Source organism: Nocardioides sp. FY1077, from assembly GCF_058681775.1.
Genome location: NZ_JBZWDB010000001.1, coordinates 451,196 through 507,032 on the forward strand (window position 1 = coordinate 451,196; position 55,837 = coordinate 507,032).

The window sequence follows — 55,837 nt, forward strand, 5'->3', positions numbered from 1 at the left end:
CTAGACGACACCGAGCGCGCCCACCTGCTCGACCTCGCTCGCGCGGCCGACGGCATCCCCACCTCGGGCCGCCCCCGCCGTCGACAGGCGGGGTCTTCCGCCCGCGCGGCATCCAGGCTCAGCCTGCAGTGGGCCCTCGAGGCGATCACCGACGGCGTGGCGTTCGTCCGCGACCCGCATCAGAACCTGCTGGCGGTCAACGCCCTGGGCAGGGCGTTCTACTCCCCCCTCATCGGCGACGGCGGACGCGTTCCCAACCTGGCCCGGTTCCAGTTCCTCGACGCCGCCTCCCGCGAGTTCTACCCGGACTGGGAGCTCTTCGCCGAGATGTGCGTCGGCATCATGCGCACCGAGGCCGGCCGCGACCCCCACGACCGCGGGCTGCAGGACCTCGTCGGCGAGCTGTCCACCTGCAGCGAGACGTTCCGCCGGCTGTGGGCCGCCCACGACGTGCGCACGCACGGTGCCGGCACGAAACGCTTCCACCACCCCGTCGTCGGGGAGCTGACCTTGGTCTACGAAGAGCTGGCCATCACGGCCGAGCCGGGTCTCGTGCTCCTCGTCTACACCGCCGAACCCGGCTCCCCGTCGGCCGAGAGACTGCGACTCCTCGCCTCCTGGGCAGCACCCAGCACCGCCTTCCCGGTCGACTCGACCCGGCCCGCCCCCGAGCGCTAGTCGCCCGCGCCCGGCCCCGCCCCACCCCGTCGGTGACGGGGGCCGCCATCGACCCCGACGAACCCACCCCGAAGGAGAACGACCTTGTCCGAGATGTCTGTCCTCGCCCCGACCCGTCAGCGCATGTGGGTCGAACGCACCCGGGAGGTCCCCGCACCCACGGCCGGGCAGGTGTTGATCCGTTCCGCGTTCGTCGCCGTCAACAACGCCGACGTGAGCGGCATGGACCGCGCCACCGAGATCGACGAGGACTCCGTGGTCGGCTACGAGACCGCCGGTACCGTCGTCGCCGTCGGACCGGACCTCGACGAGGCCCTCATCGGCACGCGGGTGGCTGCCTGCACGCCGTCGTCCTTCGCCCAGTTCGTCGCAGCGGACGTTCGCCACACCCTCCCGTTCCCGGACGACTTCCCGCTGGACCAGGCCGCGGCACTACCGACTGCCCTCCTGACCGAGCACGGAGCGCTGCGCGCCGGCGGGTTCCGAGCGGGGCAGACCGTGCTCGTCACCGGGGCGTCCTCCGCCATCGGGCTGGTCGGGGTGCAGGTGGCCAAGGCTCTGGGAGCGCGCACGGTCATCGCGACGACCCGGTCGGCCGACAAGGTCGGGCTGCTCCGTGACGTGGGCGCCGACCACGTCGTCCTCAGCGGTGATCGCCTCTCCGAGGAGGTCCGCGAGCTCACCGACGGGGTCGGGGTCGACCTGGTGCTCGAGCACGTCGCGGGAGACGTGCTGGGCCAGGCCGTCGCGGCGTGCCGGCGTCACGGGACGGTCGTGCAGATGGGCCGACTCGGGGGTCCGTCCTCCGTGCTCGACGTGGACGCCCTGTCCTTCGGGCGGGTCACCCTCGTCGGCGTCTCGTTCGGCGAGGACGACGAGCTCGCCGAGCTGCTCGGGACGGTGCGTGAGCTCGTGCTGCCCTCGGTCGTCGACGGTCAGGTACGACCGGTCGTCGACAGTGTCATCCCCTGGGCCCAGGCAGCCGACGCGGCCGACCGTGTGCGGCGCGGACTCTCCGTCGGCAAGGTCGTCCTCGCCCTCCCCTGACCCGGCGGGGCGGCCCGGACGGACACACGCCCCAGTTCAGACCACCTGGAGGAAACACATGTTGCTCATCACGAGCGGCGGGCAGACCGCCACCGGCCCCGCCGACTGGTTCACCGGCACCGTCTACATCGACGGCATCCGCAACGCTGACGACCAGTCGGCTGTGGGTTGTGCCCACGTCCGGTTCACGCCCGGGGCCCGCACCGCCTGGCACTCCCACCCCCGCGGACAGACCCTGTACGTGACCGACGGCATCGGATACGTCGCCCGCCGTGGCGGCGACGTGCAGGAGATCCGTCCCGGTGACGTGGTCTTCATCGAGCCCGGTGAGGAGCACTGGCACGGGGCGACCGCCGACCGGTTCATGGCCCACGTCGCCATCCAGGAGGCTGACGAGGACGGCCAGGTCGTCACCTGGCTCGACCACGTCAGCGATGAGGAGTACGGCGCCTGACCCGGACCGCCACGGTGTGGTGCGGCACCCACGACGAGGCCCCCGGGCCGCGGGCTCTCGCCCTGGGCTGGACCCGCCGGTGTCGCCACTGCGAGCCACGACCCGCGGTCGACTGTCTCCTGGTGGGAGAGGCGCTCGCCCGACTCGGTGTCGGAGTCGTGAACGTGCTACGGGTCCACCGGATCGTCCGGACCGGATCGACGATCACCGGCCTCCGCGGTCGTCACACCTGGCCACCAGGGGCCGACACGGTGACGGTCACGTCGCCACCGATGCCAGCGATGCGCTCGGCGGCGTCCCCGTCGAAGCGTCCCAGCACGACGATGCCCGCGAAGTAGGACTGGTCGCCGTAGTAGAGGACGAGGTCGTTGCCAGGGGCGTAGTAGCCGAGGTCACCGACAGCGGGGTCGGCTCCGTCCGGCTGACCCTCGACGGACAGCTCAGCAGGGAGAGGCCCGGTCTTCTCGACCCCACCGTGGTCGGTCATGTCGACGGTCACCGGCAGCTGGGCGAGCAGGTCGCGGGCCGCGGCGCTGTCGTCGAGGGTCGCGGTGAACTGGTCCTCGCCGATCCTGATCTCGATCTGCATCTCGTCCTCCTCCCGGGCCCGCGGCTGCACGGGTCCCGCCTGCTGGTCGGGTGCCGCGGGTCCTGATGGCGCGGGCGACCGGGGGGACGACGACGCCGTGATGGTCGTCCCCCCCGCTGAGTCGTCCCCCGTGCCGCCCGAGGGTCCGCAGGCCGAGGCCAGCACCACCGCCCCGGCCATGAGCAGGGCCTTGGTCACGCTGCGTGCCGGGTCGCTCGCCCTCTCGCCTCCGGTGCGGCCGGCGTTCACCGGACGCGCTCGTACGTGACTCGCCAGCCCTCGGACGGGTCGGCCGGCGTCAGGACCAGCTGGCGGCGGGTGACCTCGAAGTTGCGTGTCAGGCGCTGACCGATGAGATCACGCACCGCGGCGGAGGACACCCGGATCGTGAACATGCCTTCCTTCTGGTCGACCGCTACCGGACCGTAGTAGGCCTCGTAGCCGTCGACCGTGTACGGCGTGTCCGCCGCACTCGTGTCCGGGTTCATCGCCTGGACCGCGAGGGTGCCCGCCCGCGTGAAGACGAGCTGCCCGCTGTAGGGAACTTGCTCGTAGGCGCCGTCGACGGTGACCTGCAGCGACGTCATGCGCCACTGACCGGTCAGCGGTCCGGGTCGGCGATCGTGCGCCGCAGCTGAGGGCGTCGCGACCGGGGCGGCGTCAACGGTCGCGCTACTGCGTGCGATCGGTGCACTGAGGGCGAGCACGGCGCTGGTGAGGACCAGCAAGAGGGTGGTGGCGAGGGACGTGCGTCCCAGCTTGGTGGTCATCGAGGTCGACATCCTTCTCGTGGTTCTGCGGCGGCGCCGGTGCGCTGCCGTCGGGTGGTCGTCGTGCGGCGGGCCCGGCCGTGGTCCGGCCGTGTCCGCCGGCCGTCACGGCTTCAGCAGGACCTTGAGGGTGCGGCGCTCGTCCATGTCGGCGTAGCCCTGGGCGACGCCGTCGAGGCCGACCGTGGCGTCGAAGACCCTGCCGGGCTCGATCGAGCCGTCGAGGATCGGCGGGAGGAGCTCCTCCATGTAGGCCCGGCTCGGGGCGGGTCCCCCGGTGAGGGTGACGTTGCCGCCGAAGAGGCTGGCGAAGCCCACGGGGGCGTCCTCGTACTGCGGGACCCCGACGCGGCTGATCGTGCCGCCGGGGCGGACGACGCCGAAGGCCTGCTCGTAGGCAGGCATGTGGCCCACCGCCTCGAGCACGACCTGGGTGCCGAAGCCGCCGGTGAGCTCGCGCACCGCGTTCACGCCCTCCTCGCCGCGCTCGGCGACGACGTCGGTCGCGCCGAACTCGCGTCCCAGGTCGGTGCGCGAGGTGTGGCGGCCCATGAGGATGATCTGTTCGGCGCCGAGCCGCTTGGCGGACAAGACGGCGAGCAGCCCGACCGCACCGTCACCGATCACCGTGACGGTGCTCCCCTGGGTGACGCCGCCGCGCACCGCGGCGTGGTAGCCGGTGCCGAAGACGTCGGAGATCGTGAGCAGCGACGGCATGAGGGCGGAGTCGGCGGCGACCGGGAGCTTGAAGAGGGTGCCGTCGGCCAGCGGGACGCGGATGGCCTCGGCCTGACCGCCCTCCTGCGGGAGCATGTCCCAGAAGGACCCCTTCTCGCACGAGGTCTGCAGCCCCGCGCGGCAGAACTGGCAGGTGCCGCAGGAGTAGGCGAAGGGGGCGACCACGAGGTCGCCCCTGCTCAGGCTGGTGACCTCGTTGCCGACGTCCTCGACGACGCCGATGAACTCGTGGCCCATGTGCGCGGGTGCGCTGTCGGCTGGCATGGAGTGGTACGGGTGCAGGTCGCTGCCGCAGATGCAGGACGCGGTGATCCGCACCAGGGCGTCGCTCGGCTGCTCGACGCGGGAGTCCCGGACGTCCTCCACCCGGACGTCGCCGGGGCCGTACATGAGCGTGGCTCGCATGGTGTCTCCTGAGGTCTGGGGTGCTGGGGCCCGGGTCGCGGCCCTCGGCCGGCCGGGGTGCCGGCCACGGGAGTGGTCGCCACCGGGTCTGCTCACCGAGTAGACCCGAGCCTCGCGCGCGCAGGGAGTCACTGCGGTGACGTGCACTGCCAATACGCCCCTCGCCAGGGACTTCCACGCGGGTGACGACGCGGCTTGGCTGGTCCTCGTTCATCGCACGACCGTCCACCACCCCAGGACGACCGCCACCGCAACCCCGGAACAGGAACCCTGATGTCCCACCCGTCCCCCTCCACCGACCAAGGGCCCCAACGGTCTGGACGACCCGACCGGTTGCCGCTCGCGGTCTACGTCCTCGCCCTGGGCACGTTCCTGATGGGCACTACGGAGTTCATCGTCGCGGGCCTGCTGCCCGAGCTGGCTGCCTCCTTCGGCGTCTCGGAGGGCCGGGCGGGGTTGTCGATCACCACCTTCGCCGTCGGCATGATCGTGGGAGCCCCGACCATGCCACTGCTCACGCTGCGCCTGCCTCGAAGCACCACCTTGGTGCTCGCCCTGGCCCTGTTCGCCGCCGCCCACGTGGCGTCGGCCCTGACCGACGACTTCACCGTCCTCCTCGTCAGCCGGGTCGTGTCCGGGGTCGCCACCGGGTGCTTCTGGGGCATCGCGGCTGTCGTCGCCAACGGGCTCGTCGGACCCCAGCGCAGCTCCAGCGCCCTCGGTATCGTCGTCGGTGGCGGCATGCTGGCCACCGTCCTCGGAGTGCCGCTGGGTTCGTTCGCCGGTCAGCTCATCGGCTGGCGCGGGCCGTTCTGGGCGCTGGCCGCGCTCGCAGTGGCTGCAGCCGTCGCCATCGTCACCCTGGTGCCCTCCGACGTGGAGCGCGCGCACGATCCCACGATCGCCTCGGAGGTGCGCGCCCTCGCCTCGGCGCCGCTCTGGCTGACCCTGGCGACGTGCGCCGCGGTCAACGCCGGGGTCCTGTCGGTCTACAGCTTCATCTCGCCCCTGCTCACCGGTCGCACCGGGCTCTCCGGCTCCCTGGTGCCGCTCGCGCTCGTCCTCTTCGGCGTGGGTGCCCTGGCCGGCAACGTCCTCGGAGGACGGCTCGGCGACACGCGCCCGTTCCGTACGCCCCTGGTGACCGCGGCGGTCAGCCTCGCAGCGATGGTCCTGTTGTGCTTCGTCTCGACCTCGCCCGCTTGGACCCTCGCCGTGTTCGCACTGCTGGGAGCGGTGGGCCTCTCGGCCAACCCCGTGCTGCTCTCCCTGGTCTCGCGCTACGGGGTCGCCGGTTCGACGCTGCCCAACGCGATGGCGCCGGCCATGTTCAACCTCGGCACCGCGATGGGCACCGCCGTCGCGGCACGCACCCTCGACGGACCGGCCGGCCCGCTCGGCCCGCTCGCGGTCGGCGTGGGCTTCGGCATCCTGGTCTTCGTGCCGCTCGGCGCCCTCATCTGGACCCGACACCGCAGCGACGCCGCCCTGTCCCCGAACGCGGGCAGCGATGGTCGCCCCACGGCAGACCATCCCCGGGTCGAGGTGACCTGCAGGTGACGGGTCGGCCCGGGTCGCGTCCGCTCGTCGAGACCCGCGGGCACGATTCGGAGCCGTTCCCCAGGAGCGCAGCTCAGAGCGCGGCGTAGAGCGCTTCCTCGAAGGCCTCGTCCTGGTCGACGAGGACAGCGGCGAGGAGGAGCGTCTGGTCGCCGCAGCGGCGCTCGGCCTGCAGCCACGACGTCGTTACCGTGCTGTCGCGGCGCCGCTCTTCGCGGTGTGGGACGAGCACCCCGACGGACCCGAGGACGTCGTGCCGACCCGGTACGGCTCGATCCACACCCTGCTGCTCCCGGGGTCGGTCGTCGCACTCGCGGCCAGCCCGGTCGGCATCGGCGTGGCAGCCGAGATCGACCGGCTCGACCACTCCTTCCGCACCTCCCTCGTGGCGCTGCGGCTGTGCACCCCACCGCGTGTGCCGTCGGTGTGCGCCGACGAGTTCGGCGGCCTGATCGGTCTGCTGGCAGACGCGCACAGCGACTGTCCACAGCCCGACGTCGACCGGATCGCCGCCGTCGCCCGGCACCCCTGGGGCGCCGACACCCTCGACGCGATCGTCCGCACCGCCTCGGCGCGCCAGGCGGCCCGCGACGTCGGCGTCCACCACAGCACCATGCAGACCCGGCTCGACGCCGTGGCCGACGCCCTCGGCTTCGACCCCTACGACGGGTTCGGTCGCACCCGCCTGGGGACCGCCTACCTCCTGTGGCGCCTGCAGAGCTCCCGGGTCCTCGAGCTGCCGGCGCCGTCGAGACGGTGACCAGGCCCGGCTGGGCCGGCAGACGTGGCGCACACGGAGCGGGGTCGCCGGGCGCAGGCCCTACAGCGGTTGCGACTCGACGAGGACCCCGATCTTGTCGATGCGGTGCTCGGGGTTCCCCAGCTCGTCACGCCAGTAGTTCCCCTCGGCGCTGTCCTCCTGGGTCGCGCAGGTGGAGATGGTGATCATCGCCCGCGTCGGGGCCACCCCCGGCCGTCCGGGAACGGCAGCGCGCTGCCTCGCCAGTGATCGCGGCGAGCGGAACGAGGTCTCCCTGGTCCGAGTCACCCGGTAGACGTAGCGGTGGCCACGGGTCTCCACCACGACCTCCTGCCCCTCCCGCAGGCGCGGGAGGAGAAGCAGTGGCCCGCCAGCCGAGTTCCGGTGTGCCGTGACCTGGTAGTTGCCGATGCCCCCTGGACCCACGCCACCCGTTTCCCCGTGGGGACTCGCCGCCACCCCCCGGTCCTGGATCACCGTGCCCGCCCGGTCATCGGTGCGTCCACGGTAGGAGCGAACCGGAAGGTCGCTGACGCCGATCGCGGCGATGCTCATCGCTGCCGGGCGCGGGCGCCCGTCGCTCGCGGCCGGCGCGGGCGGCGCGGGCGGCTCGGTCCCGGGGCTCGGCGGGCGGTCACGCGCCGCGGCAGGACCTCGTGCGTCGGCGGCCGCCCGAGGCGCCGCCGACGTGGACGGCGGCGTGGACGGCGACGTGGACGGCGACGTCGGAGGACCAGACGTACAGCCGAGCACGAGCGAGGCAGCAGCGGCGGCGGCCAGGGCGGCCCCCGGAACCCGCCAGCGACCCGTCATCGCGGCCCACCGGCGTCGTCGAACGCGCTGCGCAGGAACACGTCGGTGTCCCGCATCGACTCCTCGAACCGGGGCCCGAAGGCGTGGTACTCGTCCTCGTACCACGCCAGCTCCGCGTCGACGCCCGCACCGACGAGGGCGTCGTGGGTCTCTCGCGCCCACCGCGGCGGGCACTCCTCGTCGCGGGTCCCGTGGATCATCAGCACCGGCTCCTCGATGCGCCCGACGTACGGCCGGGTCGACATGGCCCGCCAGGCCGCGCCGTTCACCGCCGGGACTCCGTGGCGATCGACGAACTCAGCCGCGAAGTCCGCACCGGGACCGCCCCAGCGGGCGTAGTTCTCGGACTCCAGGGACGACTGCCCGGAGTAGACGATGCCTGCGGCCACATGACCCGGGGCCATCTCGAGGGCCTGCAGGACCACGCTGCCGCCCATGGATCGGCCCATGATCGCCACGTCGTCGTCCCGGACCGGGAGGTCAGAGCGCCGCAGCGCCGACACGGCACCGAGGACGTCGACCGCGTAGCCGAGGTAGAGGCGGCGGACGAGCGACGGATCGTCGTCCGACTCGGCGTGCCCGCGGTAGTCGACGTGGAAGGACACGTACCCGCGTTCGGCGAGGAACCCGCGCTCACGGGTCATCCCCTGCCCGCGCACGTAGGTGTCGCGGTCGATCCAGCCGTGTGCGAGCACCACGGCGGGGAAGGGCCCGGGGCCCTCCGGGACGTTGAGCACCCCGGTGATCCGCAGCCCGTCGCTGCGGTAGCTGGCGTCGTAGGACACGTAGGCGGTGGTCCGCTCCCGCACCCGCCCGAGGCGGACCGAGGATGCCGTCACAGGCCGGTCGAAGTAGTCGGCCAGCGCCGGTGTCACCCGCGGCTGCTCGACCGGACGCGGGGTCGGCACCTGCGGGGTGGGCGGGTTCGAGCGGCTCGAGGCGGGCGGGTCGTCGGGCGAAGCACCCGCGTCCGGTGCCGCCGCCGACGTGGTTGCGTCGCCGACACCGCCCGGTTCCGGCGTACGGCCCGGTGAGCTGCAGCCGGTCAGCACCAGCAGCACTACGCCGAGGACCGCGCCGCGACGCAGGCCGTACGTGACCCGTCCGGAGGCCGCCGCCGGCGTCGTCAAGGACCGGACCGTGGTGACCTGCATCGTCGTGCCCATGGTGTGCACTCCTTCGTCTTGCCGAACGTTCGTCGTCTGAGCCGTGACGATCCCGGCCGTCACCGATCTGCCACCGCCCCAGGCCGTGCGTCGAACCCGAGGTGCACGTGATCGCGATGGAGGTCGTCAGCGAAGTGCACTCCTCCCGGGCCGTCGGCGTCGACCGGCCCGCCGATCTCGGTGCTGCCCAGCTCCCGCGCCGCGGCGAGGAACCGGAGGAGTACCGGGTCGTCGAACCTCATGTCGACGACCCGTCGGCCGTCGACGGCCCAGATGTCCACGGCCCTCCCGCGGGTGTGGTTGCTGAGCCCCGCGGCACCGAACACCTGGTCGGGGTGGCCGCTGCGCAGCACCGACACCGCCATCCGGTGGCCTCGGGCCAGCGCCAGCAGGAGGCCGCTGACCAGCGGGTCCACCGCTCCCGAGGCGAGGTCTGCGGCGGCGGCGTCGGGCAGCCGGACCCGCGGCTCCCGCACCAGCCGCGCAGCGGCGGACCCCGCCCGAGGGCGGTCGGGCACGCCGGCCGGGGCGGGTCGTAGACCGGTCACGGCCCAGCCGCCGTCGCGGCGAGCCAGCCGCACGTCGACCGTGACAGTGCGCCGCGCCAGGGCCGCCGACCCCGCGGGCTGCCAGACCTGCTCGACGACCACCATCACGCTGGCACGGGTCGCCGTCAGTCCGCCGTACTGCGGGTAGACGACGCTGCTCACCGCCGGCCGGCCGGGCGGGACCAGGGGGCCAGCGCCGCCCGCGAGCGACGGATCGGCGCCCACCGCCTCCAGCCGGGCGGCCGCGTCCGGGGAGTCCTCGTCGACCACCCCCAGCACTTCGAGGACGTCGACGGCGGCCCGCTTCACCTCGGGTGCGACCTCGTTCGGCCCGGGACGCCACGGCCGCGGCGAGGGCAGTGTCACGGCGTCGGCGACGGCCGCAGGGGACGACACCGTCACCCGGGTCGGCAACGCCTCGCCCGAACCACTGTGCAGCGGCCGCTCAGCCGCGCACCCGGTCAGCAGGGCGGCACCGCCCAGCAACAGGCCGCGCCGGCCGGCAGTGGGGAGGCTCACCGGCCGGGCACGGTGCGGGGGTCGATGCGGAAGCGGACGACCTCGTCACCGTCGCGGTCGACGTGCCGTCCCGCCTCCTCCCACGCACATCGTCGGTAGAAACCGGCCGCGCCCCCCGGCCCGGCCTTGGTGACGAGCTCGACCTGCCCCACCCCCGAGGCCGCGGCGCTGCGCAGGAAGCGCTGGGCGAGGAGGGTCCCGATCCCCTCGCCCCGCGCGTCGGGCACCACCACGATCGCCTCCAGGACCGCGACCGGACCCGTGGAGGCCGGCCCCTGGCCGGTCCCGGTCGGCGCGGGTCGTCCGGCGAGCCGCCGCAGGTAGCGGCGTGCGCGAGTGCGAACGAAGTCCGCGAGCAGCCGAGGGCGGCGCAGCAGGGCGAGACCACCGGCCACGGCCAGCCCGCGACGCTCGGCCAGGAGCCACGCCACGTTCGCCACCCGGTCGGTCGACCCGATCGCGAAACCCACCGGGATCCCGTCGTGCAGAGCCACGAAGCCGACGCCGTACGGCGAGGCGAGGTGGGCGCGGTGCCAGCGCTGGACGAACCGCACGCCGAGCCGCGGGAACAGCCCGTGCGGAAGCTCACGCACGTGCAGCGCGGCGGTCCACCCCTCGTGGGGGCGGGTGATCGCGGCGACGTCGATCCGGTCGGGTGCTGCGCTCGCCCGGACACCGAGGGCCTGGACCTCGTGCGGGACGGTCTGGTAGATGGTCACGGTGACCCCTCTCTGGGCAGCCGGGCGCTTCCCGGGTGCAGCCAGCGTGCTGCGCCAGCCTCAGAGCAACCTCAGAGCACGCGTGCCACCCTGGGCCCATGCCCGACGAGCTGCTCCCGCGCCTGCTGCTCGTCGAGGACGACCCCCGCCTGTGCGACCTGCTCCAGCGGCTGCTGTCGTCGGAGGGGTACGCCGTAGAGGTCGCGCGCGACGGCCACACCGGTCTGCACCGCGGGCTGACCCGGCCCTACGAGCTGATGATCGTGGATCGCGGCCTGCCGGCCGTCGAGGGCGTCGACCTGGTGCGGCGACTGCGAGCGAGCGGGGTGACGTCGCCCATCCTGATCCTGACGGCGAGGGGCACGAGCGAGGACCGCGTGGAGGGCCTCGACGCCGGCGCGGAGGACTACGTCGTCAAGCCGTTCGACGTCGACGAGCTGCTGGCCCGGCTCCGCGCGCTCCAGCGCCGTCATCCCGAGGCCACCGACAGCCTCGACCTCGGTCGACGCGTCCTCGACGTCACCACGCGCCGGGTGGTGGGCGACGACGCGGCCCCGGTGACCCTGTCGGGCCAGGAGTGCGAGCTGCTCCGGCTCCTGGCGGCCAACCCCCGCCGCGTGTTCCCCCGCGAGGAGCTGCGCGAGCGGGTGTTCCAGGAGACCGACAGCCCCAACGCCGTCGACACCTACGTCTACTACCTGCGCCGCAAGCTCGGCAAGCAGGCGATCCGCACCGTGCGCGGTCTCGGCTACCAGCTGGGGTCCGCGTGACCCGCCCGTCGACCTCGCGCCGTCCTGCTCACCGGCCCCCGCTCACGGGCGAGGCCGCCGACCGACGGCTGCTGCGCCGGGCCTCGATCGTGGTGGCGGTGCAGACCGGTCTCGCCGCCGCTGCCGTGGTCGCGGTCGTCATCGCCCTCGTCTACGCCATCAGCCAGGAGGCCCGGCGCGACGCCACCGAGGCGAAGGTCAGGGACAAGATCGTGAACGCCCAGGACTACGGCATCGAACTGACCGGGGACGTGCCGGTCGTCGCGGACGGTCTGCCCGCCGGGTGCGACGACGACGACGTGCGGCGCGCGACCGCCGACCTGGGCGCCGGGGTCTCCGACGTGGAGGTGTGCAGCGACCCGTTCATCGTCTACGTGTCCACCGTCGACGGCACGCGCGTGGTCGCCGCCAACAGCTTCGTCGAGCAGCAGGAGGAGACCCGGCGACTGGCGGGGCTGTCCATCGTCGCCGCGGCGATCGGCGTGGCCGCTGCGGCCGCGCTGGGGTGGGCGGTGGCGCGGCGCGCCGTGCGACCCCTCGGCGAGGCGCTCGCCTCGCAGCGCCGCTTCGTGGCCGACGCAGGCCACGAGCTGCGCACCCCGCTCGCGATCCTGCTCACCCGCGCCCAGCTGCTGCGCCGCACGGCGGTCGCCGACGAGGAGCAGCGCAGCGAGCTGGGCAGGCTGGTCCAGGACGCCCGGCACGTCACCGACGTCGTCAACGACATGCTGTTGGCCGCGGAGATGCAGCACCGGCCCCACCGGCTCGAGCCGGTGGACCTCGCCCAGGTCGCCTCCGAGGTGCGCGACACCTACGCCACCACCGCCGAGGGCGCCGGTGTCGACCTGGTGGTCGACCTCGCCGCCGACGAGGTCTACGTGGTGGACGGGGTGCCCAGAGCCCTGCGCCGTGCTGTCACCGCGCTGGTGGACAACGCCCTCGCGCACGTCGACCGCGGCGGCCGGGTCAGCCTCGAGCTGTCCGCCAGCGGCCACGAGGTCGCCCTCACCGTGCGCGACAACGGCAGCGGCCTCGACCCCACCCAGGCCGCCGAGCTCACCCAACGGTTCCGGCGTGGACCGGAGGCCACCGACAACGCCCACCGCCTCGGCCTCGGGCTGGCGCTGGTCAGCGAGATCGTCCGGTCCCTGGAGGGCACCATGACCATCGACGGCGAGGTGGGCAGCGGAGCCGCCGTGCGGCTGAGCCTGCCGATGTCCCAGGGCGGTGGTTGACGGGCCGAGACCATGGGCGCACCTCGCGGCGCCGGCCGGCCCCGTGACCAGCGCCACCTTTGACTTCGAGTACGTGAAGTTCCTAGCGTCGTGGACGTGAGCACACCGACCCGGCACGGGTACACGATCAGGGAGGCCGCCGCGCTGACCGGGCTCCCGGCCAGCACCCTTCGCTACTACGAGTCGGTCGGGGTCATCACGCCCATCAGCCGCGGGGCGAGCAGCGGTCACCGCGTCTACGACGAGGCAGACCTCGACCAGCTGACCTGGGTGGCCTGTCTGGCCGCGACCGGTCTGGCGGTGCGCGACATGAAGAGGTACGTCGCCAACGCTGAGCGAGGTCCGGCGGCGGCACCCGAGCAGATCGCTCTGCTCGCCGAGCAGCAGCGGCGCCTCGACCTCGAGGCCGAGCACCTCGCCGTGCGCCAGCGCTACGTCGCGCTCAAGCTCGACTACTGGCGCGCGACCGACGCGGGCGACGAGGCCCGTGCCGAGCTGGTGTCCGGCCAGGCCCGGGCCTTGGCAGACCAGCTCAAGCGCACCGCGACCACCTAGCCGCCTCCGCGACCACCGGGCACCAGGCACCAGGCACCAGGCAGCTCGCCGCCGGTCTGCCTGCCGGTCGCCCCCACCCGGCACGACGGCCGGGTGACCACCCCACCCACCACACCCGACCACGAAGAGAGACCACATGCGCGTCAACGCGTACGCAGCACCCGCAGCCGGCAAGCCGCTGGCCCCCACCACCATCGAGCGCCGCGACGTCGGCGCCAACGACGTCCTCATCCAGGTCTTGTTCGCAGGCATCTGCCACTCCGACATCCACACCGTCAACGGCGACTGGGGCCCTCAGCCCTTTCCGGTCGTGCCCGGCCACGAGATCGTCGGCGTCGTCGCCGAGGTCGGCGCGGAGGTCACCCGCCACCACGTCGGCGACCGTGTCGGCGTCGGCTGCATGGTCAACTCCTGCGGTGAGTGCACGAACTGCCGCAACGGCAACGAGCAGCACTGCGTCCAGGGCATGGTCCCCACCTACGCAGGTACCGACCGCGACGGCACCACCACCCAGGGCGGCTACTCCACCCATGTCGTCGTCGACGCCGACTACGTCCTCACCGTCCCCGACGGGATCGACTCCGCCGCCGCTGCGCCGCTGCTGTGCGCCGGCATCACCACCTACGCCCCGCTGCGTCACTGGGGCGCCGGACCCGGCAAGAAGGTCGCCGTCGTCGGGCTCGGCGGACTGGGCCACATGGGCGTCAAGATCGCCCACGCCCTCGGCGCCGAGGTCACTGTGCTCTCCCAGTCGCTGAAGAAGCAGGAGGACGGCCTGCGCCTCGGCGCCGACCACTACTTCGCCACCTCCGACCCCGCGACCTTCGAGCAGCTCGGCGGCCAGTTCGACCTCATCGTCAACACCGTCAGCGCCGGCATCGACCTCGACGCCTACCTGAGCCTGCTCGCCGTCGACGGCACCCTGGTGAACGTCGGCGCTCCCGCCGAGCCGCTGAGCCTCAACGTCTTCTCCCTCATCGGTGCGCGCCGCTCGTTCGCCGGCTCCATGATCGGCGGCATCGCCTTGACCCAGGAGATGCTCGACTTCTGCGCCGAGCACCACCTCGGCGCCGAGGTCGAGATCATCGCCGCCGACCAGGTCAACGAGGCCTACGAACGCGTCCTCGCCTCCGACGTGCGCTACCGCTTCGTCATCGACACCTCCACCCTCGCCTGACCACCCCGCCGCACGCTGACGGCCCCGCACCCCCTCAGGGTGCGGGGCCGCCGCGCGCAGTGCCGTGGTCCGGTCAGCGCCGGGAAACCCTGACGATCTCGCCACCTCGGGCAGGTGCCGCCGAGTCGGTGCCGGGGAAGACGGCGACGACCCGGTGCTTGCCGACCCGCAACCGGTCGAGAACGACCCTCGCGCGACCGTCGTCGCCGAGGTCGACCTCGTCGACGAGACGGCCGTCGACGCGCACCCGCACGTTGCCGGTGGGGGTCGCCCCGGTGGTGGTGGTGACGTCGATCCGCACCCGGGGACGGATCGCGGTGGTCAGCCTGTCAGGGTTCACGTCCACGTCGACCTCGGTCGAGCCAGCGGGCGGCCCGGGAGTGGGGGCCACCTCCACGTCGAGGTCACCTCCAGCCGCGTCGAACTGGACGTACCCGTCGTCCTCGGTCGCGTCGGCGGCCAGGCTGGTTCCGTTCGACCACACCTGCTCCCCGTTGACGGTGACTGTCGAGGTCGGGGTGACCGGCACGGCGACAACACCGCTGGTCGAGGCCGGCGAGGTCACGTCGAGTTCGAAGGTCCCCGCTTCCTGGTCCGAGGCCCAGGAGGTGTCGATGCTGCCGTCCTCCGTCGGCACGGACCCCTTCGACCACGCCAGGTCGCCGGTGTGGGGCTTGATGGACCACGTCGAGTAACCGGGTCCGACGGGCCTGACCCCGAGGACCTGCTCGGTCAGCTGGACGGTGGGCGAGGCAGCCCAACCGTGGGCGAGGCTGGCCGTGGGTCGGTTGACCCCACCCTGGGTGTTCTTGAACTCCCAGAACGTCCCGGTGTAGAGCGGGTTGGCCGGGTCGATCATCGTCCCCCAGGTGCGGCGCATGAGGTCGAAGGCACCGGCGGTGTCGTCGACGGCCAGGCGACCGCCGGTCTCCATGCCGATGCCGAACGGCTCGATCGTGTGTCCGGTCGGGTCCACCAGGCCCTCACCCATGATGGCGCCGTGCTCGTTCCAGTTGACCTTGAGCGCCTCCAGCACGCGCTCCTCCTGCCCCTCGGGGACGAAGCCGTACTGCAGCGCGAGGCCGTTGACGTCACCCGCGATGAGGTCGGGCTTCAGGTCGCTCTGGCCGAACACGCCGAGCTCGGGGTTCCACAGCGTGGTGGTGACCGCCTCCTTGATGCGATCGGCCGTGGCGTCGTACTCCGCGGCCTTGTCGGCCGAGCCGATCTCGCGCTCGTACCACGCCATCTCCCGCAGCAGGATGTAGTAGTCGATGCTGAACTTGGTGACGTACCCGGGCATGTAGGACTGGAAGTAGTCGCGGTCGCCCCGCGTGTAGTTCGGGTCCTCGGGGTTGGCCGGGTTGCGCGGCGCGATCAGCCACTTCTCGCGGTCCAGGAAACGGTCGTTGTAGGCGACGGCCCGCTCGACTGCGGCCAGCGTCTGCCGGGCGTACTCGTCGTCGCCGGAGTAGCGGTAGTAGTCGATGATCGACCGCGCGCCGTAGCCGGAGTAGTTCACTGAGTAGTAGATCGGCGAGCCCTCGCCGAAGGGTGCGGTCGGGGTCACCCGTCCCTTGTTGAAGTCGGGCGAGCCCGGCAGGTGGCCGTCAGCGCGCTGCTCACGCAAGAGCTCGTCCAGGGAGCCCTTGACGTACTCGTTCCCCGCTTCTCCCAGGGTGCTGATGGCAGTCGGGCCCTGGATGATCAGGTCCCCGGTCCAGATGCTGCGGTCACGCTTGGCGCCGTCGTAGATGCGGGCGTCCGGGAGCCCGTTGATGCCGGGCAGCTTCATGTTCGTCTGCAGGGTGTAGGCGCCGGCGTACCAGAGCCGGTTCAGCTCGTCGTCGCTGGACTCGAACCAGCCCTCGTAGTCGTCGGCCGTGGCCCGGTAGGCCTGGAAGTCGACGCCGAGGTCGCGGATCGTCATGCTGCCGGGTGTCGTCAACGTCAGCACGACGAAGCGGAAGCCACCGTGGAAGCCACCCTCGACCCGACCGGGGCCCGTCGGGGTCCGGTAGTCCGCCCCACCGACACCGGCCAGGCCGAACGACTCATCGGTGGCGGCACCGGTGGTGGTGGTGGTCACCGGCGAAGTCGCTGCGGCTGGCACGGCGGCGGTCAGCGGCTCGGAGAGGGTCACGGTGCGCGTCGCGGAGGTGACAGCCGCGATGGTGCGGGTCTGCGCGGCCTCACCGGCGCCCAGGACGATGGTGCCGCCCATCTCGATCCCGTCGAGCGAGGCCACCACGACCTGCGTGGCGCCGGCCTCGGCCGGGGTGGAGAGCCTGGTGTTGGCAGTTCGTCGGGCGAACTGCTTGGCCTCGCCGGTGACGATCTGCAGCTCGGGATTCCCGGTCACGCTGCGCACGTCGAGGAACGGAACACCTCCCACCTCCTTGCCGAAGTCGAGGATGACCGACGCAGGTGCCTGCCCGGCGACGGTGGTCAGGGTGGTCGAGCCGTTGCGCTCCACCAGCGCCGCAGGTCGCTGCACCGATCCGCGCGGCTCGACGGCTGCCACCGGGTACACCTGGGGCTGCGACGGCCCCAGGACGTACTTCTCCCAGCTTGCCGGCGCGGTGGAGTCGTCGGCACTGGCGACAGTCGGCGCAGCCGCTCCGGGGCCGCTCCCGGCGACCAACGACGCGCCCACCGAGACGACCGCCGCCGTCGCGAGGCCGACGACACGCGCCCCTCGGCGCTTCCTGGGGTTGTTCGACATCGTGTTTCCTCACGTTGAACCGTTCCACCTCGGCGAGCGGCCCCATCAGCACGAAGAGTCGGCCCACCTGCCTCGTCGAGACGCGGTGACAGCCATCACACTACGGCTGGAATGAAACGTTGCACATGGTGAGTTCCTGCCACTTCTCACCACATCGCCGTCGTGGCTCCCGGAGCGGGAGCGCCGACAGTTGACGCGCGGAGCCACCGTCCTGTTGGGTCCGAGAACCCGTTGATTTGGTGAATCGTTTTAGTGGAGGACGACATGCCCGAGGACGACTGCGACAGCGAGGGCCGGGCCACGGTGGGAGCTGTCGGCCTCCCGTCGCCGTCCGACGACGACCGTCTGGTGTTGCAGCTGCTCGCGGACCACGTCTCGCGAGGAGAGATCGCCCGGCGGCTGGGGTGCTCGGCCACCACGGTGGACCGCCGGGTGAGCAGCCTGCGGGAGACCTACGCGGTGGGCACGACCGTCGAGCTAGTAGTCCTGGCCGTTCGCGCCGGGCACATCTGACATGCCCCGCCCCGGCTGGTCCGCTCGGGGTCAGGTCGGAAGAGGTGTGCGTCGATGAGCTCGCAGGATGAGCCCGCCGATCGAGCTGGACGTCGCGGCGCACCCAGCGAGCAGCCAGAACAGGGCGGACGGGTGCTGGGACATCAGGGTCGGCGTGACCACCGCGAATGCGGCGGCAGCAGAGCGCGCCATGGCGATCCCGGCCCCTTGGACGGTCCCCCGCACCTCTGGCGCGGCGCACTCCTGGGTCCACACCTTGTAGAGCGCCTCACCGACGTACGGGTACGCCAGGCTGTAGGCCAGGAGCGACACGAGGACCAGCGCGGTCGAGTCGGCACCGGTGATCGCGAGAGCCACCTGCGACGCCACGAGCACTGCGGCACCGACCGGGAAGGCGCGGCGTCGCCACGCCGTGTCGACGATGAGGCTGAACGCCACTGTCCCTGCCAGCCCGACCACCGTGAGGCCGAGGGAGACGCCCGTCGCCAGCGTCTGCCCTGCACCGACGACGATCACCAGGAAGTAGGTGCGGAAGCTGCCGAACGTGTTCGCGACCAGCGTGTAGGCCACGTAGAAGGCGGCGATCAGCCCCCAGGGGGCCGTGGACCCGCGTGCGCCCCCCGGCGAGCTGAGCCTCCCCGGCCCGCCGGACACGTGCTGCTGCAGCCCAGCGGCCCTCACCTGGCGCGACGACCCGACCAGCGCCCGACGACGCGCCACGAGGGTCGCCAGTCCCGCCGTCATGAGGGACCCGAACAGGATCCGCACTCCTGGCACCCCGAACGGCGAGACCACGAACGCCGACGCCGTGGCGACGACGATGCCCAGGGTCCACATGACCTGGGTCTGCGCGACGGGCCTCCCGCGGACGCCGACCGGTGACCTCTCGGCCACCAGTGCCAGTGACGCCGGCAGGTCGGCGCCGGAGGCGAACCCGAGGACGGCGGCACCGGCCACGAGCTGACCGGCGCTCTGTGCGATCACCAGTACCCCGGCCCCCGCCGCGTACAGGCCCACCGTGACGGTGAAGACCCGCGCAGCACCGTGCCTGTCGGCGAGGCGACCGCCCACCATGGCCCCGAGCGCGATGAACACAGCGAGGGTCGCACTGACGACCCCCGTGATCCAGTCCCCGAGCCCGAAGGCACCACGCCAGACCGGTAGCGCCGACCCGACCGCCACGATCGCCGCGCTGTCGAGGAGCGACGCCATGCCGGCCACGACGACGAGCCGCCGGTGGGCTCCCGCATCCTCCACCTGGTCGACGGGGAAGAGCCATGACCGCATCCCCGCTCGGGCCGACCGGCCACGCCGTCTCGCGCCTCCGGTGCCCGTCACGCCCTGGCGGGAGCCGTCGACTCGCGGATGACCAGCTCGGGCTGCAGCTCGACGTGCGGACCCCGCCTACCCCCGCGACGACCTGGCGGGGTCGGCATCTCTGCGAGCAGCAGCTCTGCCGCAGTGCAGCCGAGCTGCTCCTGCGGAGTCCTGATCGTGCTGAGCGGGACGGCGCCGAGCCGGGCGAACTCGATGTCGTCGTACCCCATGACAGCGACGTCGTCGGGCACCGACAGACGGGTTCGCAGGCCCGAGCAAAGACCCATCGCCACCAGGTCGTTGACGCCGAGGAGGGCCTCGGGCACGTCTCGCCGAGGACGTCGCAGCAGCTGCGCCGCGCTCGCCTCGCCGCCGGAGACCGACCGGGTGGGCGCCCAGACGACTTCGAGGGAGGCACCCCGGCACGCGCTCACCACGTCGTTCGCCCCGTCGAAGCGGTCGGCGATCTGCGGCAGGTGGAGGGTGTCGGTGACGAAGGCCAGCCTTCGTCTCCCGGTAGCGATGAGGTGCTCCGCCGCCAACCTGCCCCCTGCGACGTGGTCGACGGAGACCGACGCCTGCTCCGGACTGCGGGCGCGGTGTGCGCACAGGACGCTGGCGAGCCCGCGCGAGCGAAGGCGGGCGAGCTCGGGCTCGATGTCGGTCACCGGGGTCACGATGACCCCGGCCGCCCGCTGCCGCTCGAACAGCTGGAGGTACGTCCGTTCGCGGTGCGGGTCGCCGCCGTCGACGGCCGAGAGCAGGTGCATGCCTGCGGCCGCCAAGCGGCCGCTCATCGCGTTGGCGATCGCCGGGGTCCGGGCGCTGGCCAACTCGTACGAGATGTAGCCGACCACAGTGCTACGCCCCCCTCGGAGGCTGCGAGCGGCGTCGTTGGGCGCGAAGTCCAGGGTCTCGACGGCAGCCCGGATGCGTTCGCGCGTGGCCGGAGCCATCCGTTCCGGGTGGTGGAAGAAGTTGGAGACACTGGCCGGCGACACCCGGGCGAGCGCCGCCACGTCACGAATCGTCGAGGAAGCGCCGGGGTCAGCCATGGGCGGCCCATGCTACGGGCGGCGTCACCACCCGGTTCCGTGACGGCGCCCGTCGTCGCCGTCGGTACGACCGGGGCAGCGGGCGTGGCCGGCGTGACCCTCGTCTGCGCTGGCTGGTCGAGCCCGGTCGAGCCGGTGGCACCGGCGCAGCCGGGCGATCCGACCTCGACAAAGTGTCTGAAAGAGTTTGACAGTTTGCAACCTGTCAAGAACACTTCTGACCGGCTGACCCTCCCGGGCGGCCGAGACCAGGGAACCTCCTCGTCAACTCGTCACCGTCCCGAACGGAGCAAGGAACCGCCATGAGCGATCTCGCTGGGAAGAACGTCCTGATCACCGGAGCGCTGGGCACCATCGGCCAGGCCCTGGTGACCCGTTACGTCGAGGAGGGGGCGCACGTCATCGCGCTGGACCACCCCGACGCGCCGGAGCCGCAGAAGGTGCTGGACGCCATCGCCCCCGGCATCCGCTTCGTCGCGTGCGACCTCAACGACCTCAAGGGCCTGGAGTCGCAGGCCACCGCGCTGGCGGAGGAGGTCGGCGGCGTCGACGTGCTCGTGAACAACGCGGCACTGGTCATCTTCAAGCAGCACGACGAGTTCAGCATCCAGGAGTACGAGGACCAGGTGCGGGTGAACTCCTCGGCCGTCTTCGTGCTGTCCCGCGCCTGCGCGACGCACATGAAGGCCAAGCGATACGGCAAGATCGTCAACATCACGTCGCTGACACTGACCGGCCGCTGGTCCGGGTACGTCCCCTACATCGCCTCCAAGGGCGCGATGTACGGCCTCATCAAGGGGATGGCACGCGAGCTCGGTGAGCACCTGATCAACGTCAACGGCATCTCTCCCGGTGCCGTCCTGTCGGAGGCAGAGTTCCGCGACCGCGGCGACAAGCGCGAGGAGTACCACCAGTGGGTGCTGGAGAACCAGAGCCTGAAGCGGCGTATCGAGGCCGTGGACATCGCCAACCTCGCGGTCTTCCTCTCCACCTCGCGCGCCGACCTGATCACGGGACAGGACATCCAGGTCGACGGGGGCATGTGACACACGACGCCGCTGCCCTCGCTCACGCGACGGCAGCGGCGTTCGTCGCCTGGAGCACCCGGGCGCACCACCGTGCCGGGCGCGACGATCAGACGTGCCGGTTCCACCCTCCGTCGACGTAGACCCGCTGCCCGGTGATGTAGCCCGCGATCGGCGAGCAGAGGAACGCGATCAAGTTGGCGGCGTCCGCGGGGTCGCCGAAGCGACCCAGCGGGATCTCGCGATCGAGCCAGTCCCGCTGGTCCTGCTCGCTGGGGACGAACTGCGGGATGAAGTTGTTCTTGATCTGGTCAGTGAGGAGGTATCCCGGCGACACGCAGTTGACCGTCACCCCGTCCTTGCCGACCACACGGGCGAGGCCCTTCGCCCACATCAGCACCGCAGCCTTCGAGGTCAGCGACCCACTGACGTGCTGGGGCTCGGAGGTGGCGGTCAGGTTGACGATGCGACCGAACCCGCGCTCGCGCATACCGGCGATGAACGGGGTGGCCAGGCGCCGGGGGGTGTCGAAGTTGAGCCGGAAGGCCTCGCCCCACTCCTCCTCGGTGGTGTCGAGGTCGAAGGGCCGCGCCTGTCCGAGGTTGTTGACCACGATGTCCACGCCACCGAACCGCTCCGTCACCGCCGTGTGCACGCGGGCGAAGGAGCCCCCGTCGAGCAGGTCGTCCACGATCATCATGGGAGCCAGGTGCCCCTCGCTCGTGATGTCGTCCGAGAGCGACCGCAGCTCGGCCTCACGGCGCGCGACGACGACGGTCTGCACGCCCTCGCGTGCAAGGGTCAGGGTGGTCTGACGTCCGATACCGCCACTGGCACCGGAGATCAGGGCAGTTCGACCACGCAGCTGCAGATCCATGAGAGATCCACCTTTCGTTGTGTCGGTCCCGCAGTACCGGGACGAGATGGGATGAGGTGCCCCGCGGTTGCGACGAGCCGCCGCAGGCATCCGGGACCGTCGAGCCTGCTGCCCGGCAGACGTGGCGCACGACGGCGCGCGGCTGGCGGGCGCCGCGCCCGGCGCCTCACCGACCGTCAGGGTCGGGATACCACTCGGCCATCATCTGGCTCTGGTCCGTCCCCGGCCCGAACCGGTCGATGGCGCGAGTGGTGAACTCCTCCACGACGTCGCCGATCGGCGTCTCGTGGCCGAGTGAGTCGCCGAGCTCCGTCGCGAGACGGATGTCCTTCAGCATCAGCTGCAGCGTGAAGCCTTGCGGCTTCCACGAGTCGCCCGACAACAGCTGGGGGAAGGTGTACTCCGTGGCGTAGTTGCGGCCGCTCGAGCGGTTGATGACGTCGACGACGACGTCCTGGTCCATCCCGGCGGCCACGCCGAGCCGGACCGTCTCCAGCGCGGCGAAGCGGTTGCACGCGTTGAGCAGGTTGTTGACCAGCTTCATGGCGTGGCCGGCTCCGACCGGCCCCACGTGCACGACCTCACTGGTGATCTCGCGCAGCAGCGGCTCGACCCGTGCGAACACGTCGAGCTCCGCGCCCACCATCAAGGCAGCAGTGCCCTCGCGGGCCCGTCGCACGCCGCCGGCGATGGGCGAGTCGACGTAGGCGACGTCTCGGGCCCGAAGTGCCGCCACGATGTCGGCATCCGCGATCGGGGTGCTCGTCGTGACGTCGATGACCACCGAACCCGGCTGGAGCGAGCTCGCCAGCCCATCGGCCCCGAGCAGGAGGTCGCGCACCTGTGAGGGCCCCGGCAGGCAGAGGAGGACCGTTCGGCAGGCCGCCGCTATCTCGGCGCTCCCCGTGAAGGTCGCCCCTGCCGCAACGAGCTCCTCGGCGGCAGCGGGGTCGCGGTCGTTGACGAGCAGCCGGTGTCGGCTCACCAGGCGGCTGGCGATCGACGCACCCATCGCGCCCACCCCGATGAAGCCGATGGACCCGGTCATGAGGCCGCCCCCCGGCCCGCTCGCCCGCGAGCGCCGCGGGTCGTCCCCGGGTGCGCCATCACGACACTCATACCGTCTGCCCGCCGTCGACGACGAGCGCGTGACCGACCACGAAGGACGACGCCTCGGAGGACAGCCAGAGGACCGCATCGGCGATCTCGTCCGGAGAGCCCATGCGGCCGATCGGCTCCTGCGCGATGACGCGCGCCCGGCCCTCGGGGGTACCACCGGAGAACCGGTCCATCATCGGGGTCTCGACGATCCCGGGGCACACCGCGTTGATGCGGATCCCCGACGCGGCGTAGTCGAGGGCCGCCGCCTTGGTCAGCCCGATCACGCCGTACTTGGTCGCGCAGTAGGCCGCCTGGCCCGCGATTCCCATGACACCCGCACCCGAGGACGTGTTCACGACGGTTCCGCCGCCGGTCTCCAACATGGCGCGGACCTCGTGCTGCATGCAGGTGAACACCGCGGTGAGGTTCACTCCGACCAACCGGTCGAACTCGGCAGCGGGGATCTCGGCCAGCGGCGCGACGGGCTGCTCCACGCCGGCGTTGTTGAACGCCGCGTCCAAGCGTCCGAAGGCCGACAACGTGGCCTGGACCGCGGCCTCGACCTCGCCGGGTGCCGCGACGTCGCAGTGGTACGCCGCGGCGCGGGCGCCGAGCGCCTCCACCTGCGTGACGGTCGTCGCCGCGCCCATCTCGTCACGGTCCACGACCATCACTGAGGCGCCCGCTCGGGCGAAGGCGAGGGCCGTGGCCCGCCCGATGCCGCTCGACGCACCGGTGACGAACGCGACCTTGTCCTGGAAGTCGTGCTGGGATCCGGGTGGTGCTGTCATCTCGGGTCAACCCCTTCGTCTACACAAGCGGACATGTTGAAGATACTGTCAGACTATTACTCGCTTGTGAACAACTCGGAGGGGCTGGATGGTGGACGAGACGGCCGTCGACGACCTGTCGCTGCACCTCGCCGCGGCCGTGGCCGCGACGCGGCTGGAGACACTGAGCGCGGCCGCGGTGGAGGCCGCGAAGAAGAGCGTGCTGGACACCATGGCCGTGGCGCTGGCCGCCAGCGGTGTGGAGCCGTCGGCCAGGGCGGTGATCGACCTGGTGCGAGGTGAGGGGGGACGGTCCGAGGCGGCCACTTGGGGGCTGCAGTGGCGCGGACCCGCCACAGGTGCCGCGTTCGTCAACGGGGCGTTGGCCCACTGCCTCGACTTCGACGACCAGACCCGGTGGGGCCAGCACGCCGGCAGCTCGGTCGTACCCGCCTCGCTCGCCCTGGCCGAGCGACAGGGACAGATCACCGGTGCCGACCTGGTGGCCGGGATCGCGGCGGGTCAGGACCTCTTCGCCCGCCTTCGCTGTCACGTGGGGTGGCGCAAGGACTGGAACCTGTCGAGCGTTCTCGGTGTGTACGCCGGCACGGCGGCCGCCGCGCGGACGGTCGGGCTCCCTGCGTCGGCGGTGCACGCTGCTCTGGGCATCGCGAGCCAGCAGTCCGCCGGCGTCATGGAGGTGGTCGCCGGCACCGGGAGCGACCTGCGGGCGCTCTACGCCGGGTTCTCCGCACGTGGAGCCGCCACCGCCACGCTCCTCGCCCAGCGCGGGCTGGGCGGGGTCGACCGGCTCTTCGAGGGGCCCCTCGGCGTCTTCCACACCTACTTCGGCGGTGTCTACGATCGCGATGCGATCCTCGCCGACCTGGGCGAGCATCACGGTGGCGTCGACACCCTCTACAAGATCTGGCCCTCCGTCGGCACGTCCCACAGCCACGTTCACGCCACGATCCAGCTCGTCGTCGACCACGACCTCGCGCTCGACGACATCGAGCAGATCCGGGTGTTCGTCGGCGACTACCACGAACTCATGTGCACCCCGCTGGAGACGCGACGCACCCCCAGGACCCTGGTGGACGCCAAGTTCAGCCTGCCCTTCCTGGTCGGTCTCGCGGCGGTCCGTCGCGGCATCAGCGTCTCCGACTTCACCCCGGCCGGCCTGCACGACGACCGTGTCCGCGCGGCGGCGGCCATGGTCGTGCCCGTCGTCGACCGCGCGCTGGACTGGACCGCCGAGCTGCCTCCCGGACGGGTCGAGGTCGTGACCAAGGACGGCCGGACCCTGACTCGCGACGGGTCCGGCTATCCCGGCAGCCCCGATCACCCCGCGTCGTGGGACCAGCTGGCCGACAAGCTGCGCCAGTGCGCCGCACTGGCCGCTCACCCACCCTCGCCCCGGGGCGTCGACTCCTTCCTCGACGCCGCGCGACGCCTCGAGGAGCTCGACGACCTCACCCCTCTCGTCCACTGGCTGCGTTGAGCACGTACAGGCCGCCGCACCGACACGACCGCACCGACACCGACACCGACACCGACAGCAACGGAGAGGATCACAGATGACGGAGGCACCCGCCTCGAAGGAGGGCACCCCGACGTCCCCCGCCGCGCCCCGGCGCGTGCTGGTGACCGGGGCAGGAGGTTTCGTCGGCTCCCGTGTCGTCGAGATGCTGGCGGCTCGCGGCGACACCGAGGTCGTCGCCCTCGACGTGGTCCGCACGGCGCGCGGTGAGGAGGTCGGCCGCCTCCCCGGCGTCGAGCTGCAGGTGCTGGACCTGCGCGACGTGGACGCGCTGGACGGCGTGGTGTCGCGGTCGCAGGCCATCATCCACCTCGCCGCCGTCCGGACCCAGGCCTCGAGCAGGCGACCGCGCGACGCGCACGACATCAACGTGGGTGCGACCTACGACCTGCTCACCCTCGCGGCCGCCCACGGCACGGAGCGGTTCGTCTTCGGGTCGACCAACACCGTGTACGGGCCGTACCAGGACCCGCACGCGCCCGCGTCGAGCGAGGGCCAGCCGTGGGTGTGCCGCGGCATCAACATGTACGCGGCCACCAAGCTCGCCAGCGAGGCCTACCTCGAGGCGTTCGCCACCGCCGGCGGTCCGGCCTACGTGGCCCTGCGGATCGGTCCGATCTACGGCCCCCGGGTCAGCCCCGGGTCGAACGGGGCGATGACCCTCGACGTGCTGGAGGCCATCGACCGGGGCGAGCGCCCTGTGGTGCGGTGGGCACGCGACGCCGTCCACTCGTTCGTCTACGTGGACGACGTCGCCGCCGCCGCCATCGCGGCCCTGACCTCGGAGCAGACGGGGCTCGCCGTCAACGTCGTGGGTGAGCCCGTGACGACCGGGGAGCTCTGCGAGCGGGCCGTCGAGCTGTACGGCCACGACCCGTCTCGAATCGTGTGGCGGGAGGAGCGCACCCGCTACCAGCGGGTCAGCCGGGAACGCATGCACGACGTGCTCGGCCTCATGCCGCAGACCTCGACCGACGAGGGACTGCAGGCACTCATCGACTGGCACCGAGGAAGGGCCTGAACCATGACCGACGAGACGGACACCGTCCAGATCGCCGACAGCATCGTCGGCGCGATCACCGCCTTCACCACCCGCGTCACCGTCGACGATCTCAGCCCGTCGGCGCGACGAGCCGCCAAGCGGGTGCTGGTCGACGCCATGGGGTGCGCCGTGGGTGCCCAGCGCACGACCGTGATGACGAAGCTCCACCGCCTGGCCGCGGCGACCACCAGCACCCGCCCTGCCTCGCTGATCGGCAGCGGTGCTGCGACGTCACCGGAGATGGCGGCGTTCGTCAACGGGTCGGCCATCCGCTGCCTGGACTACAACGACGACTACTTCGGCACTGAGGACTCGCACGCTCACGGTGACACCGGCCCCCACCCCAGCGACAACCTGGGCGGCGTCCTGGCAGCCGCCCAGATCGCCGGCGCCAGCGGTGCAGACACGCTGCTGGGCATCGCCATCGCCTACGAGGTCTGTGGGCAGATGGTGGACGAGGTGGTGCTGAGGGGCAACGGGTGGGACCACCCCACCTTCCACTCCGTCGCCACCGCGGCTGCCGCCTCGCGCCTGCTCGGTCTCAGCCCGGCCCAGACCGCCGACGCGCTCCGACTCGCCGTGGTCCCCAACATCTGCCTGTACGAGACCCGGGTGGGGTCGATCTCGAACTGGAAGGGCCTGGCTGGGCCGAACGGCAGCCGCAACGGCCTGTTCGCGGCGCTCCTCGCCGAAGTGGGCATCACCGGTCCCGACCTCGCCTTCGAAGGGCCACGGGGCTTCATGACACAGCTGCACCACCGCTTCGCACTGGGCGAGTTCGGTGACACCCGGGGCCGCTACCGCGTCGAGGACACCTACTTCAAGCACCTGCCACTGCGTTACGAGATGCAGCTCCCGGTGCAGCTCGCCCTGCAGCTGCGGGAGGAGATCGACCCCCACGACATCACTCGGCTGCGGGTGTTCATGGAACGCAAGTCCGTCACCGCGCGGTCTCACGAGCCGGCGCTGTGGCAGCCGACGAGCCGCGAGACCGCCGATCACAGCGGTCCCTACCTCATCGCTGCCGCCCTGGTCGACGGTGGGATCTCGGAGGACACCTTCGAGCAGCAACGGTTCACAGACCCCCGGCTCCTCGCCGTCACAGACACCGTCGAGCTCATCGAGGACCCCTCGTACACCGCGGCGTTCCCGTGGCGCATGGCCTGTCGCTTCGAGGTGGAGCTCCGGTCGGGGCGGACCCTCGAGGTGGTCGGGGACTACCCCAAGGGCCACCCCCGGGACCCCCTCACGGACCAGGAGGTGTCACAGAAGTTCCTCTCGCAGGCCGAGCCGCTGCTCGGGGACGCGCGCGCCCGGGAGCTCCTGCGCTCGATGTGGGCACTGGAGGCCGAGGTGTCGGTCGAGCGGCTCCTGGGTCTCACCACACCGCTCACGTGACACCAGAGCCCCCGACACCGCGTGGCGGCGTCGGGGGCTCTGTGCTGCCAGCCAGTCGGCTGACAGGTCAGGCCTGCACCGCCGGGGAGTAGTCAGCCGGCACGCCGATCGAGCGCAGCTCGGTGTAGGAGGCGAGCCCCTCGGGGCCGTTCTCGCGGCCGATGCCGCTGGCCCCCCAACCGCCGAACGGAGCACCGAGGCCGACGGGCGACCCGTTCAGCTCGACCACCCCGGTTCGCAGGCGCCGAGCGACCTCGAGGCCGTGCTCGAGGTCGGAGGTGTACACCGCCCCGCTGAGACCGTACGGCGTGTCGTTCGCGAGCGCCACCGCGTGGTCCTCGTCGCGGTAGGGCATCACCGCCAGGACCGGTCCGAAGACCTCCTCCCGGGCGAGCCGCATGTCGGACGTCACGCCGCGGTAGACCGTCGGGTCGACGAACCAGCCGCGGTCGAGTGCCTCGGGGCGCCCGCCTCCCACCACCAGCCCGGCGCCCTCCTCGCGGCCCGAGACGATGTAGGACTCCACCCGATCACGCTGTTGCGAGGTCACCATGGGCCCGATCTCCGTCGTGGGGTCGTGCGGGTCCCCCACCAGCATCGAGGTGACCAGCGCCTCGAGCCGCTCCACCAGCTCGGCCTCGAGCTCCGTGGGCACAAGGATGCGTGTCTTCAACGTGCAGACCTGGCCGTTGTTGCGGAAGGCCCCCATGCGCAGGGCCTCGACGGTCTGGGCGAGGTCGGCGTCGGGCAGCACGAGACCGGCGGACTTGCCGCCGAGCTCCAGGCTCACGCGGCGGAGGTCGTTGCCGCAGAGCGAGGCGATGCGGCGTCCGGCCACCGTCGAGCCGGTGAACGTGACCTTGTCGACCCCCGGGTGGGTCACCAGCGACTCGCTGGCCTCACGGTCTGCGGGCACGACGTTGACCACGCCGGGAGGGAAGCCGGCCCGTTCGACCAGCTCGGCGAAGAGGAAGCCCGACAGGGCGGTCTGCGGCGCCGGCTTCAGCACCACCGTGCAGCCGGTGATCAGCGCGGGCACGACCTTCTGCACGCAGATACCCATCGGCTGGTTCCACGGGGTCACGGCGGCCACCACGCCCACGGGCTCGCTCCCCACCAGCGCCCGCCCGGTGGCGGTCTGCCGGTGCTCGACGAACGGGAACTGCTCGGCGATCTCGACGTAGGCGTCGATGATGGCGATCGGACTGGTCGCCTGGAGCGAGCGCGCCTGCGAGATGGGGCACCCCATCTCGTCGGTGATCAGGTCGGCGACCTCCTCACGCGCCTCGTCGAGCAGCCTCCGCAGCTCCCGCACGTGGGTGAGCCGCTCGTCGAGGGTGAGACCCGACCAGGATCCACCGTCGAAGGCTCGCCGCGCAGCCGACACGGCGGCGTCCATGTCGGCCTCCGAGGCCGCTCGCCCACGGGCGATGGGCTCCTCGGTTGTCGGCGACAGGATCTCGAAGGGGTCGCCGGACGCCGGGACCCACCGCCCGTCGATGAACAACCTGTCCCGCTCGCCCCGCCACGTCATCCGAACTGCCTCCTCGGCTCGTTGTCGCGGAAGTCACCAGAGCTGGTGTTCCGCACGTCTAGGACTACGTCGAATACGACGATCTGTCAAATGTAAGGCATTTTTCAGAGGGCCTCGCGCGCCAGCCGCCCACTCGACCCGACGGGGCGTCCCCGGAGGACGACTGCCCGACGGACAGCCGCACCCGACTACCGCCTCGGCGCAGCCGGGTCCGCACCGCGTGCCGTACCGGCGACCGGCACCTCGACGCGCACGGTGAGCACCGCCGCAAGGGTCGTCGCAGCGCGCGTCTCCACGTCGCCGTCCGGGGCCGCGCAGATGAACATGGTGCGCCCGTCCTCGCCCCCCAGGACGGCCGAGAACGGCATCATGCCCGGGTCGATCTCGTCGAGCACCTGTCCGCCCTCTGCCACCCGCAGCACCTTCTGGGACACCAGGTCGCAGATCCACAGCGCCCCCTCGGCGTCGCGGCACATGCCGTCGGGACAGAGCGCGAACTGGCTCAAGGGCTCGACCATCGTCGTCCGGCTCGGCAGGGGGCCGAACTCGGCCCACGTGCGGCGGTTGACCAGCTCTCCGGCCGGGGTGAGGTCGAAGGCGGTGACGCGGTTGCCCCATGTCTCGTTGACGAGCAGCACGCTGTCGTGGACCAGCACGCAGCCGTTCGGGAACCAGAGGTCCTCGGCGACCCGCACGACGGTGCCGTCCGGATCGACGCGCAGGAGGCAAGCGGGCGTCAGCGGGCTGTTCACCAGGTCGAAGCCGAACTCTCCCACGTAGGCCCGCCCCAGGCTGTCGACGATCACCTCGTTGCAGTAGCCGCCCGTGTGCCCGCTGAGGTCGGCGTGCACGACCATCGTCCCGTCGTGCTCGCGGCGCATCAGCAGCCGGTCCCGCATGGAGGTCACGAGCAGGCGACCGTCGGGCAACCAGTCCATGCCTGAGGGCTGCCCCGGGACGACGGCCTCGACCCGCAGGTCGGACCCGTCCTCCTTCGCCGACAGGACCTGGTGGGTGTACAGGTCGGAGAACCAGACGCGACCCTCGTGCCACCGGGGAGCCTCGACGAACGTGCGCCCGCCGACCAACGTCCGACAGTCCGCCCTCGCCTCGATCGGCCCACCGGGCGTGATGGTCGTGGGCGCCTCGGGCGCTTCAGCGTTCATGATGCTTCCTCCGTCGAGCGGATACGGGCGAGTGAGGCATAGGCCGCGATGGCCACCAACAGGATCACGCCGTACAGGATCTGGCGCCAGGCGTCCTGGATGTTCAGCAGCGGTGTCACGTTGTCGAGCAGGGCGAGGAACAGGGCGCCGAGGAATGCTCCGACGAACGACCCTCGACCACCGGTCAGCACCGCTCCACCGAGGAACACGGCTGCGAACACCGGCAGCGAGTAGCCGGCCCCGACCGCGTTGGAGCCCATGCCGGTCTGAGACGCGAGGAAGATGCCGCCGACGACCGCGCCGAAGGTGCAGATGACCAACGATCCCGCCTGGATGAGGGACACGCGCTCGCCGACGCGCAGCGCCGACTCGCCGTCGTAGCCCACCGCGCGCAGCGCGAGCCCACGCGGGTGGCGGTAGAGCCAGACCTCCATGGCCAGCACCAGGACGATGAGCCCGATGAAGACCAGTGGCACGTAGCTGATGCCGGTCGCCATGCCGGTGACGAGCTGGGGCGCGATCGCACCGCCCGGCTCGGGCCGCAGGAGGATCGCGATGCCCTGCACGATGCCCAACGTGGCGACCGTGGCCACGATGGCCGGCACCTTGAGGACGACGATGAGCAGGCTGTTGAACCCGCCGACGAGGAGAACGACCGCCGTGAGCCCGACGGCTGTCACCAACAGGGAGCCTGCCGTGAGGTCGGGCAGTGTCATCGAGATGACCACGACCGTCAGGCTCATCACCGACCCGATCGACAGGTCGAAGAGTCTCGAGACCATGTTGAACTGCTGTCCGATCGCCACGAAGGCGAGCGGCATCGTCAGCAGGAACCAGTTCGTCAGGTTGAACGGGGTCCAGAAGAACTCCGACTGGCTGTTGGTGTACAGACCCACGGCCACGATGAGGAGGAGAAGGACGCCGATGGGCACGTGGGCCGCCCCGCGCTGCCAGAATCGCCGCAGCAGGCCCCCGCCGGACTGGGCCCGAGCCTGCGACGACTTGGCGTCGGTGGCGGCGACGAAGCTCTTCACGATCTCGCCCTCGGTCGCGCCCTTGCTCAGCTCGTGCACGACCTCCCCGCGCGACATCACGTAGATGCGGTCGCACAAGCCGGCGAGCTCGGCGGAGTCCGAGGAGTTGACCAGCACGCCCAGACCGTCGTCCGCAGCGCTGCTCAGGACCCGGTAGATGTCCATCCGCGCACGCGCGTCGACGCCCTGGGTGGGCTCGTCCACGATCAGCACCTTGGGGGTGCGCAGCACCGGCCGGGCCAAGACCGCCTTCTGCTGGTTCCCGCCCGACAGGGCGGAGATCGGCTGGAACGGTGACGCCGACACGATGCCGAGGTCTTCGGTGGCCTTCCGATGGGCTGGCAGCAGGCGACCCAGCAGCGAGGTGCCGGCAGGCCCAGCGCCCGGACCGAGCTGCGCGGTCGCATTGTCCATCACCGACATCGGACCGAAGATCGACTCGGCCGCCCGGTCACCGCTCTGGAAGCTGATCCCGGCCGCCAGCGCCTTGCTCGGGCGCATCCGGTGGTAGGACCGCCCGTCGACCGCGACGCTGCCGCCCTGCGTGTCCATCCCGAGGAGGCCGCGCAACAGGGCGCGCTGACCGTTGCCCTCTGCGCCCGCGACGCCGACGATCTCGCCGGCGCCGACCGAGATGCTCACGGGGCCGAAGTCACGCCCGCGCAGGTCGCTGACCTCGAGCCGGGAGGCTGCACCCGTCACCGCGGGGCGCTGGGGGAACTCGAGGTCGGTGGGGGCTCCCACCATCATCTCGACGATCTCCTCCACCTCCCAGTTGCGGGCGGTGAAAGTGCCCTGGGCCACTCCGTCGCGCAGCACGGTGAGGCGGTCGGCCAAGCGCCGGACCTCGGCCAGTCGGTGGCTCACGTAGACGATGGCCATGCCGTCGTCGCGAGCCGTCTTGATCAGCTCCTCGAGATGGGCCGCCAGGCGCAGGTCGAGGGCGGCCGTGGGCTCGTCGAGCATCAGCACGCGCGGCTTGGTCATCATCGCGCGGGCCACTTCGAGGAGCTGACGGGCACCGGGACCGAGCGCCGAGACCTTCTCGTTCTGCCGGAACGGCAGACCGTAACCGGCCAGCACCGCGTCGAGGTCGGCCGGCCTCGGGGTGCCGAGCGCGTTGAAGTAGAGGGCCACGTTGTCCACGACACTGAGGTCGGCCACGAGCGAGGTGTCCTGGTACGCCGTCGCCAGGCCGAGCTGGCGGGACCTGCGCACACCGCCTCCGGCGAAGGGCGTCTGCCCGATCACCACAGTGCCCGCGTCGGGCTCGAGCACGCCCGAAGCGACCTTGATCAGTGTGGACTTGCCGGACCCGTTCTCACCGACGAGGGCGTGGACCTCCCCGGGCCTGCAGTCGAAGTCCACCTCGGACAACGCCCGCACACCGGGGAACGTCTTGGTGACGCCCCTCATGACCACGCCGTCCTCGGCGCGTGTCGGCGGCGTGCCCGCCGACGTCTCCTGGGTCAGGGACACGATGTCCTCCATGGGGGTCTTCTCAGTGGATGGTCGAGAGGAGCGGCCTCCGGGCGAGCCCACCACAGTGGGCCCGGCCGGAGGTGGACGGCGGTGGGTCAGGACCCGGACTCGAGGACCGCGGTGATCTGGTCGGCGTCGAACAGGGTCGGCACCGGGGCGTTGGCCGGCATACCGGCTTCGTAGTCGGCCAGCACCTCGTCGGCGTCGACCATGGGGTACGGGATGTCGATCTGCTTGGCGACGTCCTGTCCCTGGGCCTTCATGACACCGGCCGTGACGCCGATGCGGCCGTACCACACGCGGCTGTTGGCCACGAACGCCTTGGCGTCGACACCGTCGGCCTGAGCCTGGCTCAGCTGGTCGAGGTAGGAGTAGTTGACGACGTCGGACATCATGATCGGCGGGGTCTCGCCGGCGTCGAGGAACGGCGCGGCGAAGTACTCCATGGTGTAGTCGTAGGCCACGGCGGCCGGGTTCTCACCGGAGGCGAAGAGTGCGTTGCCCTCCTGGGTGTTGCCCTGGGGCGTCCACTGCGTGAAGCCCTCGTTCGACCTGCTCCAACCCGCGGACTCGAAGCCCTCGATGAGGCAGGGCTGCCAGTTCGCGGCACTGGCGTTGCCGGGGATCCCGGTGTAGAGGCCGTACTTCGCCCCCTCACCGACCATCTCGACAACCTGTTCCGCGCCGTCGGCGTAGGCGCCGCACAGGTCGGAGGTGGCCTGCACGTCCACCAGCGACGCGACCTCGTCCGGAAGCGGTGTCTCCGCCTCGACCACCACGATGCCCGCGGCCTTGGCCTGTTGGACGGCGGGCGCGATGGCGGACCCGAAGATGGAGTTCATCACGATGACGTCGGGCTGCTGGGCCACCAGGCTCTTGAAGTTGGCCAGCCAGCTGGCCGTGTCGGTCCCGAGGCTGTAGATGATCTTGCCGACCTCGGGCGTGGCGATCGCCTGGGCGGTGATCTCGGCGCGGAACGTCTGGCGCCAGGGGTTGATGTTGTCGTTGGGGAACGCGACGGTCAGGCCCTCCCGACCGGTCTCGCACACGTTCTGCCCCAGGCACTCCTGGAGCTTGGCGTCCATCTCGGGCGTCCACTCCTGGGCGGCCACCCGCATGGTCTGCTGGATCGCCGGGTCGAGGTCCTCCACCGGGATCTCCTGGAGGAAGGCCCGCTGGATCACGTCGGCGACGGCCTCGTCGCTGACGTCGATCTCGACTGCCTCCGACCCGGCGCCCGAGGTGCCGCTGCCTGCACTGGGATCGGACGCGCACCCGGCGAGGGCGAGCACGGAGCCGGCCGCCAGGGAAGCCAGCTTGGCTCCCGTCGCCTTGCTGCTCCGCCGGAATCGGGCCTGCGTAGCCGTTGCCTTCATGGTTTCTCCATTCGGATGGTGAGAAGTGCACTGCTCGTCGCTCAGACGGCCGAGCCCCGGGAGCGGACGTGTGGGTGAGGGTGGGTCGGTCCGCCTCAGGCGGGCGGAACGGCACGGCGGCGGCGGAGACCGGCGCTGCCGCGGCTCAGGCCCGAGGCACTGAACCTGGCCAGGGTGATCGCGCCCACGGCGACGACCAGGACGAAGCCCTGGATCATCACCCGGGCGCCGGCCCCGAGGCCCAGGATCGCGAGGAACTGGTCGAGCATCTGCAGGAAGGTGGCAGCGCTGACCACGCTGGCCACGCTCGCCGGTCCGCCGCCGAACATGACGCCGGCGATACCGACGGCCGTGATGGTGGTGAGCTGGTAGACCGCGCCGGACTGCACATCGGGCGTGGCGAGGTAGCCCGCGAGCAGCACACCGGCGACGCCGTAGAGCAGGCCGGCGAGGGCGAAGGTGGCCAGCTCCACGGAGGTGACGCGCATGCCGAGCACCCGTGCCGCCCGGCGGTTGGATCCCACAGCGCCGATCTGGCGCCCGAACCGGGTCTTGCCGAGCGTCCAGGCGATCACGGCCGCCACCACCAAGGCGTAGATGAAGACCGCGTTGACCACCGACAGCGACGGGCGAGCGATGTCGACCAGCGCCTCGGGAGCCCGCCCGGTCACCGAGAGCGACACCCCTGTCCACAAGCGGGTCGCGCCGGTGATGATGCCGAAGGTGGCCAGCGTGACGATCAGTGGATTGAGCCCCAGGACGGTGATCAGGACACCGTTCACCAGGCTCAGGAGCACTGGCACCAGCAGCGCTGCGCCGATCACCAGTGCGACGTTGGCCCCGGCGACCCCGTAGTGGACGACCATCCCCGCAGACACCGAGATGATCGCCCCGATGGACAGGTCCAGCGAACCGATCATGATCACCAGCATCTGGCCCAGCGAGGCGACGATGAGCACGCCGGCCAGCGCAGTGACGAGCTGGATCGAGGCCGGGCTGAGCGCCCGCGGCGCCACCGGCACGGTCACCAGGAGGAGGACCACCAGCGCCACCCAGCCGGCGCGGTACCGGGCCGGCCACCGGTACTTCAAGTTGGTCAACCTCGTCGGGGCAGGACGCTCCGTCGAGCCGAGGGCAGCTGTCGTCGTCACTGTTCGAACCTCCACACCGTGTCTCGCATGTCCACCCTGTCTAAACTGATTACGCCTGTGGTTCCGTGTTAAATGTTTGACTTTAAGACCCCTGTGAGCATCCTGGGCCCGGAATGCGGCCCCGTCAAGACCATCGAGTGAAGTGGTTCACACTGCGGGCGCACCTGGCCTTCACTCCGGACCTGGGCGCTAGCCCTCCCGGGGCCCCTGCAGCCCCCCGGGGGGGTCGTCCTGCCGGTTGACTTTCCCGTGGGCCGCATCACAATAATGTCAGACAGTAACCATTATGGCCACGGCTGCGACAACGCGCCTTGGCTGTCTTCCGACCAGAGGAGATCTGCCAGATGCGCGGCATCGTGTTCCATGGAGAGCGTCGGCTGGAGCTCGTGACCGTGCCGGACCCCGTGCCGGGCCGGGACGAGGTGGTCATCGAGATCAAGGCGTCGGGGATGTGCGGGACCGACCTGCACAAGTACCGAGGGCCGAAGGCGGCCGCTCGACCGGAGATCGGAGGACACGAACCCGCCGGCGTCGTCGTGTCCGTCGGACCAGGAGCCGACCCTGGGTGGATCGGACGGTCAGTCATGGTCCACCACTACTTCGGGTGCGGCCAGTGCGACCAGTGCCGCTCGGGGTGGACCCAGCTGTGTCGCGAAGGCACGAGCGCCATGGGGAACACCGCCCACGGCTCGCACGCCGACTTCGCCAAGGTGCCCGCCCACACCCTCGTCGCGATGCCTGAGGGGCTCTCCTACCTCGCGGCCGCAGCGATCGGCTGCGGCACCGGGACCGCGTGGGGAGCTCTCGAGCGCCTGCACCTGGTGGGGTCCGACACGATCGCCGTCTTCGGCCAGGGGCCGGTGGGTCTCGCAGCGACGCAGCTGGCGTCTGCCATGGGAGCCCGGGTCATCGCGCTGGACATCTCGCCGTCGCGCCTGGAGCGATCGCGCGACTTCGGGGCGTGGGCCGTGGTCAACCCCGCTGAGGTCCCCTCGGTCGAGGACGCCGTGCGGAGCCTGACCCGCGGGCGGGGCGTCGCGAAGAGCCTGGAGACCTCGGGGGCCAGCACGGCCGCCAACGACGCCCTGCACGTCCTCGACCTGTGGGGCAGCGCGTGCTGGGTCGGGGTCGGATCGACCATCCGGTTCGATCTCGCCGAGCACCTCTACAAGCAGGTGACGGCGATGACCTCGTGGACCATGTCGCTGCCGTCGATGGCACGGTGCGCAGACTTCGTGGTCGAGCGTGGGATCGACGTGGACGCCCTGTTCACCGAGACCTGGCGACTCGCCGACTACGTCGAGGCCTATGAGCTCTTCGACCAGCAGACGTCGGGCAAGGGTGCGTTCGTGGCCGACTGACCACGCCGCTCGGCTGACGGCCGGCGGGCCCGCCGCCCTAGAGCGGCGGCGGGCCCAAGTTCCCGTCGGCCTCGCCGGGCCTGCCCGGATCCGCTCCAGCCGCGCGACCGAGGATGGACCGCGCCCGGAGCACCACGGGTGCGTCGACCATCTCCCCGTCGACGGCCACGGCTCCCTGCCCGGCGGCCGCGACCACCCGGCGGGCCCAGTCGACGTGCGTCTCGGACGGCCGCCACCCCTCGTTGACCACCTGCACCTGACGTGGGTGGATGCACAGCTTGGCGGTGAAGCCCAGGTCGGCGGCGTGCCGGACGTCGTCGGCCAGGCGGTCGAGATCGTCGAGGACGGTGGTCACGCCGTCGACGGGTCCGGCCATGCCGAAGGCGGCGCACGCCAACACCAGCTCGGAGCGCGACCGCCACAGCGCCGCGCGTGAGGCCGGGTCGACGCCGAGGGCCGCGGCCAGGTCCACGTTGCCCAACGCCAGCCGCGTGACTCCGGGCACGGCCGCGATGGCATCGGCGTGGAGCACGCCCCTGGGGGTCTCGACCAACGCGATGACCGGCGACCCGGGCAGCGCGGCAACGACCTCGGCGACCTCGCGCCCCGACTCCGACTTGGGCAACATCACCGCCACCTCGGAGCCCGCCAGACCTCGGACCTCGTCGTGGTGCCAGGCCGTGCCCACCCCGTTGATGCGGACGACGGTCGCTCGTGCGCCTCGCTCGACCTCGCCCCGCACGAGGTCCAGCGCTCCTCGCTTCTCACCGTCGGGCACCGCGTCCTCGAGGTCGATCACGACCAGGTCCGCGCCCGAGGCGCGGGCCCGAGCGAACCTGTCCGGCCGGGTTGCGGGGACGAACAGCAGGCTCCGGGCGGCCTCGACCTCGTCGACAGTGGTCATGGCACCAGCACCACCAGTCGCCAGTCGAGCACGAGCTGGCCGTCGTGCACGGACTTCGAGGTCAGCACCCGGACGGTGACGAGGCGGCCCTCCCCCGGCGCTCCCACGACCCGTTCCACCTCGACCCGGGAGACCAACGTGTCGTGCTCGTGGACCGGGCCGACGTGGTCGCAGGAGTGCCATCCGACGACGGCGATGATGTCGGGAACGGCCCGGGTCAGCTGGTGGAGCGCGATCCCGATGGTGTGGCCCCCGTACACGAGGCGCTCCCCACCGGCGGCGCGGGCGTCGTGGTGCACGACCGCGACGTTGCCGGTCAGGCGTGCGAGCTCGGGGGCGCTCGTCACCACGTCGGCGCCGACGACGGTCAGCACCCGCCCGGCCACCAGCCCCGACGCGGCGTCCGGCCCAGTGCCGGCGATGAAGGCGCCGACGTCCCAGGTCGAGCAGGACGCCCCGAGGTCCCCCTCGTCGAGGTGGCCACGGTTGCTGACGTCGTCGGCGTGTCCCGTCGCCGGGACGCCAGGGCCCAGCGGCAGCATCGCGCACCGGCGGTAGTCGAGCACGGTGCGTCCTCGCTGGTCACTGGTCACGATGTGCAGCACCACGAGACCGGTGGGCTCGCGGTCGGGCCGACGCCGGTTCTCCTTGAGGCCCACGACGGAGGTCACCGTCCGGAGGGTGTCGCCCAGGAACGGTTGCCGCAGGAACCGAAGACCGCGGTAGTACAGGTTGGCTCGCACGTGCTGCGTGACGGCGGTCGACTGTCCGATGGACAGGTCCCACACCAACGCAGGCGACGCGAGTGGCCCGCCCGCCACCGACCGCGCCAGCTCGCGGTCCAAGGAGGTGCGCAGACGGCATCCGGTGATCGCCTGGTGGGCGGCCTGCATGCCCTCGGTCAACGTCACCGCGGGTGCGTCCGCATAGGTCTGCCCCAGGGTCAGCTCGTCGAAGTACGGTCCGCGGACCTCGGTCGTGGCCGCGCTGGGCACGTTCATGTCGATCGCCTTCCGTCGTGGAGCTCGCTGGTGGTCGTCGGAGATGCGCCGGGGACCCCGCGACGCACCTGTGGTCGGCGAGCGTCAGCACGCGATCCGCGCTGCGCGCTGCGAGGCGAGGGCGCACCTGCGACGGCTGTCCGATATATGTAGGACAATTGAGTCGCCGGCACGAGGTCGGACAAGTGGCGCCGACTCGGCCACCGCCAAAGGAGATCAGGATGAGCGACACCCCGTTCAAGGCCAAGCAGGTGACGCGTCCGCGCGACCAGGTCGAGCAGCAGCTGCGTGAGGCCATCCTCGAAGGACACTTCGCTCAGGGCGACAAGCTGCCACCGGAGACCGAGCTCGCGACGCAGTTCGGTGTCAGCCGCCCTACCGTCCGTGAAGCACTCGGCGCCCTGGTCAGCACCGGCCTCATCCGCAAGATCCCCGGGGTCGCCGGCGGGAGCTTCGTCAACACCGTAACGCCCGACTCCCTGAGCCAGATGCTGATGCAGTCGATGGACACCATCGTGCGCATCGGCGCCCTCGACATCGCCGAGATCACCGAGGTACGACGCGTCCTCGAGATCCCCGCGGCCGAGTGGGCTGCGCGCAACCGCAGCGACCGCGACCTCGAGGTGATGAAGTCGGTGGTCGCACAGCAGCGCGCGACCACCATCGACGACCCGCAGATCCCGGAGTACGATCTGCGCTTCCACACCGCGATCGGCTACGCGTCGGGCAACCGGCTGCTGGCCGCCTTCGTCGCCTCGGTCCACGACGCCACGCACCCGGCCCAGTTCCTCGACGTGACTCCCGACGTCGCTCAGAAGACGGTCAAGCAGCACATGGCGATCGTCGCGGCCATCGAGGACGGCGACCCGGTCCGGTCCGCGGAGGCCATGCGGGAGCACCTCGACTTCGTCCTGCAGTACTCGCTGCCGGCCTGAGGGCGGGCAGCCGACGCGAGCGCGCATCAGGGCCTTCCCCACGGTTCAGACCACCCCCCGGGCTCGCAGGCCGCCGATCTCGGCCTGGGACAACCCGAGTGCCTCACCCAGGACGTCCTCGGTGTCCGCTGACAGGAGAGGCGCCGGCCTCGCCGGGGAGTGCTCGTCGGCCCACCGCCAGGGCGCCGCCGCCGCCAACATGGGACCCACTCCCGGTTGCTCGATCTCGGAGACGATCGGGTGGTCCCCGCCCCGAGCCGCGACCGCCACCTCGGCCATGTCGCGGTACGGGCTCCAGAGCACCTTGGCCTCGTCGAGCAGCCCCTGGAGGGTGGCGAAGTCACGTGCCGCGAACCAGGGCCGCAGCACCGAGGCGATCGTCTCCCGCAACCGGTAGCGGTCGCCCTCCCGGTCGAGGTCGGCCTCGAGGGTCTCCTCGAGGGCGGCGAAGACCCTCTCGGTCCGGGTCACCTTGCGCAGCGCGTTCCACTGCCCCTCGGTCAGTGCCACCACCATGAGCCGCCGGCCGTCGGCGGTCGCGAAGTCCACACCGAACGAACCGAACATGTGGTTGCCCACCCGTGAGCGGGCCCGACCCTGCTCGTCGGCCTCGGCCAACCACCCCATCCCGGCGACCCCGGCCAGGGCGACGTCGGCCAGGGCGACGACTACCGAAGCCCCCTGCCCCGAGCGTTCCCGCTGGAACAAGGCGGCCGCCACGGCCGAGGCCGCGAGCATGCCGGTCACCAGGTCCCAGGCCGGCAGGACGTGGTTGACCGGCACCGCGGCCTCCACCGGTCCTGTCATGAGCGGCACGCCGACCTCGGCGTTGATGGAGTAGTCCACGGCCGGCATGCCGTTGCGTCGTCCCTCGACGTGCACGTGGATCACGTCGCTGCGCCGTGCCGCCAGCTCCTCGTGGCGCAGGCGTCGCGCCCCCACCATGTTGTCGAGGAAGATGCCGCCACCGGCGCCCGACGTGGTGACGAGCTCCATGAGCAGCTCGCGCCCCTCCGGTCTGCGGTGGTCGATGGTGACCGACCGCTTGCCCTTGTTCAAGTTGGCCCAGAACAGGCTCGCGCCGGCGTGGGACAGGGGCCACCGCCCGGCGTCGCTCCCTCCGGTCGGGGGGTCGACCCGGATGACGTCGGCCCCCAGCTGGCTGAGGGTCATGCCGGCTGACGGGACCGCCACGAACGAGGCGGCCTCGACGACACGGCACCCCGCGAGGGGGAGGTCCTGTCCCGCGGGATCACGGCCGTCGCCGACCATCGTCACGCCCGGGCCGTCAACGGGGGCCCGCGGGCCGCGACCCGGTGGCGAGACGGATGTCGCGCGCGACCAGCATGCTCTGGATCTGGTTCGTACCGTCGTAGATCTCGGCGATCTTGGCGTCGCGCAGCAACCGCTCGACCCCGAGGTCGACCAGGTCGCCGTCAGGCCCGAGGAGCTCGACGCAGGTCGCGGCGACGCGCGTGCCGAGGCTGGTGCAGTGCATCTTGACCAGCGACACCTCGGCGACCGGCTCCTCGGGGTCCGAATCGACCTGGTCGCACACCGAGAGCAGCATGGCCCGGGCGGCGGTGATCTCGCCCCGCAGGCGGGCGAGCTCGAACTGGAGGTCCTGGGCCTGCCCCGTCCTGGACGACAGCAGCTCGCGCTCGGCGGCCCACGCCACGACGGCGTCGAAGGCGCCCTGCGCGAAGCCGACCCCCTGCGCCGCTGCACTGATGCGGGACTTGACGACCGACCGCAGCAGCAGCGGGTAGCCCTCGCCCTCCTCGCCCATCCGCGCCGCGGCGGGGATGCGGCAGTCCTGGAAGGCCAGGGTGACCGTCGATGCCCCCTTCTGACCGAGCTTCTTCATGGGCGCCCCCGCCTCGAAGCCCTGGAGTCCCTCGGTCTCCACCAGGAAGGCGGTCACCCCGTCCTTGCCGCGCGCCAGGTCGACCGACGCGAACAGCACGACCACGTCGGCCCGGTCCCCGTTCGAGATGAAGGTCTTCTCCCCGTTGACCACGTAGTCGTCGCCGTCCCTGCGTGCGAGGGTGCGCATCGTCCCGACGTCGGAACCGGCGCTGGGCTCGGTGAGGGCGATGGCTCCCAGGGCCGATCCGTCGCACAGTCGGGGGATCCACGTCCGCGCCTGCTCGGCGGATGCCTGGAGGTGGATGGGGTGCGCGCAGTGCATCTGCGTCATGTAGACCGTGGAGGTCGCACCGCACACGGCGGAGATGCGGGCCACTGCCTCCGCGTACGTCGCAGTGCTCGCTCCGGCCCCACCGAGGTCCCGCGGCATGAGCAGCACGCCGAGGCCCTCGGAGGCGAGGTCGGCCACAGCCGCCCCCGGGAACTGCGAGTCGGCGTCGGCCGCGACGGCGCGCGGACGGACGGTCCGCTCGATGACCGCGTCGACGGCCTCGACCACGTCGGAGTCGACCGACGCCCAGGTGTTTCTCATCAGGACTCCTCGTGGAAGACGGGCGTGCGGCGATCGGCGAAGGAGGTGATGCCCTCCTGGCCGTCGGGCGACGCGATGGAGAGAGCAGCGAGCGCGGCCTCGTGGGCCAGCGCCGCCGGGGCGACCGCCGGCCGCACGGCGTCGAGGATGTTCGCCGTGCCGGTCCGGCTGCCGGACGCGATCAAGCCGGCCAGACGGGTCGACTCGGCGCGCAGCTCGTCGGGCGGGAGCGGCGGCACCGAGAGGAGCCCGACCTCCCAGGCGCGCGCGGCGTCGATACGCTCACCGCTGAGCATCAGGTACATGGCCACCGGCTTGCCCACCGACGAGGGCAGCCGCTGGGTTCCGCCGAATCCCGGGATGCACCCGATCCGCGCCTCCGGAAGCCCGAACTGGCTGCGGTCCGAGGCGAGCACGAGGTGGCAGGCCAGCATCAGCTCGAACCCGCCTCCGAGCGCGAACCCGTCGACCTCGGCGACGACCGGCACGACCGACGCCGCGATCGCGTTCTGGGTGCGGTGCCCCGCGTTGATGAACGCTTGCGCCTCGACCACGCCGAGCCCGCGGATCTCCTCCAGGTCGGCGCCGGCGCTGAACGCACGGTCCCCGCTGCCCCGGATCACCACGCACCCCACAGACGTGTCCTCCTGCACGCCCTCGACGGTCGCGAGGACCAGCCGCAGCACCTCGGAGTTCAACGCGTTCAACCGCTCCGGCCGGGACAGCTCGAGGATGAGCACCCGCCCGACCTGCCTCGTCTCGATCAGGGGACCCATACGACGTTCCCCTCGGTGAGCCGGGCGATGGTCGGGTCGTCGAGACCGGCCTCGAGGAGGATCTCGCGGCCGTGCTCGCCCCGCAACGGGGCAGGCCTTCGGGCACGACGGTCCTCCGGGTCGGAGGCGAGCCGCCAGGGGGCGCCCACCCCGCGGAACACCCCGGCGACGGGGTGCTCGTAGTCGACGATGGCCCCGCGGGCCACGACCTGAGGGTCGGAGACGACCTCCGAGAGGTAGTTGATCGGGGCGCAGGGCACGCCGGCGTCCTCGAGCACCTTCAGGACGTGCGCGGATGGCATCTCCTCCAACCGATCCTGGAACACGCCGACGACCTCCTCGCGGTGCGCTCGGCGCCCGGCGTTGGTACCCAGCTCCTCACGGGCGGCGAGACGGTCGAGTCCGAGGGCGGCGCACGCCCGCTGCCAGTGGTTGTCGTTGCCCAGAGCCACCACGATGTTCCTGTCGGCGGTCCGCATCGACTGGTAGATCGCGACGACCGAGTCGCTACCGGCGCACGGTCGCGGCTCGGGCTCCCCGGCCAGGTAGCTGGCGATGCGGGGGGACATGAGCGCGAGGTCGGCCTCCAGGAGCGCGACGTCGACGACCTCCCCCTCCCCGGTCTGCTGCTGGCGCACCAGCGCCGCCGCGATCGCGAAGGCGGCGACGGTGCCCGCGGCCACGTCGGACAGCGCGGTGCTCACCCGCTGGGGAACATCATCGGCCCCCGTGACGCTCATCAGCCCCGATCGGGCCTGGGCGATGAGGTCGTAGCCCGGCAGGGACGCGTCCGGGCCGTCGAGGCCGAACCCGGAGAAGGCGCAGATCACCAGCTGCGGGAAGCGCTCACGCAAGCCCTGCAGGCCGAGTCCGTGCTTCTCGAGCTTGGTCGGCACAAGGTTCTCGATGAACACGTCGGCTGTCTCGAGGAGTCGGAAGAGCACCTCGCGGCCTGCCTCGTCGCGGATGTCGAGACACATGCTCCGCTTGTTGCGGTTCACCGAGAGGAACCAGGCGGCTTCGCCGTTGAGGAACGGGGGGCCCCATCCGCGGGCGTCGTCACCTCGCAGGGGCTCGATCTTGATGACGTCTGCGCCCATGTCGGCGAGGTACATCGACGCCGTGGGTGCGGCGTAGGACGATGCGATGTCGACGACGCGGACGCCGTGGAGCGGTCTGTGGCCTGGGGTCATGACGGGTCGTTCCCTCCGGTCTGGGACGAGTAGCGCAGGACGTACTCGAGGTGCTCCTCCATGGCGCCGGCGGCGTCCTGCGGGGAGCCGTTCGTGATCGCTCTGACGATGGCGAGGTGCTGCTTGACGGTCGACCGCCCTACCTCCGGCGTCACGCAGAGGAACTGCGCGGGCCTGGTGGCGTCGTGGACCGCCGAGACGAAGGCGGCCAGGAGCCGGTTCCCCGAGGCCTGGGCGACCGTCACGTGGAAGTCGCGGTCGTACAGCACGATCTGGGGGTCGTCGATCGTGGTCGTCCTCTGCCGGTCCACGATGTCCTGCAGTCGCTCCCGCTGCTCCTCGGTGCAGGACGACGCGGCCCAGGAGGCGGCAGGCACCTCGAGCACGCGCCGCATCGCCGTGAGCTCGTCGATGTCGAGCGAACCCAACCGCACGATGGTGTCCATCGACTCGCTCAGCATGGCGCTCAGGGAGTCCGGCGTGACGCCGTTGACGAAGCTGCCGCCCGCCACGCCGGGGATCTTGCGGATGAGGCCGGCCGAGACCAACGACCCCAACGCCTCGCGGACCGTGGGCCGGCTGACCCCGAACTGCTGAGCGAGCTCGGTCTCCGGGGGAAGCTTGTCACCCTGCGAGAAGTCACCGTGCAGGATGGCCTCGCGGATCTGCTTCTCGACCTGAGCCCGGGGGCGCAGCACCTGCTGCACCTGGAACCCGTCCGCTGCCGACGTCTGCTCAGCCGTCATGACCGCACCCCCTCTCGCCGCCCCAGCCCACGCTCTGCGATCCGAGCCACGTGGAGACGTCGTCCGCCCGCTCGCGCCTGGACGCTGATCGAGTCCCGCAGCAGTCCAGCCACCGGGTACTCCTCGATGTAGCCGTACCCGCCGTGGGCCTGGATGGCGTCGATGCAGACCTCGACCGCCGCTCGGCCGGCAGCCCCCGACACGCTCTCGCTGCCCGTACCGTGCTGGGTCGCCACAGCGAGGAGGGCCTCGACGGCGTCCACCTTGAGCGTCATGTCGGCCACCAGCGCGCGTAGCCCGGCGAAGGAGCCGATCGCCGCCCCGAACTGACGGCGTTCGAGGACGTAGTCGCTCGTGGCGTCCACCGCGCGGCGGGCGACCCCCGCCAACGCCGCCCCGGTCAGCAGGTCCCAGACGGTCATGGCCTCCGCTGCTTCGGTGGCGAGCACCGGGCCGGCCGCCGGGAGCCCCACCGAGGCCAGCCGCGCCGCGCCGAGCCCCGATCGCGCCTCGTAGGTGGCGGACTCGGCGACGTCGACGAACGGCGTCGCCCGCAGGTCGGCAGTGTCGGCGTCGAGGACCACCAGGGTGCCGACAGCCAGCACCAGGGGCACCACGGGGCGGGAGCCGCCGACCGAGAGCGCGAACGCCGACCCGGTCTGCTGTGCCTGCTCACCGAGGGCCCGGTCGGCGGCGTAGCGGGAGGCCAGCGCGAAGCCCAGTGACGGCGATGCCCGGGCCGCGACACGGACGGTGTGGGTCAACCACTGGAGGCTGTCGTCCTCCTCCGACGTGTCACGCGCCAGGTCGAGCAGGCCTGCCCCCTCGAGGGCTTCGCGTGCGTCGTCGAGCCCACCCGGGCCGTCGGCAGCGGACCTGGCCACCTTGTCGACCACCTCGAGGAAGCTGGCCAGGTCGTCGCTGATCCCGTTCACCGGTTGAACTTCGTCCGGTCGGGCGCGCGGCGCGCCTCGAAGGACTCGGACATCTCGGTCGCCTCTCGCGTCCCGCGGTAAGCGGTGAGGAGCAGGTCGTGGGCCATGCGCGCTTGGCCGGCAACTCCCGTGTGCCGTCCGGAGAAAGCGGTCTTCAGCGCACTCAGGGCGAAGGGCCCGCGCTGGCGCAGGGTCTGCGCGATCTCGTGCGCCCGCGCGACGGGGTCATCGGCGATCTCGTTGACGAGCCCCATCTCGAGCGCCTGCTCAGCGGTGTACTTGCGGTTGAGGTACCACATCTCCTTGGCGCGACGGCGACCGATGGTCTCCTCGAGGTACCACGTCCCGTAGCCCGCGTCGAAGCTGCCGACCATCGGTCCGACCTGACGGAAGACGGCGTGCGGGGCAGCAACAGCGAGGTCGCAGACGACGTGCAGGACGTTGCCCCCGCCGACGGCGAAGCCGTTCACCGCGGCGATGACCGGCTTGGGCATCGTGTCGATGAACTCGTACAGGTCGATGACCGGCATGACACTGGAGTAGTCGAGCGAGTCGAGCTCCTCGTGCTCCCCGCCGATGCAGAAGAACTTCTCGCCGGCCCCCGTCAGGACGGCGACGTCGGTGCTCGGCGTCGAACGCACCGTGCGGAACGCGTCAAGGAGCTCCTGGGCCGTCTGGAACCGCAGCTTGTTCGCGTTCTCCGCTCGGTCGATGGCGATCGTGGCAACGCCGTCCTCGACCGCGACGGTGATGTCTTCGTAGGTCATGCGGGATCAACTCCATACCGCCGGTCGGCTGTAAAGGTCTGCACGGGTAGTCGGCTCGTTCGTTGTTGGTAAGAACTTGACAACACCGTACGTTGTCTTACATCTTCGAGCAAGGTGCCCGGCGTTCGCTGGCAGCCAGGGACAGCGACGACCGAGGAGTGCCCGATGGCCTTGATCTCCATGCCGGTGTGTGTGATCGGCGCAGGCACCATGGGCCGCGGCATCGCCCAGGTCGCCCTGGCGGCGGGCCACCCCGTCAGCCTCGTCGACCTCTCGGCGGATCAGCGGGGCGCTGCGCGCGAGGAGATCGGCCGCCGCCTGGAGCGCCGCCACCCGGCCGTCGCCGCCGCGCTCGACGACCGCCTCTCCACGTTCGCGTCCATCGACCAGGTCCCGGCCGCGCCGCGCACCCTGGTCGTCGAGGCGGTGCTGGAGGACCTGGCGGTCAAGGCCTCGGTCCTCGGACAGGCCGAGCGGCACTTCGGAGCGGACTGCATCCTCGCCACCAACACCTCCTCGCTCTCCGTCACCGCCATCGCTGCGACGACGGGGATCCCGGCACGGGTCGTCGGCATGCACTTCTTCAACCCCGTGCCGCTCATGCGGCTCGTCGAGGTGGTGACCGGCCTGGAGACCGACCCGACTGTCGCGGACACGGTCGCCCAGCTGGCCACGTCCTGGGGCAAGGACGTCGCCCACGTCAGGTCGGCGCCCGGCTTCATCGTCAACCGCGTCGCTCGCGCCTTCTACGGCGAGGCCCTCCGCCTCGTCGAGGAACAGGCGGCCGACCCGGCCACGATCGACGAGGTCCTGCGGTCGTCGGGCCAGTTCAAGATGGGCCCCTTCGAGCTGATGGACCTGATCGGGAACGACGTGAACGCCGCGGTGACCCGCTCGGTCTGGACCGCGTTCCACTTCGACCCACGGTTCACCCCGTCGCAGATCCAGGACGAGCTCGTCGCAGCGGGGCGTCACGGACGCAAGAGCGGTCGCGGCTTCTACGACTACGCGGAGTCGGCGGTACGGCCGACTCCGGTGGTCGTCGACGCCGGCTCGCCGCCCGGCTCGGTCGAGCTGCACGGATCGTGCCCGCAGCTCGAGACGGTCCTCGCCCGTGCGGGCGTCCCGGTGGTGGCGAGGCCATCAGACGACGTGCGTGCCGTGCTCCACGACGGCACCGTGCTCCGGGTGACGCGCGGGCGCACGGCGCGCGCGGAGTCCACCGCTCTGGGGGCGCCGGTCGCGCTCATGGACCGCTGCGTCGACCCCGCCGCGGCCACCGGCGCGGCGCTCGCCACCTCGCACCCCGTGGCCGCCGTTGGCGCTGGCTCGCTGCTTCGAGCCGCCGGCGTCACGGCGTACCGGGTCTCCGACGTGCCCGGGCTGGTCGTGGCCAGGACCTTGTCCCTGATCGCCAACGAGGCCTTCGAGACCGCGCAGCAGGGAATCGCCTCGGCCGAGGACATCGACCTGGCCATGGAGCTCGGCACCAACTACCCCGTCGGCCCCTTCGAGTGGACCCGGCGGTGGGGGTCAGGTGCCGTGCTCGAGGTCCTGGACGAGCTCTGGGCCAGCTACCACGACCCTCGGTACCGGGCGAGCCGGCACCTGCGCGAGGCTGCGGCCGGGCTCTGACCCGAACGGCTCGAGGCACCCGGGCACCCGGGCACCGGGGCACCGGGGTGCAGCGATGGATCGTGCACGCCCCCAGGTCGAGGCTTCTCGACGGGGCTGGGTCGGCAGGTCGAGCGAGGGCGAAGGCCGTCTCGAGCCGTGGTCTCACAACGCGTGGAGGATGTCCTCGATCCGTTCCTTGGCGTCGCCGAAGAGCATCTGGCTGTTGTCCCGGAAGAACAACGGGTTCTGCACGCCCGCGTAGCCCAGGGCCATGGACCGCTTGAACACGACGACGTGGCGGGCCTCCCACACCCGGAGCACCGGCATGCCCGCGATCGGCGACGTGGGGTCGTCCATGGCCGCGGGATTCACGGTGTCGTTGGCCCCGATCACGAGCACGACGTCGGTGCCGGCGAGGTCACCGTTCACCTCGTCCATCTCGAGGACGATGTCGTAGGGCAGCTTGGCCTCGGCCAGCAGGACGTTCATGTGACCCGGCAGGCGGCCGGCGACGGGGTGGATGGCGAAGCGCACGTCGGCACCGCGTTCTCGCAGCCGCCTGGTGAGGTCGGCGACCGGGTACTGCGCCTGCGCGACGGCCATGCCGTACCCCGGAGTGATGACGACCGACGACGCGTTCCTGAGCAGCTCCGCCGTCGCGACGGCGTTGATCTCGCGGTGGTCGCCGTAGTCGGCGTCGTCGGGGCCGGACGACGTGGCGCCGAAGCCGCCGGCGATGACGGACAGGAAGGAGCGGTTCATCGCCTGGCACATGATGAAGGACAGGTACGCACCCGAGGAACCGACGAGCGCTCCGACGACGATCAGCAGGTCGTTGCCCAACAGGAAGCCTGACGCTGCCGCCGCCCAGCCCGAGTAGGAGTTGAGCATGGAGACCACGACCGGCATGTCGCCGCCGCCGATCGAGGCCACGAGGTGCCACCCGAGCGCCAGCGCGACCGCGGTGACCGCGACGAGCAGCGTGACGTCCGGGGACGCCACGAAGAGGACGGTCAGGACCAAGAACGCGCCGAGGGCGCCGAGGTTCAAGTAGTTCTTCCCCGGCAGCACCAGTGGCGACGACCTGAGTCGGGCGCTGAGCTTGAGGTAGGCCACGATCGAGCCGGTGAAGGTCACCGCACCGATGAAGACACCGATGAACACCTCGGCGGAGTGGATGCGCTCCAGTGAAGCCGAGGCGAGGTCCGGGTGCCCGAGGTAGCCGTTCCAGCCGACCAGGACGGCGGCGAGACCCACGAACGAGTGGAGCAGGGCGATCAGCTCCGGCATGCCGGTCATCTCCACGACGCGCGCGCGCCACAGTCCGAGGGCCCCACCGACGACCAGGGCCACGACGACCAGCAGGAAGCCCGTGGCATCGGCGTCCTGGACCGCGAAGACGGCGGTGGCGGTGAGGGCGATCGTCATGCCGCTGATCCCGAAGACCACACCCGACCGCGCCGTCTCGTGCCGACTCAACCCGGCGAGGCTGAGGATGAAGAGGAGGGCGCCGACGATGTAGGCGGCGCCCGCTGCGGACTCGGTGGACACCGCTGATCAGTCCTTCGAGAACATGGCGAGCATGCGCCGGGTCACGGCGAAGCCGCCGACGATGTTGACGGAAGCGAGGAGCACGGCGACGAAGGCGAGCGAGCGGACCGCAGCACCTCCGTCGCGCACCTGGAGCATGGCGCCCACGACGATGATCCCGCTGATCGCGTTGGTCACCGACATGAGGGGCGTGTGCAGCGCGGGGGCGACCTTGCCGATGACGTAGTAACCGATGACGACCGACAGCATCAACACCGTGAAGTGCCGGGGCAGCGGGTCAGGGGCGGAGGCGATGACCAGGAAGAAGGCGGTCACACCGACGCCCAGCAGGGACCACCGCTGCCACGCGGGCCTGGGCCCGTGCTCCTCGACGGGCTGTGGCGACGAGCCGGGGGACACAGCGGGGGTCGCGGAGACCCTGACCGGCGGCGGCGGCCAGGTCCGGCGCCCCTCGTGCACCACCGTGACGCCGCGTTGCACCACGTCGTCGAGGTCCAGGACGACTCGGCCGTCCTGGCCCGGAGTCAGCAGCTTCAGCAGGTTGACCAGGTTGTTGCCGTACAGCTGGGATGCCTGGGTGGGCAGGCGGGAGGGGAGGTCGGTGTAACCGAGGATGGTCACCCCGTTGGCGGTCACCACCTTCTCCCCGGCGACCGACCCGGCGACATTGCCGCCATGCGCCGCCGCCATGTCGACGATGACACTGCCGGCCTTCATGGCCGCCACGTCGGTCTCCGTGAGGAGCCGCGGCGCCGCGCGGCCGGGGACGAGCGCCGTCGTGATGACGATGTCCACGTCAGCGGCCTGCGCCGTGTACAGCTCGGCGGCCCGGCGGTCGTAGGCGGCGGTGGTGACCTCGGCGTATCCGTCGGTCGACACCTTCTGCTCCCCCACGACCCGGAGGTACTCCCCCCCGATCGACCTGACCTGGTCGGCCACCTCGGGCCTCGGGTCGGTGGCCCGGACGATCGCGCCAAGGCTCGACGCCGTACCGATGGCCGACAGGCCGGCCACGCCCGCACCGGCGACGAGCACCTTCGCCGGTGGGACCTTGCCCGCGGCCGTGACCTGACCGGTGAAGAAGCGCCCGAACTCGTGCGCCGCCTCGATCACGGCGCGGTAGCCCGCGATGTTCGCCATCGACGACAGCACGTCCATCGACTGCGCGCGGGAGATGCGCGGCACTGCGTCCACGGCGAGCACGGTGAGCCCGCGCTGCGCCAGCTCGTCGACCAGGGGTTCGTTCTGTGCCGGCGCGACCATGCCGACCAGCACCGCGTTGTCGGCCAGCCGGGCGATCTCCGCGGGCGAAGGGGCATTGACCTTGAGGACGACGTCGGCTCCCCACGCTTCGCAGGACGTGGCGATGCCCGCTCCCGCCTCGGTGTAGGCCTGGTCCGAGAAGCCGGCCCGCGCGCCCGCACCGGCCTCGACGACCACGCGGTACCCCAGGCGCACCAGCTGCCTGGCCGTCGTGGGGGTGGAGGCGACCCGCGTCTCACCGGCCACCGACTCGGCCACCACACCGATCAGCTGCGGTGCGCCCACCTCAGGTGCCACTGCGGGCGACGCTGTAGCGCTCCATGACCGTGACGATCCGCTCACGCACCTCAGGCTGGGCGATCAGCTCGATGTTGGCCGCCAGGCTCGCGTCCAACGCCGCGTCGAGCTCCGGCGTCGCAGCGGCCCGGGCGATGCGCTTCACGTGGGCGTACGTCGCCACCGGGCCGCGGGTCATCGACGCCGCGAGCTCCCGAGCGCGCTCGACGACCACGTCGTCGGCGCACACCGAGCTGACCATGCCCAGTGCCAAGGCTTCTGGAGCGGTGAGGAACGCGCCGCTGGCCAGGAGGCGAGCCGCCTCCGCCGGCCCGACGAGCGACGGCAGCAGGTAGGCGCCACCGGCGACCGGCACCATGCCCAGGTTGACGTAGCTCTCGGCGAACCGCGCGCTGGACGAGGCCACCCGCACGTCGCACGCCAGACCGAAGTCCAGTCCTCCGGCCGTGGCGGCCCCGTTGTAGGCGGCCACCACCGGCACCGGGGCGTTCCAGAGCAGTCGGACCGTGCGTTGCACGGCCGGCATCCACGTGTCGGCGAGGTACGCCATGAGCCCGTCGGCGCCGTCGGCGCGGTAGACGTCGTACATCTCACGGACGTCGGCACCGGCGCAGAAGACCTTTCCCGTGCCGGTGAGCACGACTGCCCCGATGCCGTCGGTGTCCGCGAGTTCCGAGACCGCCTCACCCATGCGGGCCACCACGTCAGGGGTGACCGAGTTCCCTCGGTCGGGGCGGTTCAGCCGCACCGTCCCGATCCCGTCGTTGGAGCTGACGACGACGTCATCCACGGATCTTCACCACCTTCGTCACGTTGTCCGGGACGCTCGCCGGGTCCTCGACCCAGCCGCGCACCAGCTTCTTGATGTCACCACGGGCGATCTTCGACTCCCCCGACGCCCGGGGGATCGGAGCGCTGGAGAGGAAGAGATGGCCCGGTCGCTTGAACCCGGCCAGGCGCTCACGCACCCACGCGTCGAGCGCGGCGACCGTGTCCTGGTCGATCTGGGGCACATGGAGGTAGGCAGCCGGCGTCTCGCCCCACCGCTGGTCGGGGACCCCGACCACGACGGCCTCGCGCACCGCGCGGTGGGACTCGAAGGCGCGCTCGATCTCCACGGGCTGGATGTTGGTGCCGCCGGTGATGATTGTCTCGCTCGCCCGACCCACGATGTACAGCCGCCCCGCGTCGTCCACGCGGCCCAGGTCGGAGGTGCGCCACCAGCCGCCGGGGAGCAGCCGCTCGCGGTGCTCGTCCTCGGCGCCGAGCAGGGCGCTCGCCACGCTCGGCGTGCGGATGACCAGCTCGCCGTCGACACCGGCCACCGGGCCGTCGAGCACGACGCCGTCGCGGAGCACGGAGAACTCGACGCCGGGGACGGGGCGGCCGATCGAGGACCACAGCTCCGGACGACCCATCTCGCGGCGGGTGAGCAGTGTCGTGGAGGCGGGTGCCTCGGTCTGTCCCCAGCACTGCACCATGGCGTCGGTGTGCTCGCTCACCAGCTCGAGGGCTTCCAGGGCCGACGGCTCCCCGGCCAGCATCAGGCAGCTCAGGGACGACCCACGGAGCCGCGGCAGCTCGGGAGAGGTGCTCAGGCGACGCAGCATGGTCGGGACCGCGAACATCCAGGTGATGCCCCGCTCGGCGATGGTCCTGATCACGTCGTCGGCGTCGAAGCGCTCCATCACGACGTTCGTGCCACCACACAGCAGGGTGGGCAACACGCTCCAGCCGCCGGCGTAGACCAGGGGCGCGCTCTGCAGGGTGCGCGGGGCGTGCTCCGGGCCGCTGCTGCTCATCACCCAGGTGTTGCCGAGGATGGCCGCACGTGCCCCGCGGTGCGAGACCGCGATGCCCTTGGGGCTGCCGGTCGAGCCCGAGCTGAACCGGATGTGGTACGTGTCGTCGGGTCCCACGGAGGCTTGGACCCGTGTCGGCGCCCCGCCCTCGACCAGGGTCGTGAAGGAGGTCCACCCGTCCCGCGCCCCGATGACGGCCTTGAGCACGTCACCGCCGTCGAGGACCTCATCGAGGGCCGGGGCGGCTGCCTCGTCGGCGACGACCAACCTCACCTCGGCCAAGTCCAGGCACCGGCGCAGCTCCTGGGGCGCGAAACGGTGGTTGAGCGGGACCTTCACCAGGCCCGCCTTGAGCAGCCCGAACTCCAGGACGACGTAGTCGGCGTGGTTCTGGGCGACGTAGGCGACGCGGTCCCCGGGGCGCAGGCCGAGGCCCGTGAACGCGTTGGCCAGTCGGTTCGAGGCGTCGGCGAGCCCGGCGATCGTCAGGCTGCGCTCGCCGTTAGCGTCCTCGACGGCGGTCTCGTGACCGGGACGCCGCTCGACCTGGCTCATCAGCTGGACGACGGTCTGCGCGACCGCCGAGTGGGTGTGGGTCACGATCAGACCTGGCCGAACCCGATCGGCATGGTCGCCAGCGACAGCCCGCCGTCGACCACGATGGTCTGTCCGTTGATCGCCGCCGACCGCGGCGAGACGAGGTACGCCATCACGTCGGCCACCTCGTCGGGGGTGGGGTAGGCGCCCGAGGGGGTCTGCGCGAGCCACTGCTCGGCGTAGTCCTCCCACGCGTCGCCGGCGTAGAAGCGGAACGAGTCGGTGTCGATCGGGCCCGGACACACGCCGACGGCGGTGATGCCCTCCCGGGCGAGCTCGATGGCCAGGTACTTGACGATCGTCTCCATCGCTGCCTTCGCAGCCCCCAGGAGGCCGTGGCCCGGAAGGGCACGGAAGCTGTCCCACCCGCTCACGGCCATCACCCGGCCCCCCTGCGGCATGTGTGGGGTCGAGAGGCGCACGAGGTCGAGGAAGCCCTGGACGGTGAGGCCCATCGTCTTCTCCACGTGGTGCCCGCGGATCTCGGAGAGGGGCTTGAAGGCGCTGGCGGCAGCGTTGGCGACCACCACGTCGATGCGCCCGAAGCGGTCGACCGCCTGCTGGACCAGGGACTCGACGGAGGCGGTCTGTGCCACGTCGGCCTGGACCGCCAGTGCCGAACCGCCCGCGGCCTCGATCTCCGCGACCGCCTCCGCCGCGGCGGCGGCGTCCCGGCGGTAGTTGACGACCACCTGCGCCTGCTCGGCACCCAGCTTGAGGCCGAGGCGCCGACCCATGCCGCGTGACCCGCCGGTGATGACGACGGTCTTGCCCTTCATGTCCATGCTCATGCTGCGTGCTCCGCGTTCTGGGGGTCGGTGGGCTGGTGGCTCGTGACGTCGTGGGCGACCTCGTCGCGATCGGTCAGGTGGTTCATGAGCTCATCGTGAGCCCGCCACCGACACACAGGGTCTGGCCCGTGACGTAGCCGGCGGCGTCGGAAGACATGAACTCGATCGCCGTCGCGATCTCGCTGGGCTCGCCGGCGCGACGCATCGGGATGCCCCGCACGATGCTCGAGAGCAGCTCGTCGCCGCCCTGGCTCTCCAGCAGCGGGGTCCTGGTGACGCCGGGGGCGACCACGTTGACCCGGATGCCGTGGCGGGCCCACTCGCGCGCCAGCGACTTCGCCAAGGTGATGACCCCCGCCTTGGCCGCGGAGTAGACGGTCTCCCCGGAGGTGCCGACCACGCCCGCCTCCGAGCTGGTCAGCACGATGCTGCCGCCACCTCCCTCGCGCATCACGCGGCCTGCCGCTGCGCAGAGGTAGATGCTCGACATCAGGTTGACGTCGATGACCCGCCGCCAGTAGTCGGGTGACTCCTCGAGGAACGGCGTGATGGCGGTCCACCCGACGGTCGACACGACGCGGTCCACCCTGCCGAGGGCAGCGACGCTCTCGTCGAGGAGGCGGTGGCACGCCTCGGCATCGGTCGCGTCCCAGCCGCCGTCGCCCACGGTCGTCACGAGCTCGTGGTCGGCGGCCAGCCTCCTCACGGAGCCCGGGTCGAGGTCCGCAGCGACCGTGCGAACCCCCTTGCTGGCGAGGAGCTCGGCGACCGCTCGGCCGATGCCCGACCCCGCCCCCACCACCAGGGCGGTGCCGGGGCGGGCCGACGCAGCGTCCGTCGTGGCGTCGTTCATGGGTGGTTCCTGTCTGCGGTCGGGGCGTGGTCTGTCGAGCCGGCGTCGTTCCCGGCCCGGGGGCGTGGAGCGCGCGTCACTGGAGGTGGTCGAGCTCGTCGTGGGCCCACGTCAGCGCCTCGACGGCAGGGGCCAGGCCCAGGGTGGTGCCCAGGAGCAGAACGACGACGTGCTCGATCTCGGCCAGGGTCGCCCCGGCCTCGACCGCCCGCGTGCAGTGCACCCTGAAACCGCCTTCGTTCCTGGTGGAGGCGAAGCCGGTGAGCAGCGTGAGCTCGCGCTGCTTCGCGTCGAGCGGGCCGAACGCGTCGGCTGCGACCCGCACACCCCGGAAGGCCGTGGCGACGTCGGGCGCGATCTCGCGCAGCAGGTCGAGGT

The 55,837-nt window shown here is 71.5% G+C and carries 52 protein-coding genes (2 of these 52 cut by a window edge); 17 read left to right on the forward strand and 35 right to left on the reverse strand.

Annotated elements, in window-relative coordinates; all coding sequences use genetic code 11:
* From AC4OR8_RS02135 to AC4OR8_RS02145, 3 genes are all read left to right on the forward strand, one after another.
* Positions 1–678, forward strand: partial view of a helix-turn-helix transcriptional regulator gene (locus AC4OR8_RS02135; RefSeq protein ID WP_492163922.1) — the 3' portion only. The gene continues 228 nt to the left of window position 1, outside the view; the window shows 678 of its 906 coding nt (coding positions 229–906); the start codon falls outside the window, past its left edge; the stop codon is at positions 676–678.
* Positions 679–849: 171 nt separating this feature from the next.
* Positions 850–1,725 (forward strand): quinone oxidoreductase family protein, encoded by an 876-nt coding sequence (locus AC4OR8_RS02140; protein ID WP_492163923.1) that lies wholly within the window; start codon positions 850–852, stop codon positions 1,723–1,725.
* Positions 1,726–1,783: 58 nt separating this feature from the next.
* Positions 1,784–2,179 (forward strand): (R)-mandelonitrile lyase, encoded by a 396-nt coding sequence (locus AC4OR8_RS02145; RefSeq protein ID WP_492163924.1) that lies wholly within the window; start codon positions 1,784–1,786, stop codon positions 2,177–2,179.
* Between the two features lie 223 nt (positions 2,180–2,402).
* On the opposite strand, the gene AC4OR8_RS02150 is transcribed toward AC4OR8_RS02145, so the two are convergent.
* From AC4OR8_RS02150 to AC4OR8_RS02160, 3 genes are all read right to left on the reverse strand, one after another.
* Positions 2,403–2,768, reverse strand: a complete 366-nt coding sequence (locus tag AC4OR8_RS02150) for a cyclophilin-like fold protein (protein ID WP_492163925.1) — start codon at positions 2,766–2,768, stop codon at positions 2,403–2,405.
* A 245-nt stretch (positions 2,769–3,013) separates the two neighbouring features.
* Positions 3,014–3,538, reverse strand: a complete 525-nt coding sequence (locus tag AC4OR8_RS02155) for a lipocalin-like domain-containing protein (protein ID WP_492163926.1) — start codon at positions 3,536–3,538, stop codon at positions 3,014–3,016.
* A gap of 105 nt (positions 3,539–3,643) precedes the next feature.
* A complete protein-coding gene (locus AC4OR8_RS02160; protein WP_492163927.1) occupies positions 3,644–4,681 on the reverse strand; it encodes an alcohol dehydrogenase catalytic domain-containing protein in 1,038 nt (345 codons plus the stop codon).
* A gap of 333 nt (positions 4,682–5,014) precedes the next feature.
* On the opposite strand from AC4OR8_RS02160, the gene AC4OR8_RS02165 reads away from it, so the two are divergent.
* A complete protein-coding gene (locus tag AC4OR8_RS02165; protein ID WP_492163928.1) occupies positions 5,015–6,241 on the forward strand; it encodes an MFS transporter in 1,227 nt (408 codons plus the stop codon).
* A 73-nt stretch (positions 6,242–6,314) separates the two neighbouring features.
* On the opposite strand, the gene AC4OR8_RS02170 is transcribed toward AC4OR8_RS02165, so the two are convergent.
* Positions 6,315–6,473 carry a hypothetical protein gene (locus AC4OR8_RS02170; RefSeq protein ID WP_492163929.1) on the reverse strand — a complete coding sequence of 53 codons (159 nt, stop codon included), beginning with the start codon at positions 6,471–6,473 and terminating at the stop codon, positions 6,315–6,317.
* Here AC4OR8_RS02170 and AC4OR8_RS02175 point away from each other — a divergent pair.
* Positions 6,459–7,001, forward strand: a complete 543-nt coding sequence (locus AC4OR8_RS02175; protein WP_492163930.1) for a helix-turn-helix domain-containing protein — start codon at positions 6,459–6,461, stop codon at positions 6,999–7,001. The two genes, AC4OR8_RS02170 and AC4OR8_RS02175, sit on opposite strands and share 15 nt — an antisense overlap.
* A gap of 60 nt (positions 7,002–7,061) precedes the next feature.
* Here the strand turns inward: AC4OR8_RS02175 and AC4OR8_RS02180 are convergent, their stop codons facing one another.
* The 4 genes from AC4OR8_RS02180 to AC4OR8_RS02195 form a co-directional block, all read right to left on the reverse strand.
* Positions 7,062–7,814, reverse strand: coding sequence for a sortase domain-containing protein (locus tag AC4OR8_RS02180; protein WP_492163931.1), 753 nt, complete (start codon positions 7,812–7,814; stop codon positions 7,062–7,064).
* Positions 7,811–8,980 (reverse strand): alpha/beta hydrolase family protein, encoded by a 1,170-nt coding sequence (locus AC4OR8_RS02185; protein WP_492163932.1) that lies wholly within the window; start codon positions 8,978–8,980, stop codon positions 7,811–7,813. The genes AC4OR8_RS02180 and AC4OR8_RS02185 overlap by 4 nt, the downstream gene beginning before the upstream one ends.
* A gap of 59 nt (positions 8,981–9,039) precedes the next feature.
* On the reverse strand, positions 9,040–9,924 hold the full coding sequence (locus tag AC4OR8_RS02190; protein ID WP_492163933.1) for a hypothetical protein: 885 nt from the start codon (positions 9,922–9,924) through the stop codon (positions 9,040–9,042).
* Positions 9,925–10,043: 119 nt separating this feature from the next.
* On the reverse strand, positions 10,044–10,766 hold the full coding sequence (locus tag AC4OR8_RS02195) for a GNAT family N-acetyltransferase (protein WP_492163934.1): 723 nt from the start codon (positions 10,764–10,766) through the stop codon (positions 10,044–10,046).
* Between the two features lie 98 nt (positions 10,767–10,864).
* Between AC4OR8_RS02195 and AC4OR8_RS02200 the strand changes: the two genes are divergently transcribed.
* The 4 genes from AC4OR8_RS02200 (at position 10,865) to AC4OR8_RS02215 (ending at position 14,503) form a co-directional block, all read left to right on the forward strand.
* Positions 10,865–11,536 (forward strand): response regulator transcription factor, encoded by a 672-nt coding sequence (locus tag AC4OR8_RS02200; RefSeq protein ID WP_492163935.1) that lies wholly within the window; start codon positions 10,865–10,867, stop codon positions 11,534–11,536.
* Entirely contained in the window at positions 11,533–12,771 is a 1,239-nt protein-coding gene (locus tag AC4OR8_RS02205) for a sensor histidine kinase (protein WP_492163936.1), read from the forward strand. The genes AC4OR8_RS02200 and AC4OR8_RS02205 overlap by 4 nt, the downstream gene beginning before the upstream one ends.
* A gap of 96 nt (positions 12,772–12,867) precedes the next feature.
* Complete coding sequence (locus AC4OR8_RS02210; protein ID WP_492163937.1) at positions 12,868–13,326, forward strand: MerR family transcriptional regulator; 459 nt, start codon at positions 12,868–12,870, stop codon at positions 13,324–13,326.
* A 136-nt stretch (positions 13,327–13,462) separates the two neighbouring features.
* On the forward strand, positions 13,463–14,503 hold the full coding sequence (locus AC4OR8_RS02215) for an NAD(P)-dependent alcohol dehydrogenase (RefSeq protein WP_492163938.1): 1,041 nt from the start codon (positions 13,463–13,465) through the stop codon (positions 14,501–14,503).
* 73 nt (positions 14,504–14,576) lie between these two features.
* Here AC4OR8_RS02215 and AC4OR8_RS02220 read toward each other — a convergent pair whose 3' ends face one another.
* A complete protein-coding gene (locus tag AC4OR8_RS02220) occupies positions 14,577–17,027 on the reverse strand; it encodes an alpha-L-rhamnosidase-related protein (RefSeq protein ID WP_492163939.1) in 2,451 nt (816 codons plus the stop codon).
* 465 nt (positions 17,028–17,492) lie between these two features.
* Between AC4OR8_RS02220 and AC4OR8_RS02225 the strand changes: the two genes are divergently transcribed.
* Positions 17,493–17,741: an HTH domain-containing protein gene (locus AC4OR8_RS02225; protein ID WP_492163940.1), complete on the forward strand. Its 249-nt coding sequence runs from the start codon at positions 17,493–17,495 to the stop codon at positions 17,739–17,741.
* A 30-nt stretch (positions 17,742–17,771) separates the two neighbouring features.
* Here the strand turns inward: AC4OR8_RS02225 and AC4OR8_RS02230 are convergent, their stop codons facing one another.
* Together AC4OR8_RS02230 and AC4OR8_RS02235 are read right to left on the reverse strand one after the other, a co-directional pair.
* Positions 17,772–18,998 (reverse strand): MFS transporter, encoded by a 1,227-nt coding sequence (locus AC4OR8_RS02230; protein WP_492163941.1) that lies wholly within the window; start codon positions 18,996–18,998, stop codon positions 17,772–17,774.
* A 77-nt stretch (positions 18,999–19,075) separates the two neighbouring features.
* Positions 19,076–20,113 (reverse strand): LacI family DNA-binding transcriptional regulator, encoded by a 1,038-nt coding sequence (locus tag AC4OR8_RS02235; protein WP_492163942.1) that lies wholly within the window; start codon positions 20,111–20,113, stop codon positions 19,076–19,078.
* Between the two features lie 302 nt (positions 20,114–20,415).
* On the opposite strand from AC4OR8_RS02235, the gene AC4OR8_RS02240 reads away from it, so the two are divergent.
* A complete protein-coding gene (locus tag AC4OR8_RS02240; RefSeq protein ID WP_492163943.1) occupies positions 20,416–21,159 on the forward strand; it encodes an SDR family oxidoreductase in 744 nt (247 codons plus the stop codon).
* 88 nt (positions 21,160–21,247) lie between these two features.
* Here AC4OR8_RS02240 and AC4OR8_RS02245 read toward each other — a convergent pair whose 3' ends face one another.
* The 3 genes from AC4OR8_RS02245 to AC4OR8_RS02255 all read right to left on the reverse strand — a co-directional run bounded on the left by AC4OR8_RS02245 (position 21,248) and on the right by AC4OR8_RS02255 (position 23,907).
* Positions 21,248–22,105, reverse strand: coding sequence for an SDR family NAD(P)-dependent oxidoreductase (locus AC4OR8_RS02245; protein WP_492163944.1), 858 nt, complete (start codon positions 22,103–22,105; stop codon positions 21,248–21,250).
* Positions 22,106–22,181: 76 nt separating this feature from the next.
* Positions 22,182–23,213, reverse strand: a complete 1,032-nt coding sequence (locus AC4OR8_RS02250; RefSeq protein WP_492163945.1) for an NAD(P)-dependent oxidoreductase — start codon at positions 23,211–23,213, stop codon at positions 22,182–22,184.
* Complete coding sequence (locus AC4OR8_RS02255) at positions 23,131–23,907, reverse strand: SDR family NAD(P)-dependent oxidoreductase (RefSeq protein WP_492163946.1); 777 nt, start codon at positions 23,905–23,907, stop codon at positions 23,131–23,133. The genes AC4OR8_RS02250 and AC4OR8_RS02255 overlap by 83 nt, the downstream gene beginning before the upstream one ends.
* An 88-nt stretch (positions 23,908–23,995) precedes the next feature.
* Between AC4OR8_RS02255 and AC4OR8_RS02260 the strand changes: the two genes are divergently transcribed.
* From AC4OR8_RS02260 to AC4OR8_RS02270, 3 genes are all read left to right on the forward strand, one after another.
* Positions 23,996–25,387, forward strand: coding sequence for an MmgE/PrpD family protein (locus AC4OR8_RS02260; RefSeq protein WP_492163947.1), 1,392 nt, complete (start codon positions 23,996–23,998; stop codon positions 25,385–25,387).
* Positions 25,388–25,463: 76 nt separating this feature from the next.
* Complete coding sequence (locus tag AC4OR8_RS02265) at positions 25,464–26,447, forward strand: NAD-dependent epimerase/dehydratase family protein (RefSeq protein WP_492163948.1); 984 nt, start codon at positions 25,464–25,466, stop codon at positions 26,445–26,447.
* A 3-nt stretch (positions 26,448–26,450) separates the two neighbouring features.
* The gene (locus AC4OR8_RS02270) at positions 26,451–27,866 is read left to right on the forward strand and encodes an MmgE/PrpD family protein (RefSeq protein WP_492163949.1); all 1,416 of its coding nucleotides are present in this window, start codon (positions 26,451–26,453) and stop codon (positions 27,864–27,866) included.
* A gap of 67 nt (positions 27,867–27,933) precedes the next feature.
* On the opposite strand, the gene AC4OR8_RS02275 is transcribed toward AC4OR8_RS02270, so the two are convergent.
* The 5 genes from AC4OR8_RS02275 to AC4OR8_RS02295 all read right to left on the reverse strand — a co-directional run bounded on the left by AC4OR8_RS02275 (position 27,934) and on the right by AC4OR8_RS02295 (position 35,549).
* Complete coding sequence (locus AC4OR8_RS02275) at positions 27,934–29,400, reverse strand: aldehyde dehydrogenase (RefSeq protein ID WP_492163950.1); 1,467 nt, start codon at positions 29,398–29,400, stop codon at positions 27,934–27,936.
* 188 nt (positions 29,401–29,588) lie between these two features.
* A complete protein-coding gene (locus AC4OR8_RS02280) occupies positions 29,589–30,566 on the reverse strand; it encodes an SMP-30/gluconolactonase/LRE family protein (protein WP_492163951.1) in 978 nt (325 codons plus the stop codon).
* Entirely contained in the window at positions 30,563–33,091 is a 2,529-nt protein-coding gene (locus AC4OR8_RS02285; RefSeq protein WP_492163952.1) for an ATP-binding cassette domain-containing protein, read from the reverse strand. The genes AC4OR8_RS02280 and AC4OR8_RS02285 overlap by 4 nt, the downstream gene beginning before the upstream one ends.
* 86 nt (positions 33,092–33,177) lie before the next feature.
* Positions 33,178–34,374 (reverse strand): sugar ABC transporter substrate-binding protein, encoded by a 1,197-nt coding sequence (locus AC4OR8_RS02290; RefSeq protein ID WP_492163953.1) that lies wholly within the window; start codon positions 34,372–34,374, stop codon positions 33,178–33,180.
* Positions 34,375–34,553: 179 nt separating this feature from the next.
* A complete protein-coding gene (locus tag AC4OR8_RS02295) occupies positions 34,554–35,549 on the reverse strand; it encodes an ABC transporter permease (RefSeq protein WP_492163954.1) in 996 nt (331 codons plus the stop codon).
* Between the two features lie 404 nt (positions 35,550–35,953).
* Between AC4OR8_RS02295 and AC4OR8_RS02300 the strand changes: the two genes are divergently transcribed.
* A complete protein-coding gene (locus AC4OR8_RS02300) occupies positions 35,954–36,970 on the forward strand; it encodes a zinc-binding dehydrogenase (RefSeq protein WP_492163955.1) in 1,017 nt (338 codons plus the stop codon).
* Between the two features lie 37 nt (positions 36,971–37,007).
* Here AC4OR8_RS02300 and AC4OR8_RS02305 read toward each other — a convergent pair whose 3' ends face one another.
* Positions 37,008–37,874 carry an HpcH/HpaI aldolase/citrate lyase family protein gene (locus AC4OR8_RS02305; protein ID WP_492163956.1) on the reverse strand — a complete coding sequence of 289 codons (867 nt, stop codon included), beginning with the start codon at positions 37,872–37,874 and terminating at the stop codon, positions 37,008–37,010.
* On the reverse strand, positions 37,871–38,875 hold the full coding sequence (locus AC4OR8_RS02310; protein ID WP_492163957.1) for a MaoC family dehydratase: 1,005 nt from the start codon (positions 38,873–38,875) through the stop codon (positions 37,871–37,873). The genes AC4OR8_RS02305 and AC4OR8_RS02310 overlap by 4 nt, the downstream gene beginning before the upstream one ends.
* A gap of 221 nt (positions 38,876–39,096) precedes the next feature.
* Between AC4OR8_RS02310 and AC4OR8_RS02315 the strand changes: the two genes are divergently transcribed.
* Positions 39,097–39,810, forward strand: a complete 714-nt coding sequence (locus AC4OR8_RS02315) for a FadR/GntR family transcriptional regulator (protein ID WP_492163958.1) — start codon at positions 39,097–39,099, stop codon at positions 39,808–39,810.
* Between the two features lie 45 nt (positions 39,811–39,855).
* Here the strand turns inward: AC4OR8_RS02315 and AC4OR8_RS02320 are convergent, their stop codons facing one another.
* From AC4OR8_RS02320 to AC4OR8_RS02350, 7 genes are read right to left on the reverse strand one after another with little or no spacing between them, the layout of a single operon-like run.
* Positions 39,856–41,082 carry a CoA transferase gene (locus AC4OR8_RS02320; protein ID WP_492164462.1) on the reverse strand — a complete coding sequence of 409 codons (1,227 nt, stop codon included), beginning with the start codon at positions 41,080–41,082 and terminating at the stop codon, positions 39,856–39,858.
* Positions 41,083–41,098: 16 nt separating this feature from the next.
* Positions 41,099–42,271 (reverse strand): acyl-CoA dehydrogenase family protein, encoded by a 1,173-nt coding sequence (locus AC4OR8_RS02325; protein WP_492163959.1) that lies wholly within the window; start codon positions 42,269–42,271, stop codon positions 41,099–41,101.
* Positions 42,271–43,047, reverse strand: coding sequence for an enoyl-CoA hydratase/isomerase family protein (locus tag AC4OR8_RS02330; protein ID WP_492163960.1), 777 nt, complete (start codon positions 43,045–43,047; stop codon positions 42,271–42,273). Before AC4OR8_RS02330 ends, AC4OR8_RS02325 begins: the two co-directional genes overlap by 1 nt.
* Positions 43,035–44,240 (reverse strand): CaiB/BaiF CoA transferase family protein, encoded by a 1,206-nt coding sequence (locus AC4OR8_RS02335; RefSeq protein WP_492163961.1) that lies wholly within the window; start codon positions 44,238–44,240, stop codon positions 43,035–43,037. The genes AC4OR8_RS02330 and AC4OR8_RS02335 overlap by 13 nt, the downstream gene beginning before the upstream one ends.
* Positions 44,237–44,986 (reverse strand): FadR/GntR family transcriptional regulator, encoded by a 750-nt coding sequence (locus AC4OR8_RS02340; RefSeq protein WP_492163962.1) that lies wholly within the window; start codon positions 44,984–44,986, stop codon positions 44,237–44,239. Before AC4OR8_RS02340 ends, AC4OR8_RS02335 begins: the two co-directional genes overlap by 4 nt.
* The gene (locus AC4OR8_RS02345; protein ID WP_492163963.1) at positions 44,983–45,921 is read right to left on the reverse strand and encodes an acyl-CoA dehydrogenase family protein; all 939 of its coding nucleotides are present in this window, start codon (positions 45,919–45,921) and stop codon (positions 44,983–44,985) included. Before AC4OR8_RS02345 ends, AC4OR8_RS02340 begins: the two co-directional genes overlap by 4 nt.
* Positions 45,918–46,688 (reverse strand): enoyl-CoA hydratase-related protein, encoded by a 771-nt coding sequence (locus AC4OR8_RS02350; RefSeq protein ID WP_492163964.1) that lies wholly within the window; start codon positions 46,686–46,688, stop codon positions 45,918–45,920. Before AC4OR8_RS02350 ends, AC4OR8_RS02345 begins: the two co-directional genes overlap by 4 nt.
* Before the next feature lie 165 nt (positions 46,689–46,853).
* On the opposite strand from AC4OR8_RS02350, the gene AC4OR8_RS02355 reads away from it, so the two are divergent.
* Positions 46,854–48,323, forward strand: coding sequence for a 3-hydroxyacyl-CoA dehydrogenase (locus AC4OR8_RS02355; RefSeq protein ID WP_492163965.1), 1,470 nt, complete (start codon positions 46,854–46,856; stop codon positions 48,321–48,323).
* Positions 48,324–48,467: 144 nt separating this feature from the next.
* On the opposite strand, the gene pntB is transcribed toward AC4OR8_RS02355, so the two are convergent.
* From pntB to AC4OR8_RS02390, 7 genes are all read right to left on the reverse strand, one after another.
* Positions 48,468–49,856 (reverse strand): Re/Si-specific NAD(P)(+) transhydrogenase subunit beta, encoded by a 1,389-nt coding sequence (gene pntB / locus AC4OR8_RS02360; RefSeq protein WP_492163966.1) that lies wholly within the window; start codon positions 49,854–49,856, stop codon positions 48,468–48,470.
* A gap of 6 nt (positions 49,857–49,862) precedes the next feature.
* Positions 49,863–51,404: a Re/Si-specific NAD(P)(+) transhydrogenase subunit alpha gene (locus AC4OR8_RS02365; protein ID WP_492164463.1), complete on the reverse strand. Its 1,542-nt coding sequence runs from the start codon at positions 51,402–51,404 to the stop codon at positions 49,863–49,865.
* Position 51,405: 1 nt separating this feature from the next.
* The gene (locus tag AC4OR8_RS02370) at positions 51,406–52,206 is read right to left on the reverse strand and encodes an enoyl-CoA hydratase/isomerase family protein (RefSeq protein ID WP_492163967.1); all 801 of its coding nucleotides are present in this window, start codon (positions 52,204–52,206) and stop codon (positions 51,406–51,408) included.
* Complete coding sequence (locus AC4OR8_RS02375) at positions 52,199–53,818, reverse strand: class I adenylate-forming enzyme family protein (protein WP_492163968.1); 1,620 nt, start codon at positions 53,816–53,818, stop codon at positions 52,199–52,201. The genes AC4OR8_RS02370 and AC4OR8_RS02375 overlap by 8 nt, the downstream gene beginning before the upstream one ends.
* A 2-nt stretch (positions 53,819–53,820) precedes the next feature.
* A complete protein-coding gene (locus tag AC4OR8_RS02380; RefSeq protein WP_492163969.1) occupies positions 53,821–54,606 on the reverse strand; it encodes an SDR family oxidoreductase in 786 nt (261 codons plus the stop codon).
* 82 nt (positions 54,607–54,688) lie between these two features.
* Positions 54,689–55,459 (reverse strand): SDR family NAD(P)-dependent oxidoreductase, encoded by a 771-nt coding sequence (locus AC4OR8_RS02385; RefSeq protein WP_492163970.1) that lies wholly within the window; start codon positions 55,457–55,459, stop codon positions 54,689–54,691.
* Positions 55,460–55,535: 76 nt separating this feature from the next.
* Positions 55,536–55,837 carry the 3' portion of a carboxymuconolactone decarboxylase family protein gene (locus AC4OR8_RS02390; RefSeq protein WP_492163971.1) on the reverse strand. It continues 46 nt past the right edge of the window, so the window shows 302 of its 348 coding nt (coding positions 47–348); its start codon lies off the right edge, out of view; it ends in the stop codon at positions 55,536–55,538.

What these genes read in the sequence shown, in the direction of transcription:
- AC4OR8_RS02240 (WP_492163943.1), top strand. Translation starts at nt 20,416, where the DNA reads ATGAGCGATCTCGCTGGGAAGAACGTCCTGATCACCGGAGCGCTGGGC.
- AC4OR8_RS02310 (WP_492163957.1), bottom strand. Translation starts at nt 38,875, where the DNA reads ATGAACGTGCCCAGCGCGGCCACGACCGAGGTCCGCGGACCGTACTTC.
- AC4OR8_RS02350 (WP_492163964.1), bottom strand. Translation starts at nt 46,688, where the DNA reads ATGACCTACGAAGACATCACCGTCGCGGTCGAGGACGGCGTTGCCACG.
- AC4OR8_RS02330 (WP_492163960.1), bottom strand. Translation starts at nt 43,047, where the DNA reads ATGGGTCCCCTGATCGAGACGAGGCAGGTCGGGCGGGTGCTCATCCTC.
- AC4OR8_RS02160 (WP_492163927.1), bottom strand. Translation starts at nt 4,681, where the DNA reads ATGCGAGCCACGCTCATGTACGGCCCCGGCGACGTCCGGGTGGAGGAC.
- AC4OR8_RS02270 (WP_492163949.1), top strand. Translation starts at nt 26,451, where the DNA reads ATGACCGACGAGACGGACACCGTCCAGATCGCCGACAGCATCGTCGGC.
- AC4OR8_RS02315 (WP_492163958.1), top strand. Translation starts at nt 39,097, where the DNA reads ATGAGCGACACCCCGTTCAAGGCCAAGCAGGTGACGCGTCCGCGCGAC.
- AC4OR8_RS02280 (WP_492163951.1), bottom strand. Translation starts at nt 30,566, where the DNA reads ATGAACGCTGAAGCGCCCGAGGCGCCCACGACCATCACGCCCGGTGGG.
- AC4OR8_RS02355 (WP_492163965.1), top strand. Translation starts at nt 46,854, where the DNA reads ATGGCCTTGATCTCCATGCCGGTGTGTGTGATCGGCGCAGGCACCATG.
- AC4OR8_RS02250 (WP_492163945.1), bottom strand. Translation starts at nt 23,213, where the DNA reads ATGCGGTCCTCTGGCTGTCCTCCGAGGCGTCGTCCTTCGTGGTCGGTC.
- AC4OR8_RS02260 (WP_492163947.1), top strand. Translation starts at nt 23,996, where the DNA reads ATGGTGGACGAGACGGCCGTCGACGACCTGTCGCTGCACCTCGCCGCG.
- AC4OR8_RS02380 (WP_492163969.1), bottom strand. Translation starts at nt 54,606, where the DNA reads ATGAGCATGGACATGAAGGGCAAGACCGTCGTCATCACCGGCGGGTCA.
- AC4OR8_RS02285 (WP_492163952.1), bottom strand. Translation starts at nt 33,091, where the DNA reads ATGGAGGACATCGTGTCCCTGACCCAGGAGACGTCGGCGGGCACGCCG.
- AC4OR8_RS02200 (WP_492163935.1), top strand. Translation starts at nt 10,865, where the DNA reads ATGCCCGACGAGCTGCTCCCGCGCCTGCTGCTCGTCGAGGACGACCCC.
- AC4OR8_RS02325 (WP_492163959.1), bottom strand. Translation starts at nt 42,271, where the DNA reads ATGAGAAACACCTGGGCGTCGGTCGACTCCGACGTGGTCGAGGCCGTC.
- AC4OR8_RS02245 (WP_492163944.1), bottom strand. Translation starts at nt 22,105, where the DNA reads ATGCCTGCGGCGGCTCGTCGCAACCGCGGGGCACCTCATCCCATCTCG.
- AC4OR8_RS02305 (WP_492163956.1), bottom strand. Translation starts at nt 37,874, where the DNA reads ATGACCACTGTCGACGAGGTCGAGGCCGCCCGGAGCCTGCTGTTCGTC.
- AC4OR8_RS02300 (WP_492163955.1), top strand. Translation starts at nt 35,954, where the DNA reads ATGCGCGGCATCGTGTTCCATGGAGAGCGTCGGCTGGAGCTCGTGACC.
- AC4OR8_RS02150 (WP_492163925.1), bottom strand. Translation starts at nt 2,768, where the DNA reads ATGCAGATCGAGATCAGGATCGGCGAGGACCAGTTCACCGCGACCCTC.
- AC4OR8_RS02145 (WP_492163924.1), top strand. Translation starts at nt 1,784, where the DNA reads ATGTTGCTCATCACGAGCGGCGGGCAGACCGCCACCGGCCCCGCCGAC.
- AC4OR8_RS02335 (WP_492163961.1), bottom strand. Translation starts at nt 44,240, where the DNA reads ATGACCCCAGGCCACAGACCGCTCCACGGCGTCCGCGTCGTCGACATC.
- AC4OR8_RS02275 (WP_492163950.1), bottom strand. Translation starts at nt 29,400, where the DNA reads ATGACGTGGCGGGGCGAGCGGGACAGGTTGTTCATCGACGGGCGGTGG.
- AC4OR8_RS02235 (WP_492163942.1), bottom strand. Translation starts at nt 20,113, where the DNA reads ATGGCTGACCCCGGCGCTTCCTCGACGATTCGTGACGTGGCGGCGCTC.
- AC4OR8_RS02320 (WP_492164462.1), bottom strand. Translation starts at nt 41,082, where the DNA reads ATGGTCGGCGACGGCCGTGATCCCGCGGGACAGGACCTCCCCCTCGCG.
- AC4OR8_RS02185 (WP_492163932.1), bottom strand. Translation starts at nt 8,980, where the DNA reads ATGGGCACGACGATGCAGGTCACCACGGTCCGGTCCTTGACGACGCCG.
- AC4OR8_RS02385 (WP_492163970.1), bottom strand. Translation starts at nt 55,459, where the DNA reads ATGAACGACGCCACGACGGACGCTGCGTCGGCCCGCCCCGGCACCGCC.
- AC4OR8_RS02265 (WP_492163948.1), top strand. Translation starts at nt 25,464, where the DNA reads ATGACGGAGGCACCCGCCTCGAAGGAGGGCACCCCGACGTCCCCCGCC.
- AC4OR8_RS02340 (WP_492163962.1), bottom strand. Translation starts at nt 44,986, where the DNA reads ATGACGGCTGAGCAGACGTCGGCAGCGGACGGGTTCCAGGTGCAGCAG.
- AC4OR8_RS02180 (WP_492163931.1), bottom strand. Translation starts at nt 7,814, where the DNA reads ATGACGGGTCGCTGGCGGGTTCCGGGGGCCGCCCTGGCCGCCGCCGCT.
- AC4OR8_RS02225 (WP_492163940.1), top strand. Translation starts at nt 17,493, where the DNA reads ATGCCCGAGGACGACTGCGACAGCGAGGGCCGGGCCACGGTGGGAGCT.
- AC4OR8_RS02155 (WP_492163926.1), bottom strand. Translation starts at nt 3,538, where the DNA reads ATGACCACCAAGCTGGGACGCACGTCCCTCGCCACCACCCTCTTGCTG.
- AC4OR8_RS02215 (WP_492163938.1), top strand. Translation starts at nt 13,463, where the DNA reads ATGCGCGTCAACGCGTACGCAGCACCCGCAGCCGGCAAGCCGCTGGCC.
- AC4OR8_RS02255 (WP_492163946.1), bottom strand. Translation starts at nt 23,907, where the DNA reads ATGACAGCACCACCCGGATCCCAGCACGACTTCCAGGACAAGGTCGCG.